The organism is Pseudomonas sp. BMW13 (assembly GCF_013357275.1).
Lineage (GTDB): Bacteria > Pseudomonadota > Gammaproteobacteria > Pseudomonadales > Pseudomonadaceae > Aquipseudomonas > Aquipseudomonas khazarica.
Map to the genome: position 1 here is coordinate 1 of NZ_SUKD01000012.1, position 57671 is coordinate 57671.

The window sequence follows — 57671 nt, forward strand, 5'->3', positions numbered from 1 at the left end:
GGAATTGGTAGACGCGCTGGTTTCAGGTATCAGTGGTGGCAACACCGTGGAAGTTCGAGTCTTCTCCTGGGCACCAAAATTCAAGAAAACCGAGTCGAAAGACTCGGTTTTTTTATGCCCGCAGAAAAAGGCCGCCAGCAGGCGGCCTCCGCACTCAGACCTTGAACTGCCCCAGACTGGCCTTGAGCTGCGCCGCCAGCTCGTCCAGCGCCCGCGCATTGCCGGCGATGGCCGTCACCGCCTCTGCGGCACGCCGCGCCTCGGCATGAATCACCTCGACCCGCTCACGCACCGCCCCGGCGCCCTGCGCCTGGTGCGCCGCCGCCTGCGTCGCGGCATTGATGGCGCCATGCACCTCATCCACCGACTGCTGCACCGATTGCTGCAGGCGCGCACTGTCGCGCAGCACCTCGAGCCCTTCGTTGCCCTGGGTGCCCGCCTGGGTGATGGCCGCCACCGCTTCCTGTGCACCCCGCTGCAAGGCAGCGATGTGCGTCTGGATGTCGCCGGTGGATTGCTGGGTCTTGCTGGCCAGGGCACGCACTTCGTCCGCCACCACGGCGAAACCGCGACCGCTTTCCCCGGCCCGTGCCGCCTCGATGGCCGCGTTCAGCGCCAGCAGGTTGGTCTGCTCGGCGATGGACTGAATCACGGTCAACACCACCTCGATCTGCTCGCTCTGCTTGGCCAGGCGCTCGATCACCGCCGAACCGTCCGCCACACGGGCGACCAGCCCCTCGATCAGAGCGGATAGCCGCTGAGCGATCGCCGCATTCTCATGCGCCGCCTGGCGAATGGTGTCGACGCGCTGCAGCGCCTCCTGCATCGCCTGGCTCTCGGACTGCGCCTCATCCGCCATCTGCTCCAGCGCCTGCAGGCTGCCCGCCACCTCGTCACGCTGGCGACCGGCCGCCGCTTCCGCCGCCACGCCGCGCTCGGTCAGGCTGCGAATCTGCTCGCCGGTGCGCAGCGCCACCTCGCCGGACTCGCGCACGATGGGTTGCAACTTGGCGATGAAGCGATTGACCGCCCCCGCCATCTCGCCCACTTCATCCTGGCTGCGAACATCCACGCGGCGCGTCAGGTCGCCCTCACCCGCCGCCAGATCGTTGAGCGCATCGCTGAGCAGGCGCAGGCGGCTGAGCACCCGCCAGCCCAGCACCAGCGCCACCGCCATCAGCGCCACGGCACCGACCACCAGCAAGCCCAGGGCGATGTTCCAGCGCAGCGTGTCCGCTGCGGCACGCACCGATTCGCCGCCATTGCGCGCCATCTCGTCGGTGTAGCGCTCGGCCGACTTCAGCCGCTCGCGCAAGGCCCGCGCCGCCTCTTCCGACGCCCCCGACAGGCTACTGTCGACCAGCTCGCCCGCACCGTTGACCAGCCCGTTGAAGCGCCCGTCGAGTGCCGCCAGCTCACGCTCGACCACCTCCAGCGAGAGCCCCATCTGGATCTTGCCGATCTGCGCGCCCATCGGATTGATTTCCGCCTCGACGATGTACACCCGCGGATCACGCGAGGCGGCGTCGACCAGCTTGTCCAGCGGCGAACTGCCCTGCCCCGCCGCGACCAGCTCGCGCACCCGCGAGTTGCTGCGGTTGAAATTACGCGTCAGGCGCTTGCCCTCGGCGTCGTAGACCACCGCGAAGAGCACTGCCGGGTCCTGCTGCGCGATACGGGTCAAGGCCGTCAGCGCCGGGACGTCCAGATCCCATATGGCCTTGGGCGCCACCCCGGCGAGCAGCCGCGCCAGCGATTGCCCCGACTGCTTGAGACTGCCCTCGAGCACCTCGCGCAGTTGCGCCTGCTCGCTCTTGAGCTGCCCGGAAAGGCCCTCGGTAAGGCGCGCGCGGGTGCTCTGCGAGAGCGCCGCCAGGCCCTGGCTCATTTCCTGCTCGGCCAGGTTCAGCTCGTCGCCCAGGCGCCTGCTTTCGCCGCCCAGACGCTGGGCGAGATCCTCGACCATGCCATTGACCGACGCCCCCATCAGCCACACCGCAAGCCCGACCTGCACCAACATGGCCAGACCCAGGGCAACGTACACCGGGCGCAGCAGACGACTGCGCAACATCGAAACGATGGCGAACACGGGCAACACTCCTCAACGACCGTAATCGTGTTAACGGCGACTTCCGGGATAAATTTAGCTCAAGCAAGCTTCATACCCGGCACCCGGATACGAAAAGACCGCCCGGAGGCGGTCTTTTCAGTGATCGAACGGGCGATCAGGCGAACGGGTGACGCAGGACGATGGTCTCGTTGCGGTCCGGGCCGGTGGAGATGATGTCGATCGGCGCACCGACCAGCTCCTCGACGCGCTTGATATAGGCACGAGCAGCGGCCGGCAGGTCGTCCAGGCTCTTGGCGCCCAGGGTCGACTCGCTCCAGCCCGGCATTTCCTCGTACACCGGCTGCAGGCCGATGTAGCTGTCGGCATCGGTCGGCGCATCGCTCAGCACCTGGCCGTTGGCATCCTTGTAGCCGGTGCAGATGCGGATGGTTTCCAGGCCGTCGAGCACGTCCAGCTTGGTCAGGCACAGGCCGGAGATGCTGTTGATCTCGATGGCGCGACGCAGGATCACCGCATCGAACCAGCCGCAGCGACGAGCACGACCGGTGGTCGCACCGAACTCGTGACCACGCTTGGCCAGGAAGGCACCGATGTCGTCGAACAGCTCGGTCGGGAACGGGCCGGAACCCACGCGGGTGGTGTAGGCCTTGGTGATACCGAGGATGTAGTCGAGGTACAGCGGACCGAAACCGGAACCGGTGGCGATACCGCCGGCGGTGGTGTTGGAGCTGGTGACGTAGGGGTAGGTGCCGTGGTCGATGTCCAGCAGCGAGCCCTGGGCCCCCTCGAACATGATGTCCTTGCCGCCCTTGCGCAGGTCATGCAGCACTGCGGTGACGTCGGCCATCATCGGCTTGAGCAGCTCGGCGTATTCCATGCACTCGTCCAGAGTCTTCTGGAAGTCGATGGCCGGCTCCTTGTAGAAGTTGACCAGCTGGAAGTTGTGGTAGTCCAGCAGCTCGCCGAGCTTGGCGGCGAAACGCTCGCGATGGAACAGGTCACCGACCCGCAGGCCACGACGCGCTACCTTGTCCTCGTACGCCGGGCCGATGCCACGACCGGTGGTACCGATCTTGGCATCGCCACGGGCCTTCTCGCGCGCCTGATCCAGGGCGACGTGATAGGACAGGATCAGCGGGCAAGCCGGGCTGATGCGCAGGCGCTCGCGCACGGGCACGCCCTTCTCTTCCAGCTTGTTGATTTCGCGCAGCAGGGCGTCAGGCGCGACGACCACGCCGTTGCCGATCAGGCACTCGACACCCTCACGCAGGATGCCGGACGGAATCAGGTGCAGGACGGTCTTCTCACCATCGATCACCAGAGTGTGGCCGGCATTGTGGCCACCCTGGTAACGCACGACTGCAGCGGCCTGCTCGGTGAGCAGGTCGACGATCTTGCCCTTGCCCTCATCACCCCACTGGGTGCCCAGGACGACGACATTCTTACCCATAAACTTGTCCTCTTCGCGCAAGCTTCGATGCCGGCAGCTGGCCGGCGAAAATGAATTCAGGACGCCAGGGGCGTCACCTGCCAACGTCCATCGCGCAGCGCCAGCAGCCGATCACAGCCTGCCTCGTGCGCATCCGCCTCGCTCTGCCCGGGCAGCGCCTGAACCACGCGCTCGCCCTCACCACGCAGACGACGAACGGCCTGCCACAGATAGAGGTCATGATTGTCCGGCGCCCAGATGCCTTTGACAGTCTCATCCAGGCGCATGTCCCCCAGGGTCACCAGGGTTTTCAGATCGGTGGAGAAGCCCGTCGCCGGGCGTGCCCGGCCGAATACGGCTCCCGTGTCGTCGTAACGCCCGCCCTGAGCGATGGCTCCGCCTTCGCCCGGCACGAACGCCGCGAACACCACACCGGTGTGATAGTTGTAGCCACGCAGCTCACCCAGGTCGAAATACAGCGGCAACTCGGGGTAGCGCAGTTCCAGCGCATCGGCGATGGCGACCAGCTCATCGAGCGCGGCATGCACGGCATCGGGCGCCTCGACCAGCGCGGCCTGGGCCAGGTCCAGCACCTCGCGGCCACCGCACAGCTCGGCCAGGGAACGCAGCATGCTGCCCAGACCGGCCGGCAAGGCGGCGGTCAGCGCTTCGATCTCGTCCATGGCCTTGCGCTGCAAGGCATCGAACAGCTGTTGCTCGGCCTCGCCGGAGAGACCGGCGGCACGCGCCAGGCCACGGTAGATGCCGACATGACCGAGGTCCATGTGCACGTCCGGCACGGCGGCCAGCTCCAGGGTCTCGACCAGCAGGCTGATCACCTCGATGTCGCTGGCCGGGCTGGCGTCGCCATAGAGTTCGGCACCCAGCTGAATGGGGCTGCGCGACGTGGTCAGGGCACGCGGCTTGGCGTGCAGCACACTGCCCGCGTAGCACAGGCGGCTCGGCCCCTCGCGACGCAGCGTGTGCGCGTCGATGCGCGCCACCTGCGGCGTGATGTCGGCACGAAAGCCCATCTGCCGGCCGGACAGCGGATCGGTGACCTTGAACGTACGCAGGTCAAGATCCTGGCCAGCGCCAGTCAGCAGGGATTCCAGGTACTCGATATGCGGGGTGACGACGAACTCGTAACCCCAACGCTGGAACAGGTCCAGCACCTGACGGCGTGCCGCCTCGATGCGCGCCGCTTCCGGCGGCAGTACTTCTTCGATGCCATCTGGCAGCAGCCAGCGGTCTACCGTTGCCATTTCGCCATTCCCCTCTCGATCCGGGCGGCACAAGCCTTCAGTGAAGCAGATAGAGAAGAGCCGTACCCAGCAGCATGCTGGCCAGCCCCATAAGACGCAGTCGGCGGTCGGGCAGCCGGGCTGCCTGCATTACCGCCCCGCGCCAGTGGCGCGGATAGAGGAAGGGCAGGATGCCTTCCAGCACCAGTACCAGACACAGAGCGATGCCGAGTTCCTGCCACATGATTCCCACAGACGCAAAAAAGCCGGGATTTTCCCGGCTGCCGCATCATACCACGCTAAAAGCCTCGAGCCACAAGCTTCAAGCCGCAAGTAGACGACCAGCGCCTGCTTGCGGCTTGTTGCGGCTCAAGGTTTGGCTTTTTCCAGGTAGCGGAAGAAATCGCTACTCGGGTCCAGCACCAGTACATCGCGCTTGTCAGCGAAGCTTTCGCGATAGGCCTTGAGGCTACGGTAGAAGGCGTAGAACTCCTGGTCCTGACCGTAGGCACGGGCGTAGATGGCGGCCGCCTGGGCATCACCGTCACCGCGCAGCTCTTCGGCCTGGCGATAGGCCTCGGCCAGCAGTACACGGCGCTGACGATCGGCGTCGGCACGAATGCCCTCAGCCAGTTCGCGACCCTTGGCGCGATGCTCGCGCGCCTCACGCTCACGCTCGGTGCTCATCCGCTCGAAGACGCTGCGGTTGACCTCACGCGGCAGATCGATGGCCTTGACCCGCACATCGACCACTTCGATACCCAGCTCGCGCTCGGCGGCGCGGTTGAGCGTCGAGGTCACATCGGCCATCAGCGCATCACGCTCGCCGGACACCGACTCGTGCAGGGTGCGCTTGCCGAACTGGTCACGCAGCGAGGCCTCCAGACGACGCGCCAGGCGCTCGTCGGCGACCTGCTTCAGGCCCGAGGTGGACTGATAGAAGCGCTCGGCATCCTTCACCCGCCACTTGGCGTAGGCGTCGACCATCAGCGCCTTCTTCTCCAGGGTGAGGAAGCGCGACGACGTCGAATCCAGGGTCAGCAGGCGAGCGTCGAAGATGCGCACCTGGTTCACGTACGGAATCTTCACGTGCAGGCCCGGCTTGACGTCCGGGTTGACCACACGGCCGAACTGCAGCAATACCGCACGTTCGGTCTGCGCCACGATGTAGAAGCTGTTCCACGCCACCAGCGCCAGAACCACGGCCACGATCAGGCCGATCAGGGACTTGTTGCTCATCAACGGCCCTCCCGGGAACGCAGGTTGCGCTGCGACAGATCGCTGCTCAGCGGCACGGCCGGATCACGCGTTGTCGCAGTACTGCTGTTGGCAGAAGCGGACGAGGACGAAACGCCACCGCGACCGTCAATCATCTTGTCCAGCGGCAGGTACAGCAGGTTGTTCTGCCCCTTGTCGCCAGTGACCAGAACCTTGCTGGTGTTGCTCATCATCTCCTGCATGGTGTCCAGGTACAGACGCTCACGCGTGACCTCGGGCGCCTTGCGATACTCGGTGACCAACTTGGTGAAGCGATCAGCCTCACCCTCGGCACGTGCGATGACTTCATCACGATAACCGTTGGCTTCCTCCAGCAGACGCTGGGCCTGGCCGCGCGCCTCGGGAATCACGCCATTGGCATAGGACTCGGCCTGGTTCTTCTCGCGTTGTTCGTCCTCGCGGGCACGAATCACGTCGTCGAAGGCTTCCTGGACTTCACGCGGTGCCGCGGCGCTCTGGATGTTCACCTGGGTGATGGTGATACCGGTGCGGTAGTTGTCGAGGAAACGCTGCAGGCGCTCGTGCACCTCACTGGCCATCAGTTCACGACCTTCGGTCAATACCTGATCCATCTCGGTGGAACCCACCACGTGGCGCACGGCACTGTCGGTCGCATGCTGCAGGCTGACTTCCGGCTGATCCACGTTGAGCACGAAGTCCTGCAGGTTGCTGATGCGGTACTGCACGGTCAGCGGCACTTCGATGATGTTCTCGTCCTCGGTCAGCATCGCGCCCTGCTTGCTGTAGGCACGCTCACGAGTGACGTTTTCCTGGAACTTGCGATCGATCGGCGGGAAGTAGATGTTCAGGCCGGGACCAACGGTTTCATGGTACTTGCCAAAGCGCAGCACCACGGCCTGCTCCTGCTCGTCCACCACGTAGATCGCACTGTACAGCCAGATCACCGCCAGCAGGCCGAGGCCCACGAACAGCAGGCCGAAACCGCCACCGCCGCCACTGCGGCCAGAGTCGTCGTCACCGCGCTTCTTGCCGCCACCAAAAAGCCCGTTCAGGCTTTCTTGCAACTTGCGGAACGCTTCGTCGAGATCCGGCGGGCCCTGCCGGCCACCGCCTTTGCGGCCGCCCCAAGGGTCTTGATTGTTCGAGTTGCCACCCGGCTCATTCCAAGCCATAGCGTTCTCCGTACTGATAAAGCGAAGGCGCGCCCACGGCGCGCCGGCCAATGCTACCCAAAGCCCCCGGCCGACAGCAAAGCCGCCGCCACAGGCTTTATTGCAAAGTATGTTGCTCAATGAACAGCTGAGGCTCCATGCCTTCGCGACTCACCAGGCGATTGAGCTCGACCCTCGGCAAACGCACCGACAGCAGACTACGCCCCTGCTCGTCATGCCCTTCGTCCTGCACCGCCCCCAGTTCGAAGAACTGCGCGCGCAGGCGCCCCAGACGTTGCGGCAACTGCAGCGTACCGACGAACAGGTCGTCCGCCAGCAACTCAGCCACCGCCTGCCGCAACAGCTCCAGACCGCGCCCCTCGCGCGCCGACAACCAGACGCGCAGAGGCTTGCCATCGGCATCGCGCTGAATCTGTGGCTCGACACCTTCCAACAAATCCAGCTTGTTGTACACCTCGAGCATCGGCAATTCGTTCGCACCGATCTCCTTGAGCACCGCCTGCACCTGCTCGATCTGCGCCATGCGCTCGGGCTCATGGGCATCGATCACGTGCAGCAGCAGGTCGGAGTTGCTCGACTCTTCAAGCGTAGCGCGAAAGGCCTCGACCAGCTTGTGCGGCAGGTGGCGGATGAAGCCCACGGTATCGGCCAGGACGATCGGCCCGAGGTCGTCGAGTTCGAGCCGGCGCAGGGTCGGATCGAGCGTGGCGAACAGCTGGTCCGCGGCGTACACCTCGGAGGTGGTCAGCGCATTGAACAGCGTGGACTTGCCGGCGTTGGTGTAACCCACCAGGGAAACCGAAGGGATGTCCGCGCGCTTGCGCCCGCGGCGCGCCTGCTCACGCTGACTGCGCACCTTCTCCAGCTTCTGCTTGATCTGGCGGATGCGTACACGCAGCAGACGACGGTCGGTCTCCAGCTGGGTTTCACCCGGACCGCGCAGACCGATCCCGCCCTTCTGCCGCTCCAGGTGGGTCCAGCCACGCACCAGGCGCGTGCTCATGTGATCGAGCTGCGCCAGCTCGACCTGCAGCTTGCCTTCGTGGGTACGGGCGCGCTGGGCGAAGATATCGAGGATCAACCCGGTACGATCGAGCACGCGACATTCGAACGCACGCTCGAGGTTGCGCTCCTGGCTCGGTGTCAGGGTGTGATTGAAGATGACCAGTTCGGCCTCGCTGGCCCTGACCTGGTCGCGCAGCTCCTCGACCTTGCCACCCCCGATGAGGTACTTGGCGGTCAGGCGACTGCTGGGCACGCTGAGAAAAGCGACCATGTCGGCGCCTGCCGACATGGCCAACTCCTGGAACTCCTGGGGATCTTCGCTCGCCTCGGAGTCTTGGCCTTCCAGATGAACCAGGATGGCCCGCTCACCGCCCTCATGACGCTCGAAGAACAATGCAGCCCCCTATCAGGCGTTACCCGGCTCGGCATCACCCTGTTCGGAGTCGCCAGCGCTCGGCAGGCGTACCGGACGGCTGGGCACGACGGTGGAAATGGCATGTTTGTAGACCATCTGGCTGACAGTGTTCTTCAGCAGGATGACGAACTGGTCGAAGGACTCGATCTGGCCCTGCAGCTTGATGCCGTTGACCAGATAGATGGAAACAGGGACGCGTTCCTTACGCAGGGTATTCAGGTAAGGGTCTTGTAGCGAATGCCCTTTTGACATGTGCCGCACTCCTTTCGAGGATCAATTTCAATAATTTTAGTAGGTAAACAATAGCTTCGGACCGTCACACCCCCAAGGATAGACGGCCAGCGGCAAGGTCTCAGTTCAATATGGAGACGCTTTCCAGGTATTTCAAGGCGCGAGACAGATTGTCGCAGGCCAGGCTGTCCAGCCAGTGCAGCCCGTCCCAGCCTCGCAGCCAGGTGAACTGACGCTTGGCCAGTTGCCGAGTGGCGATGATGCCGCGCTCGACCATTTGTTCACGGGACAACCCACCGTCGAGGTATTCCCATACCTGGCGATAACCTACCGCCCGTATAGACGGCAGCCCTGCGTGCAAGTCACTTCGTCTGCGCAGGGCTTCGACCTCGTCCACGAAACCCTGTTCCAACATCGCTTGAAATCGTTGTGCGATGCGCTCATGCAGAACCTGGCGCTGCGCCGGAGCGATAGCAAGCTGCGCAACAGTATAGGGCAATTGCCCGCCGGCCGATGTGCCCGTATCGGAGTTTCCGGCGGCCTGACGACGGCGGTGCTCGCTCATGCTCAGGCCGCTCACGCGATAGACCTCCAGGGCCCGGGTCAGACGTTGAGGGTCATTGGGGTGAATGCGCGCCGCCGACTCCGGATCGACCGCAGCCAGCTCGCGGTGCAGGGCCTCCCAGCCCTCGGCCGCGGCCCGTGCCTCCAGTTCGGCGCGCACGGCCGGGTCGGCACTGGGCATGTCGGCCAGTCCCTCCAGCAATGCCTTGTAATAAAGCATGGTGCCGCCCACCAGCAGCGGGATGCGTCCGCGTGCCGCGCTGGCGGCCATGGCGGCCAGCGCATCGGCGCGAAATTCCGCAGCGGAATAGCTCTCGGCGGGATCGCGAATATCGATCAGGGCATGCGGAAAGGCGTCGAGAATGGCGCGCTCCGGCTTGGCGGTGCCGATGTCCATGCCCCGGTAGATCAGCGCGGAGTCGACGCTGATCAGGTCGCACGGCAGCAGGCGCGCCAGTTCCAGGGCCAGGTCGGTCTTGCCGGCGGCGGTCGGGCCCATCAGAAAGATTGCGGGGGGAAGCGAAGACATCGGCATGACTCGAAACACGAAGACGGGAGAGGCCCTGACGACAGGGCCTCACTGGCTCAATTACTGGCCGCGCATGAACAACTTGTCGAGCTGATCCATGCTCAGCTGCGTCCAGGTCGGCCGGCCATGGTTGCACTGGCCGCTGCGCTCGGTCTGCTCCATGTCACGCAGCAGGGCGTTCATCTCGGGAATGGTCAGGCGCCGGTTGGCACGCACGGAACCGTGACAGGCCATGGTCGCCAGCAGCTCGTTGAGGTGCGCCTGGATACGGTCACTGGTGCCGTATTCGAGCAGGTCGGCCAGCACGTCACGCACCAGCTGCGTCGCTTCGGCCTGCTTGAGCAGAGCCGGAATCTGGCGAATCGCCAGGCTTTCCTCACCCAGACGCTGCAGCTCGAAGCCCAGACGCTGGAACCATTCGCCGTGCTCCTCGGCGCAATCCGCCTCGCGCTGGCTGACGGCGAGCGACTCCGGCACCAGCAGCGGCTGGCCACGCAAGCCTTCGCTGGCCATGGCGTGCTTGAGCCGCTCATAGGTGATGCGCTCGTGCGCCGCATGCATGTCCACCACCACCATGCCCTGGGCGTTCTCGGCGAGGATGTAGACCCCCTTGAGCTGCGCCACGGCGTAGCCGAGCGGTGGAATGTCGCCCTGTTCCTGCGGCAGGGGCTGCGCCGGCGCCGTCGGCAGCGGCGAGAAATACTCGCGATACGTCGCCTGGGCCTCACCCGCCGAAACGCCAGGATTGCCGGCAGGCTGCTGGTAACCGGCACCACTGCCGCGCCAGGCCGGCTGGGCACTGGGCGCTGGCGCTTCGAGAACGCTGGCCGCCAGGCCCATCTCGCCCTGCGGGCCGAACTCACCCGCGGCCTGCCCGGTCGGGCGCATCATCGGCGAGACAGTGGCCGGCGCAGCGACCTGATCCTCCGGGCGCACATCGGCCAGCGCACGGTGCAGGGTGCCGTAGAGGAAGTCATGCACCATGCGGCTGTCGCGAAAGCGCACCTCGTGCTTGGTCGGATGGACGTTGACGTCCACCGTCGCCGGGTCGATTTCCAGGAACAGCACGAAGGTCGGATGCCGACCGTTGAACAGCACGTCGCGGTAGGCCTGGCGCACCGCGTGAGCGACCAGCTTGTCGCGCACCATGCGCCCGTTGACGTAGAAATACTGCAGGTCCGCCTGACTGCGCGAGAAGGTCGGCAGGCCGACCCAGCCCCACAGGCGCAGGCCGCCACGTTCGATCTCGATGGGCAGCGCCTGCTCGAGGAAGGCCGGGCCACAGACCGAGGCCACGCGGCGCGCGCGGCTGATGTCGTCCCCGGCTTCATGCAGGCTGAGCACGGTCTTGCCGTTGTGGCGCAGATGGAATGCCACGTCGAAACGGGCCAGCGCCAGGCGCTTGATCACTTCCTGCAGGTGGTCGAACTCGGTTTTCTCCGCCCGCAGGAACTTGCGCCGCGCCGGCGTGTTGAAGAACAGGTCACGGACTTCCACCGAGGTGCCGACCGGGTGCGCGGCAGGCTGCACCCGCGGCTCCATGTCGCGGCCCTCGGTCTCCACCTGCCAGGCCTGGTCGGCGTCGGCGGTACGCGATGTCAGGGTCAGGCGCGACACCGAGCTGATCGACGCCAGTGCCTCGCCACGAAAGCCCATGCTGAGCACCGCCTCGAGGTCTTCCAGTTCGCGAATCTTGCTGGTGGCGTGGCGCGCCAGGGCCAGTGGCAGATCGTCAGGAGCGATACCGCCGCCGTCGTCGCGCACCTTGAGCAGCTTGACGCCGCCCTGCTCGACTTCCACATCGATGCGCCGCGCACCGGAGTCCAGGCTGTTTTCCAGCAGTTCCTTGGCCACCGAGGCGGGGCGCTCGACGACCTCGCCCGCAGCGATCTGGTTGGCCAGGCGCGGGCTGAGCAAATGAATACGGGACATGACACTCATTACTGGGCTGCCAGGGACGTGGCGGGTATCTGCAGTTTCTGACCGACCTTGATCACGTCGCCCTTGAGTTTGTTGGTACTGCGCAGCGTCGCCAGGCTGATCTGGTAACGCTGTGCGATCAGCGCCAGGCTCTCGCCACGGGACACCACGTGCTCACGCGGCCCGCTGGCGATCTTGCCTGCGTCGCGCAGCCAGGCGACATAGGTGCCGGGCGGCGGGTTCTCATGGAAGAACTGCTTGACCCCGGAGGTGATCGAGCGCGCCAGTGCCTGCTGGTGACTGGCGCTGTGCAGCTTCTTCGCTTCGTTGGGGTTGGAGATGAAACCGGTTTCCACCAGGATCGACGGGATGTCCGGCGACTTCAGCACCATGAACCCGGCCTGTTCCACGCGGCGCTTGTGCAGCGGCGTGATGCTGCCCATGTTCGACAGCACCTTCTGCCCCACGTTGAGGCTGGACGACAGCGAGGCCGTCATCGACAGGTCCAGCAGCACGCCGGCGAGCATCTTGTCCTTGTCGTCCAGGCTGACGTTGCCGGCGCCACCGATCAGGTCGGACTGGTTCTCCGCATCGGCCAGCCAGCGCGCCGTCTCGGACGTGGCGCCGCGCTCGGACAAGGCATAGACGGAGGCGCCGAATGCCGACGAGCGTGGCGCGGCGTCGGCATGAATCGAGACGAACAGATCGGCGCCTTTCTTGCGCGCGATCTCGGTGCGCTTGCGCAGCGGAATGAAGTAATCGCCGGTGCGCACCAGCTCGGCGCGGAAGCCCTTCTCGGCGTTGACCTGGCGCTGCAGCTCCTTGGCGATGGCCAGGGTCACGTGCTTTTCGTACTGGCCCTTGACCGGCGACAGGGCGCCAGGGTCTTCACCGCCATGACCGGCATCGATGGCGATGACGATATCGCGCTTGCCACCCGGCACGGGTGTCAGCTTGGGCGGTGGCTGGGTCGGCGTGACGGGCACCGGCGGCGAGGTGTTGGCGACGCTCGGCGTCTGGGAGCTCGGTGGCGCACTGCCCTGATCGAACAGGTCGACCACCAGGCGATGCCCGTATTGCTGGTTCGGCGCCAGGGAAAAGCTCTTCGGCGTGACCGGCGCGGACAGGTCGATGACCACCCGCAGATCGTCCGCGCCGCGCTGGGCGGAGCGTACTCCGGTGATCGGGGTATTGGCCAGCGACAGCTGGTCGAGGTTGGTGGCCAGCTTGGCGCCACTGACGTCGATGACGATGCGATCAGGCGCCGCGAGGGTGAAGACGCTGTGCTGCACCGGCCCGGACAGGTCGAAGACCAGGCGCGTGTTGTCGGGAGCACGCCAGAGGCGCACGCCGCGCACATCCGAGGCAGCCAGGGCCTCGGCAGCCAGAGCCGCCAACAAAACACCCACAGCGGTAACCAGCGCGCCTATGCGCATACCCAACCCCATCGATTCTTGCTTTATTGTTTGCTGCTCAGGGCCTCGCACCAGGCATCCCCTCGAGCCCCATGCCCCTGCAGCAACAGCGAACGGCCGCCCGCTTGGGGGGTAATGGTAATGTCCATGTCGGGCTTTGGCAAAACACCCGCGCCGCGCTGCGGCCACTCGATCAGGCAAAGGGCAGCGCCATCGAAATAATCGCGGATACCGAGGAACTCCAGCTCCTCGGGATCGACCAGTCGATACAGGTCGAAATGGAACGCCCGCAGTTCACCGATCTCGTAGGGTTCGACCAGGGTGAAGGTCGGGCTCTTCACCGCCCCGCAATGCCCCAGGCCACGCAGGATGCCGCGTGACAGGGTGGTCTTGCCCGCCCCCAGGTCGCCGTGCAGGTAGATCACTCCCGCGCCACCGCTGACCTCGGCGATACGCGCACCCAGGGCCAGCATCGCTGCTTCATCGGCAGCTTCGAGTCTCACTTCAGACAAGGACACAACTCCTCCAGTAACTGACGAATGGCGCACGACAGATCGCCGGCAGCCAGACCACGCCCTTGCCGGGCCAGCACTTCACCGGCCCGCGCATGCAACCAGACCGCGAGGCAGGTCGCGTCGAATGCCGCCATGCCCTGCGCCAGCAAGGCGCCGATCAGTCCGGCCAGCACATCGCCCAGCCCGGCGCCGGCCATCGCCGGGTGTCCGCGATCACACAGGGCCAGGCGACCATCGGGCGCCGCAATCAGGCTGCCAGCGCCCTTGAGCACCACGACCAGGCCATAGCGTTGCGCCAGCGCGCGGGCGGCGGCGGGGCGGTCGGCCTGCACGCTGGCGGTGTCCTGCCCCAGCAGACGCGCCGCCTCCGCAGGATGGGGCGTCAGCACGCCCTGCCTGGGCGCGGGAACCTGCCCCGCCGCCAGCAGGTTCAGCGCATCGGCGTCCCAGACCTGCGGCGCGCCGAGCCCCGCGACGCTCGACAGCAGGCTGCGCGACCACGCGCCCTGCCCCAGCCCCGGGCCCAGCACACAGACATCGGCGCGTTCGGCCAGTGCCAGCAGCTGATTGGCCGATGCCACCGCCGTGCACATGATCTCGGGCCGCCGCACCAGAGCGGCGCCGACATGCTCGGCGCGGGTCGCCAGCGTCACCATCCCGGCACCGGCGCGCAGCGCGCTGTCGGCGCAGAGCAGCGCCGCACCGCCCATGCCCAGATCGCCGCCAACCACCAGCAGATGACCGAACTGCCCCTTGTGCGCCACCGGCGAGCGCGGCGCCAGGCGCGGCAGGCAGCGTTCATCCAGGCGCTGCGCCACGCTGGGAGCCTGCGCCAGCAACTGCGCATCGGCCTGCAGGTCGTCGAACTGCAGCTCGCCGCACAGCGCCGGCCCTTGCCCGGTCAGCAAGCCAAGCTTGAGCGCGATGAAGGTCATGGTCAGGTCGGCGCGAACCGCCACGCCGAGGCACGCCCCCGTATCGGCCAGCAGGCCGGAGGGAATATCCACCGCCAGCACGGGCAGCCCGGCCTGATTGATCGCGCCAATCGCCTGCGCATAAGGCTCGCGCACGGCGCCTGCCAGCCCGGTGCCGAGTAGCGCATCGACCAGCACACCGGCCAGCGGCAGCCCCTCGTCCCAGGGCAGGATGTCCACACCGGCCGCATCGGCCTCGGCGCAGGCTTGCGCGGCGTCGCCCTGCAGGGCTGCCGGATCGCCGACCGCCAGCACCCGGACACGCCAGCCGGCACGTTGCGCCAGCGCCGCGATCAGATAGCCGTCACCGGCATTGTTGCCGCGCCCGGCCAGCACCGTTATCTCACCGGCCTCGGGCCAGCGCCGGCGCAGGGCACGCCAGGCCGCATGGGCGGCGCGCTGCATCAACTCGAAGCCCGGCGTGCCGGCGGCGATCAGTTGTGCATCCAGCGCGCGCACCTGCTGTGCGCTGTGCAGAGTCGAAGGCAGGGAAGCGGAGGATAGATGCATGGCTCGCTCGGAACGGATGTCTGGCAGAATTATACCCACCTCAATCCTCTGCGCCCGCCTCATGTCCGACCATAGCCTCGATCTCAATGCCCTGGCCCAGTCCATCAAGGACTGGGGACGCGAGCTCGGGTTCCAGCAGGTGGGCATCGCCGATGTCGAGCTGAGCGAACATGAAGCCCACCTCAAGCGCTGGCTTGCCGCCGGCTACCAGGGCGAGATGGACTACATGGCCGCGCATGGCGACAAGCGCTCACGCCCGGCCGAGCTGGTGCCCGGCACGCTGCGCGTGGTGTCGCTGCGCATGGACTACCTGCCCGGCGACACCCAGATGGCCCAACGCCTGAAGGAACCCGAGCAGGCCTACGTATCGCGCTACGCACTCGGTCGCGACTACCACAAGCTGATCCGCAAGCGCCTGCAACAGCTGGCCGAGCGCATCCAGCAGCAGATCGGGACGTTCGGCTATCGCGCCTTCGTCGACAGCGCCCCGGTGCTGGAGAAGGCCATCGCCGAGAAGGCCGGCCTGGGCTGGATCGGCAAGAATACCCTGGTGCTCAACCGCAAGGCGGGCAGCTACTTCTTTCTCGGCGAACTGTTCGTCGACCTGCCCCTGCCGGTGGATGTGCCCCATGCGAGCGAGCATTGCGGGCGCTGCAGCGCGTGCATGGACATCTGCCCCACGGCAGCCTTCGCCGGGCCCTACCAGCTCGACGCGCGGCGCTGCATCTCCTACCTGACCATCGAGCTCAAGGGCTCGATCCCCGTCGAGCTGCGCGCACCGATCGGCAACCGGGTGTTCGGCTGCGACGACTGCCAGATCGTCTGCCCCTGGAACCGCTTCGCCCGCCCCACCGAGCAGGGCGACTTCCAGCCACGCCATGGCCTCGACAACAGCGCCCTGGCCGAACTGTTCCTGTGGACGGAGCCGGAGTTTCTCGCCCGCACCGAGGGCTCGCCCCTGCGCCGCGCCGGCTACGAGCGCTGGCTGCGCAACCTGGCGGTCGGCCTGGGCAACGCCCCCTCGACCATCCCGGTGCTGGAGGCGCTGAATGCCCGCCGCGACCACCCCTCGGAGCTGGTCCGCGAGCATGTGGAGTGGGCGCTGCAGCAGCATGAACGATAGGTGACAGGCTTCAGGCGGCAGGCAAAAGCAGCGCAGCCATCCGCTCCACTCCAGGCCTGCGGCGGCCTTCAGACCTTGAGGAAATGCTCGCGGTAGTGACGCAGCTCGGCGACGGATTCGCGAATGTCGTCCAGCGCCTGATGCGTGGCGCTTTTCTGGAAGCTGTCCTTCACCTCCGGCGCCCACATGCCGGCCAGGATCTTCAGCGTCGACACATCCAGGTAGCGGTAGTGGAAGTAGGCTTCCAGGGCCGGCATGTACTTGTAGAGGAAGCGCCGGTCCTGACCGATGCTGTTGCCGCAGATCGGTGACTTGCCCTTCGGCACCCACTGTTCGAGAAAGGCGATGGTCTGCGCCTCGGCGGTGGCCGCATCGATGCGACTTTCGCGCACGCGCTGGGTCAGGCCGCTTTCGCCATGGGTACGGGTATTCCACTCGTCCATGCCGGCCAGCGTCTCGTCGCTCTGGTGAATGGCGATCACCGGGCCTTCGGCCAGCACGTTGAGCTCGCTGTCGGTGACGATGGTGGCCATTTCGATGATCACATCGCGCTCCGGCTCCAGGCCGGTCATTTCCAGGTCGATCCAGATCAGATTGTTGGGGTTTTGCATGGTAAGGGGCTCCTAGGCTCAGCCGGCAAGTCTAGCGGATATCCACAGCCTTCATCTGCCACAGATACAAGGACGTCTGCCGCCCCTCGTCGACCGCGAGCGTGCGGTCGGCCGGCACGCCCGGAATCTCGAAGGTGTTGCTGATCAGCCAGCTGCCAGGGCGCATCTCACCTGCCGCCTTGCGCCACAGACGCGGCATCGGAACGGGCGACAGGAAACAGTAGGCGATATCGAAGTCAGCCAGGTCGACCCGCCAGAGGCTCTGGTAACGGATGCTGCAGTTCTCCTGCAGCAGGCAGCGCAGCCAGGCGAAGACGAAGAGCAGCGGCGCCGTTTCCACGCCGACGAACTGCCCACGCGGGCAGTGTCGCGCCAGTTGCAGCAACGTACCCGCCGTGCCGCAGCCCAGGTCGACGAAGCGCAGCGGCGGCTCGCGCTCGCTCAGGCAGCGCTGCAGTTGCTGCTGCGCCCTGCGCCCGCTCAGGTACAGCGGCACGCGCTCGCGCAGGCTGTTCCAGTTGACCAGCAGCAGCAGCACGAACCCCAGCAGGAACAGCCAGGCAGGCAACTCGGCACGCTGCGCCAGCAACAGCGCCGGCAGGAAAGCCAGGTTGATCCACCACCACCAGCGCGACAGACCCAGCCGCCAGCCGATCAGTGCCGCCAGCATGCCTTGCAGCAAGGCCACCGACAGCAGCGGAAGACGCCAGGACAGCAACGCCAGCAGGTACACCAGCACGACCACCAGCGCCAGCGCCAGGCCTTGCGCCAGCAGGGCCCGCATCAGTGGCACAGGTGCCAGCACTCTCTCATCGCCCATCACCGCCCTCCCCCATCTGGCGCCGCAGCGCCACCAGGCGCTCATGCTAAACTCGCCGCGATCTAGTCTCCACCATCCGGAAAGCCAATGGCCAAACGCCAACTCAACCGCCGCCAGAGCTGGCGTATCGAAAAGATTCAGGGCGAGCGCGCCGCCCGCGCGGCCAAGCGCGAGTCACGCGCCGTCGAAGCCCTGGAAGGTGGTGACCTCGGCCCCGAGCAGACGGGCCTGGTGATCGCCCATTTCGGCGTTCAGGTGGAAGTCGAGGGCCTGCAGGATGAACTGGCCGGCCAGATCTTTCGCTGCCACCTGCGAGCCAACCTGCCCGCCCTGGTCACCGGCGATCGGGTGGTGTGGCGCCCCGGCAACCAGGGAGACGGCGTCATCGTCGCGCAACTGCCACGCGACAGCGAGCTGTGCCGCCCCGACATGCGCGGTCAGCTCAAGCCGGTGGCGGCCAACGTCGACCAGATCGTCATCGTCTTCGCGCCCATGCCCGAACCGCACGCCAACCTGATCGACCGCTATCTGGTGGCGGCGGAGCATGCCGGGATACGCCCGCTGCTGCTGCTGAACAAGGCGGACCTGATCGACGAGCAGAACCAGGTCGCGCTGGAGGCACTGCTCAAGGTCTACCGCCAGCTGGAGTACCCGCTGCTCGAGGTGTCGGCGCACCAGGGCGATGGCATGGAGCAGCTGAAAAAGCGCCTCGACGGCCACGTCAGCGTCTTCGTCGGCCAGTCCGGGGTGGGCAAGTCATCGCTGGTCAACGGCCTGCTGCCAGGGGTCGACACCCGCGTCGGCGCCCTCTCGGAGCTGACCGGCAAGGGCACTCACACCACCACCACGGCGCGGCTGTTCCACTTCCCCGGTGGCGGCCAGCTGATCGACTCGCCCGGCATCCGTGAGTTCGGCCTCGGCCATGTCAGCCGGGATGATGTGGAGGCGGGTTTCATCGAGTTCCACGACCTGCTCGGCCGCTGCCGCTTCCGCGACTGCAAGCACGACCGCGAGCCCGGCTGTGCGCTGCTCCAGGCCCTGGATGAGGGACGCATCCAGCCGCAGCGCATGGCCAGCTACCGGCACATCCTCGCCAGCCTGCCCGAAGACGATTACTGACGGTTGAGCTGGTCCAGCGGGCTGTTGCTGCTGTCGAAGATGTTCAACTGCTCACGCAGCTGGTCGGCCGGCAACGCCTCGCCGGTGTTGCCAGGCGCGCCTTCGGCAGGCGGCTGATCCGGCGTCGCCGGCTCGCCTCCGGCGCCCTGCTCACCTTCGATGTTGCGCTGCGCACGCTTGGTCAGCACAACGATATCGATGCGCCGGTTGACCGGGTTCAGCGGGTCCTCGCGGTCGAACAACGCCGACGAGGCATAGCCGACCACCCGCGCCACCTGCTCGTCCGGGTAGCCGCCGGCGACCAGGGTACGGCGCGCGGCGTTGGCACGGTTGGCAGACAGCTCCCAGTTGCCGAAATCACCGCGCCCGACGAAGGGCTTGGCATCGGTGTGGCCGCTGACGCTGATCTTGTTCGGCACGGCGCGAATGGTATCGGCCATGGCCAGCAGGATGTCCTCGAAATACGGCTGCAGCTCGGCACTGCCGAGGGCGAACATCGGCCGGTTGGCGGCATCCATGATCTGGATGCGCAGGCCGTCCTGGGTGATCTCGAACAGGATCTGGTCCTTGAAGCGCTGCAGCTCGGGGTTTTCCTCGACCTTGTTCTGCAGTTCCTGCAGCAGCAGCTCCAGGCGCTCCTGCTCCATCTTGTCGGCCAGGGTCTCGATCTGATCGGTGCTGACACCGGTTTCGTCCGGCTGGCTCTCCGGCGTTTCGGAAATGTCCGGGTTGAGCGTTCGCTCGGGCGCCGGCGTCGGCGTACCGCCGAGGTCGATCGCGTAGGGGCTGGCGCTCTCGGTGAAGCCGATGGGGTCCTGGAAGTAACCGGAAATCGCGCGCTTCTGCTCGGGCGTGGCCGAGGACATCAGCCACATCACCAGAAAGAACGCCATCATCGCCGTGGCGAAGTCGGCGAAGGCGATCTTCCAGGCACCGCCATGATGGCCGCCAGCGCTTTTCTTGACGCGCTTGACGATGATGGGTTGGTTGTTTTCCATGGCTTAGTTGCCGCGCATGGCCTGCTCGAGCTCGCTGAAGCTCGGGCGATGGGCCGGGAACAGCACCTTGCGCCCGAACTCTACCGCCAGGGTCGGCGGCATGCCCGAAGCCGACGCCACCAGGGTCGCCTTGATCGCCTCGTAGAGGTTCAGCTCTTCCTTGGCATCGTGCTCCAGCGCGCCGGACAGCGGGCCGAAGAAGCCGTAGGAAGCCAGAATGCCGAGGAAGGTACCGACCAGCGCGGTCCCCACCTTTTCGCCGATCTGCGCGTTATCCGCCTCGGCGAGAATCGACATGGTGATCACGATACCCAGTACCGCCGCGACGATACCCATGGCCGGCATGCCGTCGGCGACCTTGGCGACCGCATGGGCCGGGTGCTCGACTTCTTCCTTGAGGCTGGCCAGCTCCATGTCGAACAGGCCCTCGAGCTCGTGCGGGGCCATGTTGCCGGACGACATGATGCGCAGGTAGTCGCAGATGAACGCGGTCATGCGGGCATCCTTGAGCACCGCGGGATACTTGCTGAAGATCGGGCTGGCATTCGGGTCTTCGACATCCGCCTCGATGGCCATCATCCCCTCGCGCCGGCTCTTGTTGAGGATCTCATAGAGCAGCTTGAGCACTTCCAGGTAGTAGGTGTGGGTGAAGCGCGAGCCGAACATGCTCAGCGACTTCTTGAACACCGTCATGAACATGCTGCCGGGGTTGGCCTGCAGGAACGCCCCCAGGGCCGCACCACCGATGATGAGCACCTCGAACGGGTGGACCAGTGCCATCAGTTGCCCGCCCGAGAGGACGAACCCACCGAACACGCAGCCGAAGACGACGATGATGCCTATGATTTTTGCCATAAAGGAACGCTTGCAGAGCCAAGAGGATGGGTTATTAAAAACAACCCTTCTAATTATCGGAGCTTATGCGCCAGACTATAGCCAGTTAAGGTCAAAAGCCAGTTCGGCTCAACCCACATGTCGACGCCAAAGCCCCTGCCGCGCACCCTGGACGCCTGGTTGCAACAACTGGCCAAGCTGCCGTTGCCGATCGAACAGCAGCAGCATGTGCGCTTGCGTCGCATCCTGGGCGACAGCCGCCGTACCTGGCGCGAAATTGCCGAAGCCATCGAATCCAGTCCGTCGTTTGCCCTGCAGGTCCTGCGCGAGGCCAACCAGTCGAACAACAGCCTGAGCGAGCCGGCCGAAAGCGTCGAAACCGCGCTCTCGCGTCTCGGCCTGAGTCGTTGCGAAGCCTTGCTGAGCCAGGCGCCAGCGCTGCCGGAAGACGAGATCCCCCTGGCGTTTCGCCAGATCCTGATGATCAGCCAGCACGCCAGCCAGCAGGCTCGCGGCCTGTTCGGCGCCCGCCTGGCGCGCCTGTGGAACGAGCTGCACGGCTGCAGCCTGCTGTTCCTCGCCCCCCTGTGGCCGTTGCTGTGCGCCCACCCGCAGCTGTTCGAAGCCTGGGAACAGCGCGTGCTGCTGAAAGGCGAACGCCCCGGAGTGGTGGAGAAGGAACTGCTCGGCGTGCCGCTGATACAGCTCTGCGTGCGCCTGGCCGAGCGCTGGCGCCTGCCGGAATGGATCGTGCGTGGCTACCGCCTGCTGGAGCGCGATCGCCGCCAGCTGATCAAGGCGCTGCACATCGCACGCGACTATGAACATCCCCTGCACCAGCAGCAGATGCTCGACGCGGACACGCCGCTGCGCCACTGGCTGACCCAGCCCAGCAACTGCGTGCTGCTGGCCAACGGCCTGGCCGTCTCCGCCCACCAGGCCTGGGACACGCCTCACACCCTGCGCTGGCAGCGACTCACCGGGCTGTACCTGCAACTGCCGCTGAACGAGCTGCAGCAGGAAGTGCATCAGCATGCCGTGAGCAGTGCCCGCCTGCTGCATGACAGTGCATTGTGGCACCCGGCGCAGGCGCTGCTCTGGCCCTGGGATGCACACCGCCTGAAACCGGCCCGCAGCAGCAGTGCCGCCGCCCCACCCCAGCGCGACGACCTCGCCGCCTGGCGCCAGCAGTGTGCACGCCTGCTCGCCGAACCCAGTGCCTTCGCCAATGTGCCGCAACTGACTGCCTGCGCCCGCGACGCCCTGCAGGCCTGTGGCCTGAAACGGGTTCTCGTGCTGCTCGCCGATCGCCAGCACAGCCGCCTGCAAACCCAGCAACAGGCCGGGCTGGACGCCAGCGCGGCAACGCTCAGCCTGGATCCCGCACAGAGCCAGGTCCTCAGGCGCCTGCTCAGCGAGCCGGGCCAGCTGCGTCTCACGCCCGCCAACGTCGCCAAGTTCTCCGCGCTGCTGCCGGGCAACCTCAAGGCCCTGTTTCCCAGCGAGCATCTGCTGCTGCGCTCCCTGGCCAGCAACGGCCGGGTGGTCATGCTGCTGGTGGCCGACCAGGGCGGCCAGCCGCTCAACGAGGTCAGCCTGCAGGCGTTCGGCAAGACCGTGCAGTGCATCGAGCGCGCCCTGGGCAGCTTCGCCCGCCGTGGACGCTGACGCCCCTCGGTTTCCGCTACAATCGACCTCTTTTCATTTAGGGACGCTGCCATGTCCGCCTTCGACAACCTGCCTCTGGTGATCGAGCCCGCTGAACTGGACGCGCGCCTGGACGCGCCCGAGCTGATCCTGCTCGACCTCAGCAGCACAGCACGCTACGCCAGTGGCCACATACCCGGCGCGCGCTGGGCCGACGCCAAGCGCACGCAGCTGGGCCAGCCGCCGGCCCCCGGCCTGCTGCCCGAACGGGCGCAACTCGAAGCGTTGTTCGCCGATATCGGCCATCGCCCGGATGCCACCTACGTGGTCTACGACGACGAAGGCGGCCCCTGGGCCGGGCGCTTCATCTGGCTGCTCGACGTGATCGGCCATGCCCGCCAGCACTTCCTCAACGGCGGCCTGCAGGCCTGGATCAGCGACGGCCGCCCCCTGAGCCAGACAACCCCCGAGGTCTCGCGTACCCAGGTGTCGCTGGCGCTGAGCGACGAACCCACAGCCACCCGCGAATACATCCAGCAGCGCCTGGACGCCGCCGACCTGGCCATCTGGGATGTACGCGGCGCGGATGAATACCGTGGCGAGAAACTCAGCTCCGCACGCGGCGGGCACATCCCGGGCGCCACGCACTTCGAATGGACCGCCGCAATGGACCCGCAGCGCGGCATGCGCATCCGCACGGATATCGGCGACGTCCTGCACGATCTCGGCATCACCCCGGACAAGGAAGTGATCACTCACTGCCAGACCCATCGCCGCTCGGGTTTCAGCTACGTGGTCGCCAAGGCGCTGGGTTATCCGCGCGTGAAGGCCTACGCTGGCTCCTGGTCCGAATGGGGCAACCTGCCCGATACACCTGTCGAACGCTGACGCCGTCGACCATCAGTTGTACCCGGCACGGGGATGCCTGCGCCGACTCAGAACCCTCAAGGAAACACGATGAAACAACGTCTCTTCATTCTCAGTCAGTACCTGCTGCCTCATCACCTGCTGTCGCGCCTGATCGGCTACGTTGCCGAATGCCGTATCGGCTGGCTGAAGAACCCGCTGATCTCGTGGTTCGCCAAGCAGTACCAGGTCGACATGAGCGAAGCGCAGGTGGAAGACCTGCGCGCCTTCGAACACTTCAACGCCTTCTTCACCCGTGCGCTGAAAGAAGGCGCCCGTCCACTGGACGAGACGGCGGGTGCGATCCTCTGCCCGGCCGACGGCGCGATCAGCCAGCTCGGCGCCATCGAGCATGGCCGCATCTTCCAGGCCAAGGGCCACAGTTTCAGCGCGGTGGAACTGCTCGGCGGCGACACCGAGCGTGCCGCGCCCTTCATGGGCGGTCAGTTCGCGACCGTCTACCTCTCGCCGAAGGACTACCACCGCGTCCATATGCCGCTGGGCGGCACGCTGAAGGAAATGGTCTACGTACCGGGGCGCCTGTTCTCGGTGAACCAGACCACGGCCGAGAACGTGCCGGAACTGTTTGCCCGCAACGAACGCGTGGTCTGCCTGTTCGACACCGAGCGCGGCCCGATGGCCGTGGTGCTGGTCGGCGCGATGATCGTCGCCAGCGTCGAGACTGTCTGGGCCGGCCTGGTCACCCCGCCCAAGCGCGAGCTGAAGAGCACCCGCTACGATGCCGAATCCCGCGGCCCGATCGAACTGGCCAAGGGCGCGGAAATGGGCCGTTTCAAGCTGGGTTCCACCGCCATCGTGCTGTTCGGCCCGGAGCAGATGAAATGGGCCGAAGAGCTGAGCGCCGGCAGCGCAGTGCGCATGGGACAGGCGCTGGGCCATGCCCTGGACTGAAATCCGCACGAACTGAACCCGCATGTCGACCCTTGGGTCATAAATCCGTAGGCTGCCGAGGCAGACCGTCCTTGAGGACGGCTGCCAGCGCAGCCAGATGCTGCTAGAGTTCGAAAGACTATTACTAGAGCCGCTTGTCATCGTGTGGCCGGAGTATCCGAGTTCGATGGATAGACAGAGTCCCCACCTTCAGTTGTTGCGCGTCCCCACACCGAGCAAGCAAAGCCTCAGCTTCTGCGACGGCACTCCTCGCGACCTCAAGCGCTGGATTGCCGCACTGCCCAAGGCGAACATCGGTGAGACCGCGCGCCAGCTGTATCAGAGCCTGGTGGAACTCAATCAACTGGTCACGCCATCGGACAACCGTCTGCAACTGCTGGAAATGCTGCGCCCGGAAGTGAGCTTCGTGTGCCAGCACCTGGAGCGCCACTTCCTCAACCAGGCCATCGTCCTCGACGAACGTCCGCGCAAGGTCGCCAACCTCTGCCAGGCCCTGCAGAACCACCTCGCCGTCGGCTACAAGCTGATCATTTCCCGCGTCCTCGAGCGCACCGGCAAGGACCGCGACCAGCTGCTCGCGGTCGCCTTGCAACGTGCCAGCCACAGCCTGTGCAGCCCGTTGATTCGCGCCAGCCAGCTGTACTGCCCGGTGCCGGAAGGACTCTGGCTGGAGTTGCACCAGCTCTACCAGATCGCCGTCGAACAGCGCCTGCAGCGCCAGGTCATCCGCGATCCGCTGGCCCGTCACACCCAGGGTCTGAGCACCGAGCAGACCTACGTGACCGCGCTGCTGCTCGGCTGCGCACGCACCAACCAGATGCGCCAGAACGGCATCGCCCGCCTGGCCGAAGCGCTGGAACCCTGGAGCGCCCTGGTCAAGCTGCAGGCGGGTGATCACCCTGACAGCCTGTTCGTCCTCGCCCCACAGGTCGACGGACCGCCGCGTTACAAGTCCCTGTACCAGAGCGGTGAACTGCACAACCTGCTGGGCATCGACACGCAGCCGCTGGTCGATGCGATCAAGGATCATCTGGAACTGCCGGAAGAGGAGCGCGGCCAGTCGCGCCTGGCGATTCCCGACGGCATCAGCCTGGACCTGCTGCAGCATGTCGCGGCCGCCTGGGGAGACATCGCCGAACGCACCTTCCAGCGCACACCGGGCCAGGGCAATCTGACCCTGTGCATCGGCATGACGGCGCTGCACTTCTTCCTCGCTGGCCGCCGCTCCTTCGCCGACGTGCTCAAGCGCCCGGTCGAACTCGGCGCCGCAGTGTTCAAGCCGACCACCGGCGAACCGGACGTCTGGTCCAACGCATTCGACGCGCAGCGCAACGCGGTGGACGACATCCACTTCGAGGAAATCCAGTACACCAAGGTCACGCCCGGCGAGCAGGCACAGCCCGAGAACAGCGGCGAGACCTACCCGACCTACCCGCTGGCCATCGTCAACCACAGTCCGGGCGGCTATTGCCTGTCCTGGCCCAAGGACGTGCCCAGCCAGCTGCAGGCCGGCGAGCTGCTGGGCGTGCAGGACAGCCCGAGCCAGGGCTGGAGCGTGGCGATCGTGCGCTGGATTCGCCAGGTCCGCGGGGGCGGCACGCAGATGGGCATCGAGCTGATCGCCCCGCATGCCCGACCTTGTGGCCTGCAACTGCTGCGCAAGGCCGAGCAGAACAGCCAGTACCTGCGTGCGCTGCTGCTGCCGGAAATCAGTGCCATCTCGCGCCCGGCCAGCCTGATCACGCCGCGCCTGCCCTTCCAGGAAGGCAGCAAGGTGCTGATCAACGATCATGGCGAGGAGCATCGTGCGGTGCTGACGCGCAAACAGGTCAGCACCGGCAGTTTCAGCCAGTTCGAATATCGCCGTGTCGGTGAGGAAGAGGGCGCGGCCGGGACGCCGGTCACAGCCTCGCAAAGCCAGAAGCCTGCTGGGGAGGAAGATTTTGACTCGCTCTGGAAGTCGCTGTAGGCTCCGACCCACTCACCATTTGTCGCCTTTTCGCGCCCGTTCGGCGCGGTATTGACCCTTCTATGGCCATCGAAAAAAAAACCATCCGCCTGCTGATTCTCGAGGATTCGCAGAACGAAGCCGAGCGCCTGGTCAGTCTGTTCCGCAATGCCGGACACGCGACGCGTGTCCATCGCCTGACCTCCAGCGAAGACCTCGCTGAAGCCCTGCAGCACACCTGGGACCTGCTCATCTGTGCACCGAGCAGCGAACGCCTCGACCCGAGCGAGGCGATTGGCGCCATCCGCCGCCAGGCCAAGGACATCCCCGTGGTGCAACTGGTCGACGGCAACGACTCCGAGACCATCACCGAGGCCCTGCTGTTCGGCGCTCAGGATGCCTTGCCGCAAGGCGAGGATGAACGCCTCGTCCTGGTGGCCAAGCGCGAGCTGGCCAACCTCGAGGAACGCCGCGCCCGTCGCGCCGCCGAAGTAGCCTTGCGTGAAGCAGAGAAGCGCTGCCAGCTGCTGCTGGAGAGTTCGGTAGACGCCATTACCTACGTGCACGACGGCATGCACATCTATGCCAACCGCGCCTACCTGGAGCTGTTCCGCTACGAAGATGGCGACGAGCTCGAAGGCATGCCGATGATCGACCTGATCGCCAGTGCCGATCAGAGTGCCTTCAAGGACTTCCTGAAGAACTACCAGAGCGCCGAGGGCGACGCCGAGCTGAGCTGCCAGGGCATGCGTGCGGATGGCAGCGGTTTCGCCGCCCAGATGAGCTTCTCGCCGGCCACCTACGACGGCGAGCCGTGCATCCAGGTGGTCATCCGCGCGGAAACCTCGAATGCCGAACTGGAAGAAAAGCTGCGCGAAATCAGCAGCCAGGATCTGGTGACCGGCCTGTTCAACCGCAACCACTTCCTCGAGCTGATGGATGGCGCCGCCGAGCGTGCCGTCAGCACTGGCCAGCCGTCGACCCTCGCCTACATCCGCGTCGACCGCTACGCCGGCATGCAGGGCGAGATCGGCCTGGCCGGCATCGACCTGCTGCTGACCGACCTGGCCGGCCTGCTGCGCGCGTACTTCCCGGCGGACACCCAGCTGGCTCGCTTTGGCGACGACGTGTTCACGGCGCTGCTGCCGGGCCAGTCCCCCGAGCAATGCGAGGCCAGCCTCAGCGCCCTGCTGAAGAAGATCGAGGGGCACCTGTTCGATGTCAGCGGGCGCACCGCCCAGACCACGCTGTCGATCGGCGTCGCCGGCCTCAGCGAGAAGACCGCCAAGGCCCAGGTAGTCATCGATCGTGCCCACCGCTGCGCGGACGAGCTGGCCGATGGCAATGCCATCAAGCTGTTCAACCCGGCTGCCGAGCTGGCCGCCGCGGCCAATCGTGGCAACCTGCTGGCGATGGTGCAGCAGGCGCTGGAGAACAACAGCTTCCGCCTGCTGTTCCAGCCGATCATCAGCCTGCGCGGCGACGCCCACGAGCACTACGAAGTCCTGCTGCGCCTGCTCAACCCGCAAGGCGAGGAGGTCCCGCCGACGCAGTTCCTGACCGCTGCCAGGGATGCCGGGCTGGGTGAAAAGATCGACCGCTGGGTGATCCTCAACTCGATCAAGCTGCTTGCCGATCACCGCTCGAAAGGCCACAACACCCGCCTGTTCGTGCACCTGTCCAGCTCCAGCCTGCAGGATCAGACCCTGCTGCCCTGGCTCAGCGTGGCGCTCAAGGCCGCTCGCCTGCCGTCCGACTCGCTGGTGTTCCAGTTCAGCGAGCCTGATGCCATCGCTTACCTGAAGCAGGCCAAGGCACTGACCCACGGGCTCGCGGAGCTGCACTGCAAGGTCGCCCTGAGCCAGTTCGGCTGTGCGCTGAACCCGTTCAACACGCTCAAGCACCTGCAGGTGGACTTCGTCAAAGTCGACGGTTCCTTCTCCCAGGACCTGAACAACGCCGACAACCAGGAAGCCCTCAAGACCCTGCTCAGCAGCCTGCACGCCCAGGCCAAGCTGACCATCGTGCCCTTCGTCGAGAGCGCCAGCGTGCTGGCCACCTTGTGGCAGGCCGGGGTCAACTTCATCCAGGGTTACTACCTGCAGGGCCCGAGCCAGTCGATGGACTACGACTTCTCGGCCGGCGACGAGTAACGCCGCAGACACGAAAAAGCCGCCTCATGGGCGGCTTTTTCGTTGGGCCCGGAAAGCCGCTCAGTCCTGCCCCTCGCGGTCACGGAAGCCCAGCAGGTAGAGAATGCCGTCCAGACCGAGCGTGGAGATCGCCTGCTTGGCCGACTGCTTGACCAGCGGCTTGGCCCGGAAGGCCACGCCGAGCCCGGCCAGGCCGAGCATCGGCAGGTCGTTGGCGCCATCGCCGACGGCGATGGTCTGCTCCAGCTGCAGGCCCTCCTTCTGCGCCAGCTCACGCAGCAGGTCCGCCTTGCGCTGGGCATCGACGATGGGCTCGACGGCCACACCGGTCACCTTGCCGTTCTCGATCTGCAGTTCGTTGGCGAACACGTAGTCGATGCCGAGCTTGGCTTGCAGCTGGCGGGCGAAGTAGGTGAAGCCACCGGAGAGAATCGCCGTCTTGTAGCCCAGGCGCTTGAGCTCGGCGAACAGCACTTCGGCACCTTCGGTCAGGCGCAGCGAGGCGCCGATCTCTTCCAGCACATCCTCGGACAGGCCCTGCAGCAGGCTCAGGCGTTCCTTGAAGCTGGCACGGAAATCCAGCTCGCCGCGCATCGCCCGCTCGGTGATCTCGGCGACCTGCTCACCGACCCCGGCCGCCTTGGCCAGTTCGTCGATGACCTCGGCCTCGATCAGCGTCGAGTCCATGTCGAACACCGCCAGGCGACGGTTACGACGGAACACCGAGTCGCGCTGGAAGGCGATGTCGACGTTGAGTGCCTGCGCCACGCTGAGGAACTCGGCGCGCAGCGCGACGGGGTCGGCCGGCTCGCCACGCACGGAGAATTCGATGCAGCCCTTGCCCTGCTCGGCGGGCATGTCCAGCGGCATGCGCCCGGACAGGCGATCGATGTGATCGATGTTCAACCCGTACTTGGCGGTGATCGCACTGACCCGCTGCAACTGCTCGGCGCTGACCTTACGCGTCAGCAGGGTGACGATATGGCGGGCCTTGCCCTGGCCACCGACCCACTGCCGATAGTCCTCTTCGGAAACCGGGGTGAAACGCACCTGCTGCTCAAGCTCGTAGGCGGTGAACAGCAGGTCCTTGAGCACGGCCTGGGAACGGCCGTTGTCCGGAATCTCGATGAGGATGCCGAACGACAGGGTGTCATGGATCACCGCCTGGCCGATATCGAGGATATTCACCCCGCCCTGGGCCAGTACGCCGGTGATGGCGGCGGTGAGTCCGGGGCGATCCTCGCCGGTGATGTTGATCAGGACGATCTCGCGCAAGACGCACCCTCCAAGGCAGACGATTGAGGCGGGCCAGTGGCGAATGAGCCACCGACCGACGAAAAGGCGCACATTCTACCCAGTTTCCTGCCGATCCGGGCAGCCGCGCGCTTTGCCCGCCCCAGGCCGCTCGCTATACTGCGCGGCATCTTCAGTCGACAAGAGCCGAGCTCTGTGAACCGGCCCGCGCCCGTCAAGCCCGACAATTTCTTCATCATGATCTTCCACGCGCTGCGTCAGCGGCGGGTGCCTCTGGTGCTGCGCATCGCCAGCCACAGCCTGCTGCTGGTGGCGCTGGCGATGCTCATCTATGCCTGGGTCATGGGCATGCAGTTCAAGCAGGCCATGCAGCAGCAGGCCGACGCCCTGGGCCAGAGCCTGATCACCCAGACCGCCGCCTCCGCCACCGAGCTGCTGGTGTCCAACGACATCCTCAGCCTCAACGTGCTGCTCAACAACCTGGCCAAGAACCCGCTGGTGGCCCATGCGGCCATCTACAGCGTGGACAACCGCATCCTCGCCGAGTCCGGCACTCGCCCGACCCGCAGCATGCTGGGCGAAAGCGACGGCCTGTACTCCACGCAGATCACCTTCCAGGAAGTGATCGCCGGGCAGTTGCGCATCAGCCTGGACATGCGCCAGTTCCAGCAACCGATGACCATCAGCCTGCAGAGCATGGGCATTCTCAGCCTGATCCTGCTGGCCCTGACCCTGTCGCTGAGCATGCGTCTCGGTCGGCATATCTCCACGCCGCTGCTGCAGCTGCGGCTCTGGCTGCGCGACCCGGACGATCCGGCACCAGGCGCGGGGCGCAATGACGAGATCGGTGACCTGGCGCGCCAGCTGCAGGCGCGCCTGGTACCGGAAAAGCCCGAACCCGAGCCGGAAGAGCTGGAAGAGTTGGAAGACGACGCGCTGCTCGACACCGACGACTACCCGCAGGAAAGCGACGACGTCGACTTCGAGCAGGAAGCGCAGCCGCTGGCGGAGCACGGCATCGACGCAGACGCAGCCGATGATGACGACGAAGCCCTCAAGCCCTGGCCCGATTCGATCGAACCGGAGGACCCTTTCGCCGACCTGCGTGACGAAGCGGACGACAGTGCGCCCAGCGCCCCGCCCCAGCCGCAGCGCCAGGCACAGGCCAGCGCCGTGCTGGCCATCCAGCTCGGCGCCCAGGAACAGCTGCGACGCCTGCCGCGCACACGCCTGCTGGACCTGCTGGAGCGCTACCGCGCCTGTCTGGAACAGGCCTCCGCGCTGTACCAGGGGCAACTGCACACGCTCAAGGACGGCAGCAGCCTGATGCTGTTCCACGAGCGCGAGTGCGGCGAGGACTACCTGACCCACGCCATCTGCTGCGGCGAGCTGATGCGCGCCCTCGGCCACGCCCTGCAGATCGAGGTGGCCGACAGCGGCATCACCCTGCAACTGCAGCTGGGCCTGACCCTCGGCAGCGACCTGGAAGCACTCGGCCAGGCCGAACTGCTGCTCAGCGACAGCGCCCTGGACGCCCTCGCCCTGTCACAACACAGCCGCAACCTGCTGCTGGTCGAGCAACGGGTCGCACAGGACAGCCTGGCCCGCCAGCGTGCACGCATTCGTCCGATCGCCAGCCCCGAGGGTGCGAGCTGCGTCGAACGCCTGCTCGACCCCTATCCGGCCCTGCTGGAAAGACAGCTGACGCGCATGCACGAAAGCCGGGCGCACTGACGCCCGGTATCGGCCTAGGCGCTGACCTGGGCCCGCCGCTGCGGCGTCGGCACTCCGTAGCGCTGCAGCCAGTCCTTCCAGCGCACGCGCTCGTCACGCACCAGCCAGCCGTCCTGCTCGGCGAAGCTTTCCGACAGCCACAGCCCTCGCGTGCTGACCGCCTGCAGCTCGCCCTTGCGCAGGGTGAACAGGCCGCCGCTGGGCGCCCCCTGATGCAGTGCCAGCAAGTAGATATCCGGGCGCCGACGCTCCAGGCGGGCGACCAGGCGCCCATCCTCCAGGCACTCATCGACATGGAACAGGCTCAGCTGCCGGGCGTCGCGCGGCAGCTCCAGGCTCATGTCATAGACCAGTTGCAGGGACGCGGTGGGCAGATGCACATAGGCACGCGGGCGCTCCAGCAAGGTCAGGTTGCCGCACTGCACCGGCCGCGCCGCCCCTGACAGCGGGCTGAGGCGAAAGTGGCTGGCCTCGCGGTAGCGCAGGGCGCCCTGATAGGGTGTCGGCAGCCAGGTATCGGCAAAGCGCCCGGCCAGCCAGCCCTCGGCACTTTCCAGCAGACACTCCTCGGCAACTTCCTGGATGGCGGTAAGCAGCGGCAGGTTCAGTTCGTGCGCGGGTACGTAGCCGGAGATCAGCTTGAGCACGGTATCGCCACGATCCGGGCGACGCTGGCGCACCAGCAACCAGTAGTCGCGCCCATGCAGGCGCAGGGTCAGGCGCACCGACACGCCGAGATTGGCCAGCTCCACGGCGAAGCGCGAGCTGTCGGCCACCTCGACCGGGCGGCGGCGTTCCAGCATCTGCTGGAAGTTCAGGGGCACGCCCAGGCTCTGATAACGCAGGCCATCGGCCGTGGCCTCGACGAACAATGGCAGCGTCTTGAAGTTACTCGGGTCCTTGCGGATCAGCGTACGCGACATCTCGACTCCTTGTTCCGGCTTGGCGCGGATGCGACCGGGCAGCCGCCCTCCACACGAGGATCAGGGTGAAACGAAACCGCTCAAGGCTGCCCCAAGGCCGGCGCCGAACACAAGCCCGGCCTGTAAGAGGACGTGACCGCAGCCGCTCAGCGCAGGCCCTGCAACACGGCGGCGACGGTGGCCACGTTGGCGGCCAGGTGCGCCGGCGTGATGGTGCCGACGATGGCGCTGCCGACGCCCGGGTGCGCGAAGATCAGCTCGAAACTGGCGCGCACCGGATCGACCCCCTCGGCCAGGCAGGCATGCCCGCTGGCCAGCGCCTTCTTGATCAGAATGCCCTTGGCGTGAGTGGCAGCGTAGTCCAGCACCGGCTTTTCGCCCTGCTCGCTCAGGTTGTAGGTGACCATGGCGCAGTCACCCTCTTCCAGCGCCAGCAGGCCCCCCTCGACGGTCTTGCCGGAAATCCCGTAGCCGAGGATCTTGCCCTCGCGCTTGAGCGCCGCCAGCGTGTCGTACACCCCGGTGTCACGCAGTACCGCCAGGTCGTTACCATCGGAGTGCACCAGCAGCAGGTCGATACGATCGGTCTCCAGGCGCTTGAGGCTGCGCTCCACCGAGAGGCGGGTATGCGCGGCGGAGAAGTCGAAGCGCGACTGCCCCTGCTCGAACTCTTCGCCGGTCTTGCTGACGATCACCCACTCGTCGCGCTGGCCACGCAGCAGCGGGCCGAGACGCTGCTCGCTGACGCCATAGGCCGGCGCGGTATCGATCAGGTTGATGCCCAGTTCACGCGCCTGGCGCAGCAAGGCACTCGCCTGCGCGTCATCGGGGATGGTGAAGCCGTTGGGGTACTTCACCCCCTGGTCGCGCCCGAGCTTGACCGTGCCCAGTCCCAGCGGCGATACACGCAGGCCGGTAGAGCCCAGCGGGCGATGCAGATCGTGCAGGGTGGCGCTCATGGCAGCAGCGTCTCCCATACCGGCTGCCCCAGCGCCGGGCGCGGCAGCTCGGGCAACGACGCATGATGCGCCGGCGTCACCCCGTCGCGCTGCAGCGTCGCCAGGACCCGGTCGGCGAAGTCCGGCGCCAGCGCCAGCTTGGTCGGCCAGCCCACCAGCAGGTTCTGCTGTTCGGCGAGAAAGGCATTGTCCGGGCGCACCAGCCCCGATTGCGCGGGCTCGGCGCGGTCCACACGCAAGGTCGCCCAACGCGTCTGGCTCTGGTCCACCCAGGGCAGCAGCGCCGCCATCTCCTTCTGCGCCGCCGCGACCTGCGCGCCTTCGTCGCGCGCCACGCCGTCGGCCTCGGCCAGGTCGCCACCGAGGTACCAGACCCATTGGCCATCGGCCGCCGGATGGGTGGTGACGGTGACGCGCGGCTTCGGTCCGCCGCCGAGACAATGGGCATACAGCGGCTTCAGCGCCGGCCCCTTGGCCAGCACCATGTGCAGCGGCCGCAGTTGCTGAGCCGGCTGCTCGATACCCAGGGCCGCGAGCAATTCGGCATTGCCAGCCCCGGCACTGAGCACCACGCGCTGGGCGCGAATCTCGCGGCCATCGACGATCAGCCCGCACAGTTCATCGCCTTCACGCAGCGGCTCGACCTGCCGGCCAGCCAGCAGCCCATCGCCAGCCAGCTCGGCCAGGCGGGCGATCAGGCTGGGCACATCGAGCACCAGCTCGGCGAGCCGATAGACCTTGCCCTTGAACCTCGGGTGCTGCAGCGCCGGCGGCAACTGCTCGCCCTTGACCTGGTCGACGCGCCCGCGCACCGCCTTGCTGGCGAAGAAGCTGGTGAGGTTGCCGGCCAGGGTGCCCGGCGACCACAGGTAATGCGCGTCGGAAAGGATACGCACGCCGGACAGGTCCAGCTCGCCAGCGCCGGCCAGCGTCTCGCGCCAGCGTCGCGGCATGTCGGCGATAGCTTCGGAAGCACCGGTCAGCGCGCCGTGCAGGGCGTACTTGGCGCCACCGTGGATGATGCCCTGCGACTTCAGACTCTGCCCGCCGCCCAGGCTGCCGCACTCCACCAGAACGGTGGCGAAGCCCTGGCGACGCAGGCGTGCATTGAGCCAGAGGCCGGCGATACCACCGCCGACGATCAGGACATCGGTGCTGAGAGACTGGGACATGAACGGGCCTCGGCGAAAAACAGGCGCGCAGTATAACCCGCCTGCCCTCGCGCCCGTCGGCCGATCAGTGCCCGGTCGAGTGGGAGAACAGCTGGATCACCACCACGCCGCTGACGATCAGGCCCATGCCCAGCATGGCCGGCAGATCGGGTTTCTGCTGGTAGATGAAGGCGGCGGCGATGCTCACCAGCACGATGCCCAGGCCGGCCCAGATGGCATAGGCAATGCCCACCGGGATGGTGCGCACCACCAGCGTCAGCATCCAGAACGCGATGCCATAGCCGCCCACCACCAGCAACAGCGGCAGCGGCTTGTTGAAGCCTTCGATGGCCTTCATCGAGGTGGTGGCGAGCACTTCGGCGGCAATGGCAATGGCCAGGTAGAAGTATCCGGGCATGATGGCGACTCCTGAAAGAATGCCCGGGATTCTAAGGGCTTCGACGATGGGATAAAGTCATTACCTATCAACGTAACAGATAGGTTGACCATGAACTGGAACCTCGACCAGCTCCATCTGTTCGTCCGCACGGCGGAAAGCCGCTCGTTCTCGGCGGTGGCACGGGAAACCGGGCGCGCCCAGTCCGCCGTGAGCACGGCGATCGCCCTGCTCGAAAGCGACCTCGGCGTGACCCTGTTCGAGCGCAGCAGCGGGCGGCAGCCACGCCTGACCAAGGCCGGCAGCGCCCTGCTGGAAGAGGCGCGCAGCGTGCTGCAGCAATGCGAGCGCCTGGATGCTCGCGCACTCGGCCTGGCCCAGGGGCAGGAGGCGCGCCTGCGCCTGGCACAGGACGAAGCCATGCCCTACCAACCGGTGCTGGCCAGCCTGGAGGCCCTGGCCGAGGCCTTCCCGCTACTGGAGGTACAGCTCGCCAGCGGCGCACAGGGCGACGTGGCGCGCAAGCTGCTGCAGCGTCAGGCGGACCTTGGCCTGCTGTTTCACCATGAGCAGATGCCACGCGAGCTGGAGAGTCAGCACCTGGGCAGCATCGAGATGGTCACCGTGTGCAGCCCGCACCACCCCCTGGCCAGGCTCGCCAGCGTGGAGCGCCGCGATCTCGCCGAGCATCGCCAGCTGCTGATGACGCCCCAGGACAGTCACTATCCCGGCGGCGAGCAGATCAGCCCGCTGGTATGGCGCGCCGACAGCTTCTACGCGATGGCCGAGCTGGTGGTTCGCGGCCTTGGCTGGGCCTGGCTGCCGCGTCACGTGGCGCAGTATCCGACCTACCAGGGCCACCTGCAGGAACTGCGCAGCGACTGGGCGCCGTTGCCATTGGTGGTGGAGCTGGTCCGCCGCCGCGACGGCGCGCTCGGCCCCACCGCCAACTGGCTGGCGGACTGCCTGGCACGCGAGCTGTTGCGCCCACCGGCATGATCGCCCTTCCAGCACCCGGCCGGCAGCGATAAGCTGCGCGCCCATGAACAGACACCTCTACACCCTGCTGCTGCACCTGGCCCTGCCACTGATCGCCCTGCGCCTGGCGCTGCGCGCACGCAAGGCGCCCGCCTACGCGCGCCGTATCAAGGAGCGTTTTTCCTTCGCCCTGCCGCCGCTGAAACCCGGCGGCATCTGGGTGCATGCCGTGTCGGTCGGTGAAAGCATCGCCGCCGCGCCGATGATCCGCGCCTTGCAGGCGCGTTACCCCGAGCTGCCGATCACCGTCACCTGCATGACCCCGACCGGCTCCGAACGCATCCAGGCCCTGTTCGGCGACAGCGTGCAGCACTGCTACCTGCCCTACGACCTGCCCTGGGCCGCCGCGCGCTTCCTCGACCGGGTCCGCCCGCGCCTGGCCGTGGTGATGGAAACCGAACTGTGGCCGAACCACATTCATCAGTGCGCCAGACGCGGCATCCCTGTGGCGCTGGCCAATGCGCGCCTGTCCGAGCGCTCGGCACGTGGCTATGCACGCTTTGGCAAACTCACCGCACCGATGCTCGCCGAACTGTCGCTGATCGCCGTGCAGACCCAGGCCGAAGCGCAACGTTTTCTCGACCTGGGCGCACGCCCTGACTGCGTGGAAGTGACCGGCTCGATCAAGTTCGACCTGAAGATCGACGCCGAGCTGCTGCAGCGTGCAGCCGAGCTGCGCCGCCAGTGGCAGGCCGAGCAACGCCCGGTGTGGATCGCCGCCAGTACCCATGCGGGCGAAGACGAGATCGTCCTCGCCGCCCATCGCCAATTGCTGGAGACGCGGCCGAACGCGCTGCTGATCCTGGTACCGCGCCACCCCGAGCGCTTCAACTCGGTCCATGAACTTTGCCTCAGCGATGGACTGACGACACGCCGCCGCGCCACGGGTGAAGCCGTGCAAACCGGCGACCAGGTGCTGCTCGGCGACACCATGGGTGAGCTGCTGTTTCTCTATGCGCTGGCGGACATCGCTTTCGTCGGCGGCAGCCTGGTGGCCAACGGCGGGCACAACCTGCTGGAACCCGCTGCGCTGGGCAAGCCGGTGCTGAGCGGCCCGCACCTGTTCAACTTCCTCGAGATCGCCGCGCAACTGCGCGCGGCCGGCGCGCTGAGCGAAGTGGCGAACGCCGCGCAACTGGCTGAGCGCACCGCCACGCTGCTGGACACTCCGGCCGAAGCCCAGCGCATGAGCACAGCCGGTCTGGCCGTGCTCAAGGCCAATCAGGGCGCCCTGGAGCGTCTGCTCGACGGCCTGCGCCGCCTGCTCTAGCCCATGCCGGTGGAGTGCAGGGCGCCGCGACGATAGCGCCGAAAACGAAAAAACCCGACTCAGGTCGGGCTTTTTCTTTGCTCACAACGGATCAGAAATCCTGATTGTTCTGCAGGCGCGCCTCGGCGGCAGTGGCCAGATCCGGCGGCAGGAAGTCCTTGTCCGGGTTGTAGTCCGGCTTGAGGAAGCTGCCCAGGGCATCCAGGTCGGCCGGGCTGAGGGTGCCGGCCGCCTGCTTCAGGCGCAGGTTGTTGAGGATGTAGTCGTAGCGCGCATCGTTGTAGTTGCGCACGGCGCTGTACAGCTGACGCTGGGCGTCGAGCACATCGACGATATTGCGGGTACCTACCTGGTAGCCGATCTCGGTGGCCTCCAGCGCACTCTGGTTGGAGATGATCGACTGGCGCCGCGCCTGCACGGTTTCCACGTCGGTGTTCACCGCACGGAACAGGTTGCGGGTGTTCTGCACCACCTGACGACGCAGGCTCTCGCGCAGTTGCTCGCTCTGCCCCAGACGCTGGTAAGCCTCGCGCACCTGCGAGCTGGTAAGGCCGCCGCTGTACAGCGGGATGTTCAGTTGCAGGCCGATGGAGCGCTGCGCAACGTCACCGCTGTAACGCGGCGCACCAAAGGTGCCCGAGTTGGTGAAGCCCAGGCTGTCGTTGTCGCCCTTCTGATAGCTGGCCACGGCATCCAGGGTCGGCGCATGGCCGGCCTTGCGCTGGCGCAGGTTTTCCTCGGCGGCCGTCACGGCGTACAGGCTGGCTTGCAGGTTGAGGTTCTGCGCGGCAGCGGTATCGACCCAGGACTTGGCGTCGTTCGGCGTCGGCGCCAGCACCGGCAGGGAGTGGACGATCCCCTCGACGGCGACATAGTCACGGTTGGTCAGCGCGATCAGCGCTTCGAAGGCGTCGTCCACCGCGCGCTCGGCGAGCAGGCGGTTGGCGCGGGCCGTGTCGAAACCGGCCTGCGCCTCGAGCACGTCGGTCTTGTCGGAGAGGCCGACGTCGAAACGCTCGTTGGCCTGGTCCAGCTGGCGCTTGAATGCCGCTTCCTCGGCCTTGGTCGAGGCCAGGTTGTCCTGGGCACGGAGCACGGCGAAGTAGGTCTCGGCGCTCTGCAGGATCAGGTTCTGCTCGGTGGCGGACAGCTCCAGGGCCGCCTGCTCGCTGGTGGCTTCTGCCGCCTGCAGCTGGAACCAGCGGTCGGCGCGGAACAGCGGCTGGCTGAGATTGGCCTGATAGACCAGGCCGCTGCGCGAGAGGGTGGCACTCGGCGAATCGACGTTCGTGCGCGTATCGCCATAGTTGGCACCGGCGGAGAGGTTGGGCAACAGGCCGGCCCTGGCCTGCGGCACCACTTCACGACGCGCCTGATAGTCGGCACGGGCGGCGGCGATATCGGCATTGTTCTTCGCGGCCTCCTGGTAAACGGTGACCAGGTCGGTCTTGCTGGCCAGCGGTGCCTCTTCGGCCTGAGCCAGGCCCACCGTCGCGGCGGCCACGGCGAGGGCCAGGGAAAGTCTGCGCAACATGAATGTCGATCCTTGAATAGGCGGTAATCGCCAAGGCTACGGGGCGCCGCGGGCGAGGGTCAAGCGCGCCATGGGCGTGAACAGTCTAGCTGGCGGCAAGCTATGTTGCTCGTCGGGAACAATCGGCCCGGCGCAGCGATGATGGTCCGTTTCCGACGCACGGGTCGAGTTTTTTTGACCTCCGGGTTGGTTTTATTCCATCAGCTTGATTAGACTGCCCGAGTTCTTGTCGGGGTGCCCCAAATGCGGGGCTGAGATTGGCAGCTGCCGGATCCCGTTGAACCTGATCAGGTTAAGGCCTGCGTAGGGAACAAGATGTCCTCGCCAGCGTCCGGCGAGTCCTCTCGACACCGCCTGTGGTGTATCTCGCGCCCCTCGTCCGCTCAGGTTCCAACTCCGACACCTATCCCGGAGAGAGCCTTGATGAGCACACAACAACAAAAGAACCTGAGTGAATCGGCACAGGTCGACCAGCAGTCGGTACAGCCCTTCCCCCGTTCGCAGAAAGTCTACGTCCAGGGCTCGCGCCCGGACATCCGCGTGCCAATGCGCGAGATCAGCCTGGACGTGACGCCGACCGATTTCGGTGGCGAGATCAACGCCCCGGTCACCGTCTATGACACCTCCGGCCCGTACACCGACCCGAACGTCAGCATCGACGTACGCAAGGGCCTGGCCGACGTGCGCAGCGCCTGGATCGAGGATCGCGGCGACACCGAGAAACTGCCCGGCCTCTCCTCCGAATTCGGCCAGCGCCGCCTCAACGACGCCGAACTCTCCGCCATGCGCTTCGCCCACGTGCGCAACCCGCGCCGGGCCAAGGCCGGCCACAACGTCAGCCAGATGCACTACGCCAAGCAGGGCATCATCACGCCCGAGATGGAGTACGTCGCCATCCGCGAGAACATGAAACTGGCCGAGGCACGCGAAGCCGGCCTGCTCGACGAGCAGCATGCCGGGCACAGCTTCGGTGCCAACATCCCGAAGGAGATCACCCCGGAGTTCGTGCGCAGCGAAGTCGCCCGCGGCCGCGCCATCATCCCGGCCAACATCAACCACGTGGAACTGGAGCCGATGATCATCGGCCGCAACTTCCTGGTGAAGATCAACGGCAACATCGGCAACAGCGCCCTGGGTTCCTCCATCGAGGAAGAAGTGGCCAAGCTGACCTGGGGCATTCGCTGGGGTTCGGACACCGTCATGGACCTGTCCACCGGCAAGCACATCCATGAAACCCGCGAGTGGATCATCCGCAACTCGCCGGTGCCGATCGGCACCGTACCGATCTACCAGGCCCTGGAAAAGGTCGGCGGCATCGCCGAGGACCTGACCTGGGAGCTGTTCCGCGACACTCTGATCGAACAGGCCGAGCAAGGCGTTGACTACTTCACCATCCACGCCGGCGTGCTGCTGCGCTACGTGCCGCTGACCGCCAAGCGGGTCACCGGCATCGTCAGCCGTGGCGGCTCGATCATGGCCAAGTGGTGCCTGGCGCATCACAAGGAGAACTTCCTCTACACCCACTTCGATGACATCTGCGAAATCATGAAGGCCTACGATGTGTCCTTCTCCCTGGGTGACGGCCTGCGTCCGGGTTCGATCGCCGATGCCAACGACGCCGCCCAGTTCGGTGAACTGGAAACCCTCGGCGAGCTGACCAAGATCGCCTGGAAGCACGATGTGCAGTGCATGATCGAAGGCCCCGGCCACGTGCCGATGCAGCTGATCAAGGAGAACATGGACAAGCAGCTGGAATGCTGCGACGAGGCGCCGTTCTACACCCTCGGCCCGCTGACCACCGACATCGCTCCGGGCTACGACCACATCACCAGCGGCATCGGCGCCGCGATGATCGGCTGGTTCGGCTGCGCCATGCTCTGCTACGTCACGCCCAAGGAGCACCTCGGCCTGCCGAACAAGGATGACGTCAAGACCGGCATCATCACCTACAAGATCGCAGCCCACGCCGCCGACCTGGCCAAGGGCCACCCCGGCGCGCAGATCCGCGACAACGCGCTGAGCAAGGCACGCTTCGAGTTCCGCTGGGAAGACCAGTTCAACCTCGGCCTGGACCCGGACACCGCCCGCGCCTTCCACGACGAGACCCTGCCCAAGGATTCGGCCAAGGTGGCGCACTTCTGCTCCATGTGCGGTCCGAAGTTCTGCTCGATGAAGATCACCCAGGAAGTCCGCGACTACGCCAAGGAACAGCGCATCAATGCCGTCGACCTGGACGCCGAGCAAGGCATGCAGGCCAAGGCCGAGGAGTTCAAGGCGCAGGGCAGCCAGCTCTACCAGCGCGTGTAGCAGGCCGTCATGGAAGCTTGATCTGGCGGCACTATGCTCGCTAGTGTGACGGGTAACGGGCCGCAGTCGGCGGACCACAGGTCTGCCGGGCCCGTTACGACCATCAGGAGTGTCCATGGACAAGAACGACATCGAAATCCTCGCGCGCGAGGCGTGCTTTCGCGGCTTCTACCGGCTCGACCGGATCAAGTTGCGCCACCGGCAATATGCCGGCGACATGGGCCCGCAACTGACCCGTGAGCTGTTCGTGCGCCACGACGCCGTCTGCGTGCTGCCCTACGACCCGCAACGCGACGAAGTGGTGCTGATCGAGCAGTTCCGTGTCGGCGCGATGGACAAGGCGGCCAACCCCTGGCTGCTGGAACTGGTCGCCGGCCTGATCGACAAGGACGAGGAGCCCGAGGAGGTCGCCCGGCGCGAAGCGGTCGAGGAAGCCGATCTGATGCTCGGCCCGCTGTGGCCGATCACCCAGTATTTCCCCTCGCCAGGCGGCTCCGACGAGTTCGTCCACCTGTTCCTCGGCCGTTGCGACAGCAGTGGCGCGGGCGGCGTACATGGTCTGCCCGAGGAAGGCGAGGACATCCGCGTGCACGTGCTGCCGCTGGAAGACGCCCTGGCTGCCGTGCGTGACGGGCGCATCAACAACGCGGCCAGCATCATCGCCCTGCAATGGCTGGCACTGAACCGCGACGAAGTACGAGGCATGTGGTCGTGAACCTGCTACGCGAGCGCTATCGGGTCGACCTGGTCGAGCTGCAGGCCGCTTGCGAGGCCAACTACGCCCGCCTGATGCGCCTGCTGCCGCGCATGCGCGAACAGAGCGAGAGCCGCCGTGTCGCCCTCAGCCAGGGCGAGCACCTGCTCGGCATCCTGGCGCTGGAGGTGCTGGAAAGCTGCCCCTACACCACGACGCTGCGCGTTCGCCAGGAGCACAGCCTGCCCTGGTTGCCCGTGCCACAGCTGGAAGTCAGGGTCTATCACGACGCGCGCATGGCCGAAGTGGTCGGCGCCGAGAATGCCCGCCGCCTGCACATTCGCTACCCCTACCCCAACGCGGCGATGCATCAACCGGATGAAAAGAGCCAGCTCAACCTGTTCCTCGGCGAATGGCTGAGCCACTGCCTGGCCTGCGGTCATGAACCCCAGCCGGTGATGTAGCCCCGCCCACCCGGCGATCAAGCTTTTCACTCCCTGGCCGATAGCGCGACGTTGTGCCAGTTTCTGTGATCTGTGTCCGCTTCCTGGGTTTTCCCTTTGCTGCGGCAGCCACCATAATTGCTCTGATTGAGCCCTAGGAGACGGTCTTGCCGAGCCTGCCCATCCCATCCGCTGATTCTTCGGTCCTGCTGGTGCAGTTGTCCGACAGTCACCTGTTCGCCGAAGCGAACGGCAAGCTGCTGGGCATGGATACCTGCGACAGCTTGCAACGCGTGATCGAGCAGGTGCAGCAGGAGCAGCCGCAGATCGACCTGATCCTGGCCACCGGCGATCTGTCGCAGGACGGCAGCGTGGCGTCCTACGAGCGTTTCCGGCAGCTCACCGCAGCGATCGGCGCGCCGTGCCGCTGGCTGGCTGGCAACCATGACGAAACCCCGCCCATGCAGGCCGTGTGCAAGGACAGCGAGCTGCTGCAGCCGGTGATCGACCTCGGCACCTGGCGCATCATCATGCTCGACTCGTCGATCCCCGGCGCCGTTCCCGGTTTTCTGGCCGACAGCCAGCTCGAACTGCTGCAGCGCGCCCTCGCCGAAGCGCCGCAACGCCACCACCTGATCTGCCTGCACCACCACCCGGTGGCCATCGGCTGCAAATGGATGGACCCCATCGGCCTGCGCAATCCCGATGCGCTGTTCGCCATCCTCGACCGCCACCCGCAGGCGCGCGCCGTGCTCTGGGGGCATATCCACCAGGAATTCGACCAGCCGCGCGGCAACCTGCGCCTGCTCGCCTCGCCGTCGACCTGCGTGCAGTTCGCCCCCGGCAGCGAGGAGTTCCAGGTCGGCAGCGAGGCCCCCGGCTATCGCTGGCTGCGCCTGCACGCCGATGGCACGCTGGACACCGGGATATCCCGCGTCACCGGCATCCACTTCGAAGTGGATTACAGCGTCAAGGGCTATTGAGCCAGCGGCAAGCGAGACGTGCAGCCCAACGGCCACCGCCCGGCTTTTTCTTGCAGCCTGCAGCTTGCAGCTTGTAACCGCTTTTTGTAGTAGCCTCCCGCTCCATGACTGCATCCATCCTCTATATCCACGGCCTGAACAGCTCGCCGGCCTCGCACAAGGCCAGCCAGCTGAGTTGCGCCATGGCCCGCCTGGGCCTGGACGACCGGCTGCGCGTGCCGGCGCTGCATCATCACCCGCGCCAGGCCATGGCCCAGTTGCAGGCGCTCGTCGCCGAACTGGGCGCCCCCGTGCTGGTGGGCAGCTCCCTGGGTGGCTACTACGCCACCTGCCTGGCCGAGCAGCATGGCCTCAAGGCACTGCTGATCAACCCGGCGGTACGGCCTCACCTGCGCTTCGACGGCTACCTCGGCCCGCAGAAGAACTACTACAGCGACGAGACCTGGGAGCTCACCGAGGATCACGTCGCGGCGCTGGCCGAATTCGAGGTCGCGCCCCCCGTCGATGCCGAGCGCTATCAGGTGTGGCTGCAGACCGCTGACGAAACCCTCGACTACCGCGACGCCGAGCGTTATTACCGCGCCGGCGCGCTGCGCATCCAGGCCGGTGGCGACCACGGTTTCCAGGGATTCGCCGAGCGTCTTCCGATACTCTTCGCTTTTGCCGGCATTGACGCCACACTCTGGCGCGATATCGACTTTTCCGCATTCAATTGATGAACAAGAGAGCCCATGGCCCAGCAGAACGCCTATAACGCCGATGCCATCGAAGTCCTTTCCGGCCTCGACCCGGTGCGCAAGCGCCCGGGCATGTACACCGACACCACGCGCCCCAACCACCTCGCCCAGGAAGTGATCGACAACAGCGTCGACGAAGCCTTGGCCGGTCACGCCAAGTCGATCCAGGTGATCCTGCACGAGGACAACTCGCTGGAAGTGCTCGACGACGGCCGCGGCATGCCGGTGGACATCCACCCGGAAGAAGGCGTTCCCGGCGTCGAGCTGATCCTCACCAAGCTGCACGCCGGCGGCAAGTTCAGCAACAAGAACTACCAGTTCTCCGGTGGTCTGCACGGCGTCGGCATCAGCGTGGTCAACGCCCTGTCGACGCGCGTGGTGGTGACCGTCAAGCGTGACGGTAGCGAGTACCAGATGAGCTTCGCCGACGGCTTCAAGGCCAGCGACCTGCAGGTGATCGGCAGCGTCGGCAAGCGCAACACCGGCACCAGCGTGCACTTCTGGCCGGACGCCAAGTACTTCGACTCCTTCAAGTTCTCGGTCAGCCGCCTCAAGCACGTGCTCAAGGCCAAGGCCGTGCTGTGCCCGGGACTGTCCGTCACCTTCGAGGACAAGGCCGCCGGCGACAAGGTCGAGTGGCACTACGAGGACGGCCTGCGCTCCTACCTGGTCGATGCCGTCAGCGAGTTCGAACGCCTGCCCGCCGAGCCCTTCTGCGGCACGCTGGCCGGCAACAAGGAAGCGGTGGACTGGGCCCTGCTGTGGCTGCCGGAAGGCGGCGACGCCGTGCAGGAAAGCTACGTCAACCTGATCCCCACCGCGCAGGGCGGCACCCACGTCAATGGCTTGCGCCAGGGCCTGCTGGACGCCATGCGCGAGTTCTGCGAGTTCCGCAACCTGCTGCCGCGCGGCGTCAAGCTGGCCCCGGAAGACGTCTGGGAACGCATCGCCTTCGTCCTGTCGATGAAGATGCAGGACGCCCAGTTCTCTGGCCAGACCAAGGAGCGCCTGTCCTCCCGTGAGGCCGCCGCCTTCGTCTCCGGCGTGGTCAAGGACGCTTTCAGCCTGTGGCTCAACGCCAACCCGGAAACCGGCCTGGCCCTGGCCGAACTGGCCATCAGCAATGCCGGCCGACGTCTCAAGGCGGGCAAGAAGGTCGAACGCAAGAAGATCACCCAGGGCCCGGCGCTGCCTGGCAAGCTGGCTGACTGCGCCGGGCAGAACCCGCTGCGCTGCGAACTGTTCCTGGTCGAGGGTGACTCCGCCGGCGGCAGCGCCAAGCAGGCGCGCGACAAGGAATTCCAGGCCATCATGCCGCTGCGCGGCAAGATCCTGAACACCTGGGAAGTCGATGGCAGCGAGGTGCTGGCCTCGCAGGAAGTGCATGACATCGCCGTGGCCATCGGTATCGATCCGGGCTCGAGCGATCTCTCCGGCCTGCGCTACGGCAAGATCTGCATCCTCGCCGACGCCGACTCTGACGGCCTGCACATCGCCACCCTGCTCTGCGCCCTGTTCGTGCGCCACTTCCGTACGCTGGTCGATGCCGGCCATGTCTACGTCGCCATGCCGCCGCTGTACCGCATCGACCTGGGCAAGGAGATCTTCTACGCCCTGGACGACGCCGAGCGCGACGGCATTCTCGACCGCCTGGTGGCCGAGAAGCGCCGCGGCAAGCCACAGGTCACGCGCTTCAAGGGCCTTGGTGAGATGAACCCGCCCCAGCTGCGCGAAACCACCATGGACCCGAACACCCGGCGTCTGGTGCAGCTGACCCTGGACGACTTCGAAGGCACCCGCGAAGTGATGGACATGCTCCTGGCCAAGAAACGCGCCGGCGACCGCAAGAGCTGGCTGGAAACCAAGGGCAACCTGGCCGAGGTTCTGGCTTGATGCGCCATCACCTCCTCGCACTCGGTCTGTTGGCCGGCGTGGCCAACGCCGAGCCGGTGCAGCTGGAAGAGCTGCAGCTGCAGCGCGAGTTCCCGGTAGCCGAGATGTCCGGCGGCCACCTGTCCGGCCTGGCGATGTGCGGTGAAGCCCTATGGGCGGTGTCCGACCGTGACGACGATCGCCTCTACCAGCTGCACCAGGAGGATGACCTGCTGCGTGCCGAGGCGGAGACCTTCGTCGCCCCCGAACCGCCGGAAAGCACCCTGCCCTGGGGCCTGCGCATGCGCAACTGGGCGGCCGGGCTGGTACGCGGCGGCAAGCTGGACTTCGAAGGCCTGTCCTGCGACACGCAGGGCAATCGCTACCTGATCAGCGAGACCCGCGCCGCCGTGCTGCAGGTCGCCAGCAATGGCAGCACCGAGTGGCTCAACCTGCCCGGCGCCGTGGTCCGCCAGGCCCGCGCCAGCGGCATGCTGCTGCATTTCAACCAGGGCTTCGAGGGCATTGCCGTCGACCCTGCCGGTGAACGCCTGTGGCTCGCTGCCGAACAGCGCCGTCGTGGCCTGGCCGTGCTGCATCGGCGTGGCAGCAGCTGGCGCTGCACGGGAGGCTGCGTGCTGACCAGCGAAGGCGGCGACGAGCCCTCGCCAGCCGCCCTGGGCGGGCAGATGGCCGCACGCGACTTCTCCGGGCTGGCCTACTTCGGCGAGAAACTCTTCACCCTCGAACGGCAGTCCCACCGCATCTGTCGGCGCGCGCTGGGCGACGGCGTGGCGGAGCTGTGCTGGTCGTTCGCCGACGAGGCCTTGCGCGAACCCCGTCGCTACGCCCAGGACTACGGCATGGCCGAAGCCCTGTGGATCGACAAGGAAGGCGCCTGGATCGGCCTCGACAATGGCGAACAGCCCCGTGGCGATGGCGAGCAACGCCCGATCGTCTGGCGCTTTGCCGCGCCCAGGGGCGGCTGGAGCCAGCGCTCGTGAGCGAGCAGGCGCCTGGCCGCCGCGCCGGACGGGTCATGCTGGTGCTCGCCTGGGGCGCCGGCCTGCTGCTGGCCACGCACTTCTTCGGCAACTGGGAAGACAGCCAGCGCAACCCGAACCAGACGCCACAGTCCGTGCATGGCAACGGCTTCGTCGAGGTCAGCCTGGCCAGCAGTCGCCAGGGCCACTACCTGGTGAACGGCGAGATCGACGGCCAGGAAGTGACCTTCCTGCTCGACACCGGCGCCACCGCCGTGGCCGTCCCCGAGGCCCTGGCGCGCAAGCTCGGCCTGAAGCGCGGCGCGCCGATCACCCTGAGTACCGCCAATGGCCGCAGCACGGGCCATCGCACACGCCTGGCGACCCTGCGCCTGGGCGATATCGAACTGCGCGACGTCGCGGCCCTGATCGCCCCCGGCATGGACGGCGACGAAGTGCTGCTGGGGATGAGCGCGCTGCAACAACTCGAATTCAGTCAGAAGGGCGGCACCCTGGTGCTGCGCCAATCAACCTTGCAATGAGGCCCGCATGAGCGAATCCCTCGATTTGAGCCTGGAAGGCGTGGAACGTCGGTCACTCGCCGACTTCACCGAGCAGGCCTATCTCAACTACTCCATGTACGTGATCATGGACCGCGCCCTGCCGCACATCGGAGACGGTCTCAAGCCCGTACAACGGCGTATCGTCTATGCCATGAGCGAACTGGGCCTGGACGCCGACGCCAAGCACAAGAAATCCGCGCGGACCGTCGGTGACGTGCTCGGCAAGTTCCACCCGCACGGCGACAGCGCCTGCTACGAAGCCATGGTGCTGATGGCGCAGCCGTTCAGCTACCGCTACACCCTGGTCGACGGCCAGGGCAACTGGGGCGCACCGGACGATCCCAAGTCCTTCGCCGCCATGCGCTACACCGAGGCGCGCCTGTCGCGCTACTCGGAAGTGCTGCTGGCCGAGCTTGGCCAGGGCACCGTCGACTGGGTACCGAACTTCGACGGCACCCTCAACGAGCCGGCGACACTGCCGGCACGCCTGCCCAACCTGCTGCTCAACGGCACCACCGGTATCGCCGTGGGCATGGCCACCGACGTGCCGCCGCACAACCTGCGGGAAGTCGCCGCCGCCTGCGTACGCCTGCTGGACGAGCCGGGCGCGACCGTCGAGCAGCTCTGCGAGCACATCCAGGGCCCGGACTTCCCCACCGAAGCGGAAGTCATCACGCCCAAGGCCGACCTGCTGAAGATCTACGAGAACGGTCGCGGCTCGGTGCGCATGCGCGCCGTGTATCGCGTCGAGGACGGCGACATCGTCGTCACCGCCCTGCCGCACCAGGTCTCCGGCTCCAAGGTACTGGAGCAGATCGCCGCGCAGATGCAGGCCAAGAAGCTGCCGATGGTCGCCGACCTGCGCGACGAGTCGGACCACGAGAACCCGACCCGCATCGTCATCATCCCGCGCTCCAACCGCGTCGACGTCGACGAGCTGATGACCCACCTGTTCGCCACCACCGACCTGGAGTCCAGCTACCGGGTCAACACCAACGTCATCGGCCTCGACGGCAAGCCGCAGGTCAAGGACCTGCGCACCCTGCTGCGCGAATGGCTGGAATACCGGGTCGGCACCGTGCGTCGCCGCCTGCAGTTCCGCCTGGACAAGGTGGAGAAGCGCCTGCATCTGTTGGAAGGCTTGCTGATCGCCTTCCTCAACCTCGACGAAGTGATCCGTATCATCCGCACCGAGGACCATCCCAAGCCGGTGCTGATGGAGACTTTCGGCCTCACCGACGTGCAGGCCGACTACATCCTCGACACCCGCCTGCGCCAACTGGCCCGCCTGGAAGAAATGAAGATCCGCGGCGAGCAGGACGAACTGGCCAGGGAGCGCGAGAAGCTGCTGGCCCTGCTCGGCAGCGAAGCCAAGCTGAAGAAGCTGGTGCGCAAGGAAATCATCGAGGACGCCGAGAAGTACGGCGACGACCGCCGCTCGCCGATCGTCGCGCGCGCCGAGGCCAAGGCCCTGTCGGAAACCGAGCTGATGCCGACCGAACCGGTCACCGTGGTGCTCTCGGAAAAAGGCTGGGTGCGTTGCGCCAAGGGGCACGACATCGATGCCACCGGCCTCTCCTACAAGGCCGGCGACGGCTTCAAGGCCGCCGCACCGGGGCGCTCCAACCAGTACGCGGTGTTCATCGACTCCACCGGGCGCAGCTACTCGCTGACCGCCCATTCGCTGCCCTCGGCACGTGGCCAGGGCGAACCGCTGACCGGCCGCCTGACCCCGCCACCGGGCGCCAGTTTCGAATGCGTGATGCTGCCGGAAGACAGCGCCCTGTACGTGATCGCCTCCGATGCCGGCTACGGCTTCGTGGTCAAGGGCGAGGACCTGCAGGCCAAGAACAAGGCCGGCAAGGCCCTGCTGACCCTGCCCAACGGCGCCAGGGTGGTACCGCCCAAGCCGGTGACGAACCTGGAGGACGACTGGCTGGCCGCAGTGACGACCGAAGGTCGCCTGCTGCTGTTCAAGGTTACCGACCTGCCGCAACTGGGCAAAGGCAAGGGCAACAAGATCATCGGTATCCCCGGCGAGCGCGTGGCCTCACGCGAGGAGTACCTGACCGATCTGGCCGTCCTGCCCAATGGCGCCAGTTTGGTTTTACAGGCCGGGAAGCGTACCCTGACACTCAAAGCCGACGATCTGGAACACTACAAGGGTGAGCGCGGCCGCCGTGGCAACAAGCTGCCTCGCGGCTTCCAGCGCGTCGACCAGCTCCTGGTGGAATAGCGTCGGCAGACATGCCGTCCATTCGTGATATCCGCGCTACCGGCAAGCGGCCAAGGCTGGAGTCGTAGCGCGGTTTGACGGATGATACGCGCCCTGGGTCATGCGCAAATGACCTCACCTGCATGATATGGGATCGATGTGCAGCTGCCCCAGAAGCGGCTGCCGGGAACGAATGATGACTGTAGTACGCCCCCTGGCCGTGCTTCTGATGACGCTGCTCACGCTCAGTGGTTGCAGCCTGCTGCAGCAGAAGCCCGTACCGCTCTATCAACTGGACAGTGGCAGCGCCGAGACGCCGACCAAGGACAACGGTGTCACGGTCCTGGTCGGCCCGATCAGCGTGGCCGACTACCTGCGCCAGCAGAACCTGCTGCAACGCCAGGCCGACGGCAGCCTGGTGGCCGCGCAGAACGCTCGCTGGGCCAGCGGCCTGGCCAACGACATCGACCAGCAGATGCTGCGTCAGCTGGCCTGGCGCCTGGATAGCCAGCGCCTGGTTCTGGCCCCTGCGGCACCGGGCTTCAGTGCCGATGCCCAGGTCATGCTGACCATTACCCGCCTCGACTCCGGCCCCACTCAACCGGCCGTGCTGGAGGCCCAGTGGCGCCTGCTCGACCGTCGCGGGCAACTGCGCGACAGCCGCCTGATCCGCCTGGAAGAAGCTCACAGCGGCACGCTGGCCGAACAGGTAAAGGCGCAGAGCACGCTGGTGCAGCGCCTGGCCAGCGAGCTGGCCGTCGCCATCCAGCCGATCGCCATCGCCGAGGACCCGACGCCGGAGCCGCCGCGCCGCAAGCCGCCCGTCGCCAAGGCCAAACCGGAGGAGCCCGCCGGGCCGAAGATCCCGGTGGCCGAGCCGATCAAGATCGATACGGAAGTCTTCCGCTTCTAAGCAAAAAGCCCGCAGATGCGGGCTTTTTTCATGGCGTGACCGCGCTATTTCAGCTCGCTGGAGCTCTTGCCCAGCAGGCGCCTGGCAACGATCAGCAACTGGATCTGCTGGGTGCCCTCGAAGATATCGAGAATCTTCGAATCCCGCGCCCACTTCTCCAGCAGCTCATCCTCGGCATAACCGCTGGCACCCGCCAGTTCGACGCACTTGAGCGTCACCTCGCAGGCAACGCGCCCGGCCTTGGCCTTGGCCATCGACGCCTCCCTGGAGTTGGGCAGCTTGTTGTCGGCCATCCAGGCCGCTTTGAGCGTCAGCAGACGCGCAGCCTCCCATTCGGCTTCCAGGCGGTAGAGCGTCGCTTCGGCATGGCTGACGCTGAGCAGCGGCCGGGCATGGTCCAGGCGACAACCGGCCTCGCGCAGCAGCTCACGGGTGCGGTCGAGCGCGGCCTTGGCCACACCGACCGCCATCCCCGCGACCAGCGGCCGGGTATTGTCGAAGGTTTCCATGACCCCGGCGAAGCCCTTCTGCACATCGACCTCCGCGTTGCCCAGCAGGTTGGCCGCCGGCACGCGGCAGTCAGTGAAACTGATCGATGCCGTGTCCGAGGCCTTGATGCCAAGCTTCTTCTCCAGGCGCGTCACCGTCATACCGGGCGTGCCCTTCTCCACCACGAACGACTTGATCGCCGCCCGCCCCAGACTGCGATCGAGACTGGCCCAGACCACCACGGCATCGGCACGCTCGCCGGAGGTGACGAAGATCTTCTCGCCATTGATCACATAATGATCACCGTCCTTCACGGCGGTGGCGCGAATCGCTGCGGAGTCCGAGCCACAGCCCGGCTCGGTGATGGCCATCGCGGCCCAGGTCTTGCCCAGGCGGGCCAGCTGCTCGTCATTGGCGACTGCGGCGATGGCGGCGTTGCCCAGCCCCTGACGCGGCATGGCCAGGAGCAGGCCGACATCGCCCCAGCACAGCTCCATCACACCCAGCAGCGCGGCCATGTTGCCGCCATTCTTGACGCCCTCCTGCTGCTCGCGCGCTGCGCCACGCTTGCTCGCCGAGCCGGCACCGACGGCATCGGGCGAACCCTCGTTCATGCCGTCGAGCAGCGCGGCCAGCATGTCCAGTTCCTTCGGATAGGCATGCTCGGCCTTGTCGTACTTGCGCGAGATCGGCCGCAGATAGCGGGCCGCGACCTGATGGGCCTGGCGCTGCAGGCCGGCGAACTTCTTCGGGGTTTCCAGATTCATGATGAGCTACCTGTCAGAGATGAAGACCACCGGCGAGCACCGCCAGGTTGCGCAGGTCGCGGTACCAGCGCTCGACCGGGTGCTCCTGGGTGAAACCGTGACCGCCGAGCAACTGCACCGCGTCGCAACCGATCTTCATCGCCTTCTCGGTACAGAGCAGGTGAGCCAGATAGGCTTCGCGGTGAAACGGCCTGCCGCTCTCGGCCAGCGCACAGGCGCGCCACAGCATCAGGCGCATGGATTCAAGCTCGATGGCCATCTCGGCGATCATGAAGGCCACACCCTGGCGATGACTGATCGGCTCACCGAAGGCCTGCCGCTCGTTGCAGTAAGGCACCACGTAGTCCAGCGCGGCCTGCGCGGTGCCCACCGCCAGGGCACAGAAGGCCAGCGCCGAGTAATCGAGAAAGGCGCGAAAATCGAAATCGTCCGCCGCCAGGCGCTGCCCGGCGGGCACCTTGACCGACTTGAACTGGATACGCGCCAGTTCGCAGGCCTTGAGCCCCATGGCCGGATCGGCCTGCCGCGTGATGCCCTTGCTGGCCGCGTCGACGAGGAACAACGCAGCTCCGTCGCTGGCCTGTGCCGTCACCAGCAGGCGACTGGCGGACATGCCGCCAAGCACCAGCACCTTCTCGCCATCGAGCAGGTAATGCTTGCCACGTCGCCGGGCGCGGGTCGCAGGCGCTTGCGGGTCCGCCAGGACGGCCGCTTCGCTCACCGCCAGGGCATGCAGCGGAGCCCCTTCGTCGCTGACGAAGGCGGGCAGCCACTCGGCCTGCTGCTGCGAGGAGCCCCAACGGCGAATGCAGTTGGCCGCTGACAACGGCCCCAGCAGCGTGGCCGCCAGCGAGAAGTCGCCCTGGGCCAGGCTCTCGGCGATCAGCGCGTTGCTCAGCACGGTGCGCTCGCCGGCCAGACCGCCCTGCGCTTCACTGACCCCGTAATGCACCAGCCCCAGCTCGCGGGCCTGGTTCAGCAGCGCTGCCGGCACCCGCCCCGCGCCATCGGCCTCGTGCGCCGCCGGGCGCAACACGTCCAGCGCGAAGCCCTGGAGCATGTCCACCAGCATCTGCTGATCATCGGAGAGTGTCAGGTCGAACAGGTCGTCGCCCTGCGGGCGTTCGATACGCGGCTTGCCGGACGCGCGCTGGGCGACCAGGCGAAAGCTGGCGCGACTGCCGCTGTAGATGAACTTCTCGAAGGGTTTGCGCAAGTTCAGGCGGTCCGGCCAGTCGGCCTGCGCCACCTTGCTCAGCACGCTCAGGGCCTGGCCCTGTACATCGACTTTCATGGCATCTCGCTCCACGCGGGTGATGCCACCGATGATGCGCCGGCCGCTGGCGAGCGACTATGACCCTCAAGCCGCGAGCATACGGCAGTCGGGTCAAGCCCGCAGCAGCGTGGGCATGGCTGGCGCCAGGCCCACTGCCCGCATCACTTGTTGCGGATCTTCTCGACGATGGCCGTGGTGGAGCTGTTCTCCACCAGGCCGAGGACACGGACCTCGCCGCCATAGGCCTGGACGATGTCGGCGCCCACCACCTGGTCGACGCCATAGTCGCCGCCCTTGACCAGCACGTCCGGCTGCACCTGCTTGAGCAGGCGCTCCGGGGTGTCCTCGCTGAAGCTCACCACCCAGTCCACCGCACCGAGGCCGGCGAGCACCGCCATGCGACGGTCGACGGCGTTGATCGGCCGGCCCGGGCCTTTCAGGCGACTGACCGAGGCGTCGTCATTGATCGCCACGATCAGCCGGTCGCCCTGCGCGCGCGCCTGCTCCAGGTAGGTCACGTGGCCGGCATGGAGGATGTCGAAGCAGCCGTTGGTGAAGACGATCCTCTCGCCATGGGCACGCGCGTCCTCGATGGCGATGAGCAGCTGGTCCAGGCTCAGCACGCCGCGCTCGGAACCTTCCTCGCGCTGGACCGCGCGGCGCAATTCCGGAGCGCTGATCGCCGCCGTACCCAGCTTGCCGACGACGATGCCCGCTGCGAGATTGGCCAGGGCCACGGCATTCGGCAGCTCCTCGCCGGCGGCGATGGACGCCGCCAGGGTGGAGATCACGGTGTCACCCGCGCCGGTCACGTCGAACACTTCGCGGGCACGCGCCGGCAGGTGCAGCGGCGCATGCTCCGGGCGCAGCAGGGTCATGCCATGCTCGCCACGGGTCACCAGCAGGGCGCCCAGTTCCAGCTCGCGCATCAGCCTGGCGCCCTTGCTGACCAGCTCGGCCTCGTCGACGCAGCCGCCGACGATGGTCTCGAACTCGTGCAGGTTGGGGGTGATCAGGCTGGCGCCGCGGTAGATGGAGAAATCCTTGCCCTTGGGGTCGGCCAGCACCGCGATGCCGCGGGCACGCGCCAGCTGGATCAGCGCCTGATGATTCTGCAGCGCGCCCTTGCCGTAATCGGAAAGCACCAGCACCTTGACCCCGGCGAGCAACTGCTCGACCTCACGGGCCAGTGCCGCGCTGTCGGTATCGAAAGGCTCCTCGAAATCCATGCGCAGCAGTTGCTGGTGGCGGCTCATCACCCGCAACTTGACGATGGTCGGCTGCTTGTCGAGACGCTGGAAGTGGGTTTCCACGCCCACCCCACGCAGGCTGTCGCTGAGGCTGTCGGCGGCTTCGTCCACGCCGGTCACGCCGACCAGCAGGGCACGCGAACCGAGCGCCGCGATATTCAGGGCGACGTTGGCAGCGCCACCGGGACGATCCTCGATCTGGTCGACCCGCACCACCGGCACCGGCGCCTCCGGAGAGATCCGTGAGGTACCGCCATGCCAGTAGCGATCGAGCATCACGTCGCCCACCACCAGAACGGCGGCTTGGTCATAGCGGGGCATGGTCAGTTTCATTGCGGCTCCAGAAGGGGAGAAAAACGGGAAAAATCATAGCATGACCAACTCGGGGTACGACTCAGCGCTGGCGTACCCAGAACAGCTCGTGCCGGCGCACCGCCTTGCGGAAGAACTCGTCCTCGCCCGTGGCGGGCCAGCGACGCCCGGCCAGCAGCCGCTGGATCAGGCGGCGCAGGCGCTTCTTCAGCGGCAGCGCGCCCTGCAGGTCATGCTGCAGGGCCAGCGCCATGGCCTTGTCCAGCTGCCGCTCGGCATCGAGCGACGGGCTCCACAGGCGATCGGCCGGCAGCGCACTGACCGCCGGCGGCAGGGGAACGCCCATGCCCGCCGGGCCCATCGGCCAGCGGTCGTTGTCATGCAGGTGGTTGGCGTACAGCAGCAGGGTCTGCGGCTGCCAGCGAGTCTGCGCGCAGGCCTCGAGCACGGCGCGCGTGCTGGCGACGTGATCGTGATGCGGGTCCAGCTCCGGGTGCGGGGTCAGCAGCACCTCGGGGCGGTAATGCTCGATCACGGCGGCCAGATCGGCGATCAGGTTGTCCCAGGTCGGCTGGCCGTCGGCATCGGCGGGCAGAGACAACGGATTGTGCCGGCGCACGCTGCGCACGTCGCATTCGCCGGACTCGCGCGAGGCGAACGGCGTCTGCGGTTGCTCGGCCATGGCGGGCAGTTGCAGGCAGTAGTAGCCAAGCTGGACGCAGCGCGCCTGCGCCACGCCGCCCCAGAGTGGCGCGGCCAGGCTGTCCCAGGCACGCAGGCGGCCCTTCAGACGGGCCGCAGCGGCCTGGTCCAGGCCCAGGCGCTGATAGCCCTGCGCCTCGATCTCGCCCTGAGTCAGGGTGACGATGGCCGTCTCGGACGAGCGGCTGTACTGACCGAAGGCCGCCAGTTCAGCGTCGTCGGCATGCGGCGCGATGATCAGCATGCGCTGCGCGGCGAAGTCGGGATTGCGCATGGCATGCAGGCGCAGCCCGCCGTCGATGCGACAGAAGCGCGGGACGATGCTCAGCCCATGCGCCTGTTGCCCGGACAGGTTGAGGTAGCGCCGCCCCGCCACGCCGCGCTCGAAGTCCTGGCGATCATCGCCGATCCACACGTGGGGATCGAGCCAGCGCCCGAGCCAGGTCGCCTGCAGGCGCAGTTCGAGCAGCAGGGTGTCGTAACCCGCGAGCTCGGCCTCGACCTGCAACGCACCCTGCTCGAGAAGCACCGGCACACTGACGCAATCGGCCGGGAAGTCATACTGGTAGTCATCGCGCGGCGAATAGAACAGATGATCGGCGAACCAGGCCTCATGCGCGATCCAGCCCAGCACCAGCAGCAGTGGCGGCAGCCACCAGGCGACGAAGACGCCCAGCAGCGCCAGCGCCAGCAGGGCCAGCAGCAGGGCCGTGCGCTTGTTGCGCCGGTGGCGTTTGAGCAGTTGTTGCTTGCGTCCGTTCATCGCCTCACACCTGATAGACCGGCACCCGGTTGCACCAGCGGTCCTTGTACTCGCGATCGGCACGGCCGAAGGAGTAGCGCAGCGGCTTGCCCAGCGCCCGCGCCTGTTCCCACTCGCGCTGCGTGTTGACGAAGCTGAGCACGCTGCCGGGGCTGAACTCGCGCTGCTGCGGATCGACCCCGCCGTTGATGTACTCGAGGCTGATCCACTGCGGCGCCTCCACGCGATAGAGCACCTGGATCGCGACCGGCTCGTCATTCAGGTAGATCAGCGAACCGGTCATGAACTCGCGCAACAGGCCGAACACCTCGGCCAGGTGATCCTTGCCCGTGGCCTCGAAGCCCCAGCGGCGCTGGAACAGGTCGGCGTAGATGCGCGCCTGCTCCTGCGCAGTCAGCTCCAGCATCGGCCGGATCACGCCGCCCGCCTCTTCCAGCAGGCGCTGTTCGCGACGCTGGTTGTAGCGGAATTTCTTGCTGTACTGCTCCGGCTCACGCGCCAGCGCCAGGCCCTCGGGCTGCTCGCTGACACCGAGAAGCCCGGCGGCATTCAGTTCGGACAGGTAGCGCGCACGGTGGCGCAGCGCGACCTGTGCGCCAGCCGCCAGCGGCAGGATGATTTCGGCATTGCCCAGATCGAACAGGCCGCGCTTGCCGCGTTGCTTCAGCACATCCTTGGACAGGGCCAGGTGCCGCCCCCAGGTGGCGATGGCCGCATGCAGCTGGCCATCGACCTGCCAGCCCAGGTAGCGCACGGCAATACCGGCCAGTCCGGCCAGCCGTGCCACCACCTCGGGATGCGTCGCCACGCTGCCGCCGAAGCGCGCCCACGCGTCGGCATAATCGGCTGCCGAAATCGGCGCCCAGCCCCGTTCACGCCAGAATTGCAGATGACTCAACATCAGGCGTCGTGCTCGTCAGTGGCGACCGCATCGCCCTCTTCGAACTGCTTGGCGTGCAGACGCGCGTAATAGCCGTTCTGCGCCAGCAGTTCGGCGTGACTGCCTCGCTCGACGATCTGCCCCTGATCCATCACCAGGATCAGGTCGGCCTTCTCGATGGTGGTCAGACGGTGCGCGATGACCAGCGTGGTACGACCCTGCATCACCTGATCCAGCGCGGCCTGGATATGCCGCTCGGATTCGGTATCGAGCGCCGACGTGGCCTCGTCGAGGATCAGCAGTGGCGCATCCTTGAGCAGCGCGCGGGCAATGGCCAGGCGCTGACGCTGGCCACCGGAGAGCAGCACGCCGTTCTCGCCGACCAGGGTGTCGTAACCCTGGGGCATCTTCTCGATGAACTCGGCGGCATAGGCATCACCCGCAGCCTGACGCACGGACTCCAGCGGCGCACCGGCCAGGTCGCCATAGGCGATATTGTTGCGCACGGTGTCGTTGAACAGGGTGACGTGCTGGGTCACCAGCGCGATGTGCCGACGCAGGTTGCGCAGGGTGTAGTCCTCGACGTCCAGGCCGTCGAGCAGGATCTGCCCCTGCTCGTGGTGGTAGAAGCGCGGAATCAGGTTGGCCAGGGTCGATTTGCCGCTGCCGGAGCGGCCGACCAGCGCCACCATCTGCCCGGGCTCGGCGACGAAGGAGATGTTTTCCAGCACCGGTTTCTCGGTGCCCGGATAACTGAAGCTGAGGTCACGCACCTCGAGCCGGCCGCTGACACGCTCACGCGCCTGCGTACCATGATCGACCTCGGGCTCCTCGTCGAGCTGCTCGAAGATGCTCTCGGCACCAGCCACGCCCTTCTGGATGGTCGAGCTGACCTCGGACAACTGCCGAATCGGCTTGGGCAGCAAGCCAGCCAGGGTGATGTAGGCCACCAGGTCGC

49 protein-coding genes, 1 pseudogene and 1 riboswitch (1 of these 51 running past the window's edge) are annotated in these 57671 nt (G+C 66.5%); of the genes and pseudogenes, 20 read left to right on the forward strand and 30 right to left on the reverse strand.

The features are described from left to right. Positions 1-154: 154 nt before the first annotated feature. The 14 genes and pseudogenes from E4487_RS24845 to E4487_RS09215 form a co-directional block, all read right to left on the reverse strand. The gene (locus E4487_RS24845) at positions 155-1039 is read right to left on the reverse strand and encodes a methyl-accepting chemotaxis protein (RefSeq protein ID WP_373921515.1); all 885 of its coding nucleotides are present in this window, start codon (positions 1037-1039) and stop codon (positions 155-157) included. After that, positions 1013-2071 (reverse strand): annotated as a pseudogene (locus tag E4487_RS24850) (HAMP domain-containing protein); the annotation flags it as partial. The pseudogene E4487_RS24850 and the gene E4487_RS24845, both read right to left, overlap by 27 nt. A 154-nt stretch (positions 2072-2225) precedes the next feature. After that, on the reverse strand, positions 2226-3521 hold the full coding sequence (locus tag E4487_RS09160) for an adenylosuccinate synthase (protein ID WP_037054814.1): 1296 nt from the start codon (positions 3519-3521) through the stop codon (positions 2226-2228). 56 nt (positions 3522-3577) lie between these two features. Next, a complete protein-coding gene (locus E4487_RS09165; RefSeq protein WP_037054815.1) occupies positions 3578-4765 on the reverse strand; it encodes an ATP phosphoribosyltransferase regulatory subunit in 1188 nt (395 codons plus the stop codon). Positions 4766-4802: 37 nt separating this feature from the next. Further along, complete coding sequence (locus E4487_RS09170; RefSeq protein ID WP_003459207.1) at positions 4803-4988, reverse strand: DUF2065 family protein; 186 nt, start codon at positions 4986-4988, stop codon at positions 4803-4805. 125 nt (positions 4989-5113) lie between these two features. Continuing rightward, entirely contained in the window at positions 5114-5983 is an 870-nt protein-coding gene (gene hflC, locus E4487_RS09175) for a protease modulator HflC (RefSeq protein WP_037054817.1), read from the reverse strand. Then, the gene (hflK, locus tag E4487_RS09180) at positions 5983-7155 is read right to left on the reverse strand and encodes an FtsH protease activity modulator HflK (RefSeq protein WP_037054818.1); all 1173 of its coding nucleotides are present in this window, start codon (positions 7153-7155) and stop codon (positions 5983-5985) included. The genes hflC and hflK overlap by 1 nt, the downstream gene beginning before the upstream one ends. 97 nt (positions 7156-7252) lie before the next feature. Beyond that, complete coding sequence (gene hflX, locus E4487_RS09185) at positions 7253-8554, reverse strand: ribosome rescue GTPase HflX (RefSeq protein ID WP_175253188.1); 1302 nt, start codon at positions 8552-8554, stop codon at positions 7253-7255. 12 nt (positions 8555-8566) lie between these two features. Further along, positions 8567-8827 (reverse strand): RNA chaperone Hfq, encoded by a 261-nt coding sequence (gene hfq, locus E4487_RS09190; RefSeq protein WP_037054821.1) that lies wholly within the window; start codon positions 8825-8827, stop codon positions 8567-8569. Between the two features lie 100 nt (positions 8828-8927). After that, positions 8928-9899, reverse strand: coding sequence for a tRNA (adenosine(37)-N6)-dimethylallyltransferase MiaA (gene miaA / locus E4487_RS09195; protein ID WP_037054823.1), 972 nt, complete (start codon positions 9897-9899; stop codon positions 8928-8930). 60 nt (positions 9900-9959) lie between these two features. Then, positions 9960-11840, reverse strand: coding sequence for a DNA mismatch repair endonuclease MutL (gene mutL, locus E4487_RS09200; RefSeq protein WP_037054826.1), 1881 nt, complete (start codon positions 11838-11840; stop codon positions 9960-9962). Next, on the reverse strand, positions 11840-13267 hold the full coding sequence (locus E4487_RS09205; RefSeq protein ID WP_218952898.1) for an N-acetylmuramoyl-L-alanine amidase: 1428 nt from the start codon (positions 13265-13267) through the stop codon (positions 11840-11842). Before E4487_RS09205 ends, mutL begins: the two co-directional genes overlap by 1 nt. Before the next feature lie 11 nt (positions 13268-13278). Further along, the gene (gene tsaE, locus E4487_RS09210) at positions 13279-13746 is read right to left on the reverse strand and encodes a tRNA (adenosine(37)-N6)-threonylcarbamoyltransferase complex ATPase subunit type 1 TsaE (RefSeq protein ID WP_037054830.1); all 468 of its coding nucleotides are present in this window, start codon (positions 13744-13746) and stop codon (positions 13279-13281) included. Then, positions 13734-15233, reverse strand: coding sequence for an NAD(P)H-hydrate dehydratase (locus E4487_RS09215; protein WP_257229383.1), 1500 nt, complete (start codon positions 15231-15233; stop codon positions 13734-13736). Before E4487_RS09215 ends, tsaE begins: the two co-directional genes overlap by 13 nt. A 61-nt stretch (positions 15234-15294) precedes the next feature. Here E4487_RS09215 and queG point away from each other — a divergent pair, with 61 nt between their 5' ends. Continuing rightward, a complete protein-coding gene (queG, locus tag E4487_RS09220; RefSeq protein ID WP_037054833.1) occupies positions 15295-16356 on the forward strand; it encodes a tRNA epoxyqueuosine(34) reductase QueG in 1062 nt (353 codons plus the stop codon). Between the two features lie 68 nt (positions 16357-16424). Here queG and orn read toward each other — a convergent pair whose 3' ends face one another. Then, positions 16425-16967: an oligoribonuclease gene (gene orn / locus E4487_RS09225; protein WP_037054835.1), complete on the reverse strand. Its 543-nt coding sequence runs from the start codon at positions 16965-16967 to the stop codon at positions 16425-16427. Between the two features lie 31 nt (positions 16968-16998). Next, positions 16999-17787, reverse strand: a complete 789-nt coding sequence (locus E4487_RS09230; RefSeq protein ID WP_175253190.1) for a class I SAM-dependent methyltransferase — start codon at positions 17785-17787, stop codon at positions 16999-17001. Between the two features lie 87 nt (positions 17788-17874). Here E4487_RS09230 and rsgA point away from each other — a divergent pair, with 87 nt between their 5' ends. Continuing rightward, a complete protein-coding gene (gene rsgA, locus E4487_RS09235; RefSeq protein ID WP_047590171.1) occupies positions 17875-18906 on the forward strand; it encodes a small ribosomal subunit biogenesis GTPase RsgA in 1032 nt (343 codons plus the stop codon). Here the strand turns inward: rsgA and motB are convergent. Both motB and motA read right to left on the reverse strand, forming a co-directional pair. Further along, the gene (gene motB, locus E4487_RS09240) at positions 18900-19904 is read right to left on the reverse strand and encodes a flagellar motor protein MotB (RefSeq protein ID WP_037054841.1); all 1005 of its coding nucleotides are present in this window, start codon (positions 19902-19904) and stop codon (positions 18900-18902) included. The two genes, rsgA and motB, sit on opposite strands and share 7 nt — an antisense overlap. Before the next feature lie 3 nt (positions 19905-19907). Further along, positions 19908-20759 carry a flagellar motor stator protein MotA gene (gene motA / locus E4487_RS09245; RefSeq protein WP_047590174.1) on the reverse strand — a complete coding sequence of 284 codons (852 nt, stop codon included), beginning with the start codon at positions 20757-20759 and terminating at the stop codon, positions 19908-19910. Between the two features lie 117 nt (positions 20760-20876). On the opposite strand from motA, the gene E4487_RS09250 reads away from it, so the two are divergent. The 5 genes from E4487_RS09250 to E4487_RS09270 all read left to right on the forward strand — a co-directional run bounded on the left by E4487_RS09250 (position 20877) and on the right by E4487_RS09270 (position 28304). Then, complete coding sequence (locus E4487_RS09250; RefSeq protein ID WP_175253191.1) at positions 20877-22406, forward strand: HDOD domain-containing protein; 1530 nt, start codon at positions 20877-20879, stop codon at positions 22404-22406. 51 nt (positions 22407-22457) lie between these two features. Further along, a complete protein-coding gene (locus E4487_RS09255) occupies positions 22458-23273 on the forward strand; it encodes a rhodanese-like domain-containing protein (protein ID WP_175253192.1) in 816 nt (271 codons plus the stop codon). Between the two features lie 69 nt (positions 23274-23342). Continuing rightward, the gene (gene asd / locus E4487_RS09260) at positions 23343-24203 is read left to right on the forward strand and encodes an archaetidylserine decarboxylase (RefSeq protein ID WP_047590180.1); all 861 of its coding nucleotides are present in this window, start codon (positions 23343-23345) and stop codon (positions 24201-24203) included. 166 nt (positions 24204-24369) lie between these two features. Next, positions 24370-26172, forward strand: coding sequence for a molecular chaperone (locus tag E4487_RS09265; protein ID WP_134676032.1), 1803 nt, complete (start codon positions 24370-24372; stop codon positions 26170-26172). 62 nt (positions 26173-26234) lie between these two features. Further along, positions 26235-28304 carry an EAL domain-containing protein gene (locus E4487_RS09270; protein ID WP_037054852.1) on the forward strand — a complete coding sequence of 690 codons (2070 nt, stop codon included), beginning with the start codon at positions 26235-26237 and terminating at the stop codon, positions 28302-28304. Between the two features lie 60 nt (positions 28305-28364). On the opposite strand, the gene serB is transcribed toward E4487_RS09270, so the two are convergent. After that, entirely contained in the window at positions 28365-29579 is a 1215-nt protein-coding gene (gene serB / locus E4487_RS09275) for a phosphoserine phosphatase SerB (protein ID WP_037054853.1), read from the reverse strand. 174 nt (positions 29580-29753) lie between these two features. On the opposite strand from serB, the gene E4487_RS09280 reads away from it, so the two are divergent. Then, positions 29754-31292 carry an AhpA/YtjB family protein gene (locus E4487_RS09280; protein ID WP_175253193.1) on the forward strand — a complete coding sequence of 513 codons (1539 nt, stop codon included), beginning with the start codon at positions 29754-29756 and terminating at the stop codon, positions 31290-31292. A 14-nt stretch (positions 31293-31306) separates the two neighbouring features. Here E4487_RS09280 and E4487_RS09285 read toward each other — a convergent pair whose 3' ends face one another. From E4487_RS09285 to E4487_RS09300, 4 genes are all read right to left on the reverse strand, one after another. After that, positions 31307-32215 (reverse strand): metal ABC transporter ATPase, encoded by a 909-nt coding sequence (locus tag E4487_RS09285; RefSeq protein WP_175253194.1) that lies wholly within the window; start codon positions 32213-32215, stop codon positions 31307-31309. Positions 32216-32361: 146 nt separating this feature from the next. Then, positions 32362-33174: an aldo/keto reductase gene (locus E4487_RS09290; RefSeq protein WP_037054858.1), complete on the reverse strand. Its 813-nt coding sequence runs from the start codon at positions 33172-33174 to the stop codon at positions 32362-32364. Then, positions 33171-34346 (reverse strand): FAD-binding oxidoreductase, encoded by a 1176-nt coding sequence (locus E4487_RS09295; RefSeq protein ID WP_175253195.1) that lies wholly within the window; start codon positions 34344-34346, stop codon positions 33171-33173. The genes E4487_RS09290 and E4487_RS09295 overlap by 4 nt, the downstream gene beginning before the upstream one ends. A 64-nt stretch (positions 34347-34410) precedes the next feature. Further along, a complete protein-coding gene (locus E4487_RS09300) occupies positions 34411-34743 on the reverse strand; it encodes a multidrug efflux SMR transporter (protein ID WP_175253196.1) in 333 nt (110 codons plus the stop codon). 90 nt (positions 34744-34833) lie between these two features. Here E4487_RS09300 and E4487_RS09305 point away from each other — a divergent pair, with 90 nt between their 5' ends. Together E4487_RS09305 and waaA are read left to right on the forward strand one after the other, a co-directional pair. Further along, the gene (locus E4487_RS09305) at positions 34834-35721 is read left to right on the forward strand and encodes a LysR family transcriptional regulator (protein ID WP_175253197.1); all 888 of its coding nucleotides are present in this window, start codon (positions 34834-34836) and stop codon (positions 35719-35721) included. 43 nt (positions 35722-35764) lie between these two features. Beyond that, the gene (waaA, locus tag E4487_RS09310; RefSeq protein WP_175253198.1) at positions 35765-37030 is read left to right on the forward strand and encodes a lipid IV(A) 3-deoxy-D-manno-octulosonic acid transferase; all 1266 of its coding nucleotides are present in this window, start codon (positions 35765-35767) and stop codon (positions 37028-37030) included. A 91-nt stretch (positions 37031-37121) separates the two neighbouring features. On the opposite strand, the gene E4487_RS09315 is transcribed toward waaA, so the two are convergent. Then, complete coding sequence (locus tag E4487_RS09315; RefSeq protein ID WP_175253199.1) at positions 37122-38564, reverse strand: TolC family outer membrane protein; 1443 nt, start codon at positions 38562-38564, stop codon at positions 37122-37124. Positions 38565-38784: 220 nt separating this feature from the next. Next, a riboswitch (TPP riboswitch) is annotated at positions 38785-38891 on the forward strand. 96 nt (positions 38892-38987) lie between these two features. On the opposite strand from E4487_RS09315, the gene thiC reads away from it, so the two are divergent. The 10 genes from thiC to E4487_RS09365 all read left to right on the forward strand — a co-directional run bounded on the left by thiC (position 38988) and on the right by E4487_RS09365 (position 50274). Continuing rightward, entirely contained in the window at positions 38988-40871 is a 1884-nt protein-coding gene (gene thiC, locus E4487_RS09320; RefSeq protein ID WP_150607873.1) for a phosphomethylpyrimidine synthase ThiC, read from the forward strand. 115 nt (positions 40872-40986) lie between these two features. Further along, positions 40987-41586 carry an NUDIX domain-containing protein gene (locus E4487_RS09325; RefSeq protein WP_037054869.1) on the forward strand — a complete coding sequence of 200 codons (600 nt, stop codon included), beginning with the start codon at positions 40987-40989 and terminating at the stop codon, positions 41584-41586. Next, complete coding sequence (locus tag E4487_RS09330) at positions 41577-42029, forward strand: DUF1249 domain-containing protein (protein ID WP_037054870.1); 453 nt, start codon at positions 41577-41579, stop codon at positions 42027-42029. Before E4487_RS09325 ends, E4487_RS09330 begins: the two co-directional genes overlap by 10 nt. Before the next feature lie 146 nt (positions 42030-42175). After that, positions 42176-42991 carry a 3',5'-cyclic-AMP phosphodiesterase gene (gene cpdA / locus E4487_RS09335; protein WP_037054872.1) on the forward strand — a complete coding sequence of 272 codons (816 nt, stop codon included), beginning with the start codon at positions 42176-42178 and terminating at the stop codon, positions 42989-42991. Between the two features lie 104 nt (positions 42992-43095). Next, positions 43096-43707 carry a YqiA/YcfP family alpha/beta fold hydrolase gene (locus tag E4487_RS09340; RefSeq protein ID WP_175253200.1) on the forward strand — a complete coding sequence of 204 codons (612 nt, stop codon included), beginning with the start codon at positions 43096-43098 and terminating at the stop codon, positions 43705-43707. Positions 43708-43722: 15 nt separating this feature from the next. Next, a complete protein-coding gene (gene parE, locus E4487_RS09345; RefSeq protein WP_037054875.1) occupies positions 43723-45621 on the forward strand; it encodes a DNA topoisomerase IV subunit B in 1899 nt (632 codons plus the stop codon). Beyond that, positions 45621-46604, forward strand: a complete 984-nt coding sequence (locus tag E4487_RS09350) for an esterase-like activity of phytase family protein (protein ID WP_175253201.1) — start codon at positions 45621-45623, stop codon at positions 46602-46604. Before parE ends, E4487_RS09350 begins: the two co-directional genes overlap by 1 nt. Then, positions 46601-47125, forward strand: a complete 525-nt coding sequence (locus E4487_RS09355) for a TIGR02281 family clan AA aspartic protease (protein ID WP_037054879.1) — start codon at positions 46601-46603, stop codon at positions 47123-47125. Before E4487_RS09350 ends, E4487_RS09355 begins: the two co-directional genes overlap by 4 nt. Positions 47126-47132: 7 nt before the next feature. Continuing rightward, the gene (parC, locus tag E4487_RS09360) at positions 47133-49382 is read left to right on the forward strand and encodes a DNA topoisomerase IV subunit A (RefSeq protein WP_134676042.1); all 2250 of its coding nucleotides are present in this window, start codon (positions 47133-47135) and stop codon (positions 49380-49382) included. A 172-nt stretch (positions 49383-49554) separates the two neighbouring features. Beyond that, the gene (locus E4487_RS09365) at positions 49555-50274 is read left to right on the forward strand and encodes a membrane integrity-associated transporter subunit PqiC (protein WP_037054883.1); all 720 of its coding nucleotides are present in this window, start codon (positions 49555-49557) and stop codon (positions 50272-50274) included. Positions 50275-50318: 44 nt separating this feature from the next. On the opposite strand, the gene E4487_RS09370 is transcribed toward E4487_RS09365, so the two are convergent. From E4487_RS09370 to msbA, 6 genes are all read right to left on the reverse strand, one after another. After that, on the reverse strand, positions 50319-51530 hold the full coding sequence (locus tag E4487_RS09370) for an acyl-CoA dehydrogenase family protein (protein WP_175253202.1): 1212 nt from the start codon (positions 51528-51530) through the stop codon (positions 50319-50321). Between the two features lie 13 nt (positions 51531-51543). Further along, positions 51544-52824, reverse strand: coding sequence for an acyl-CoA dehydrogenase family protein (locus E4487_RS09375; RefSeq protein ID WP_175253203.1), 1281 nt, complete (start codon positions 52822-52824; stop codon positions 51544-51546). A 143-nt stretch (positions 52825-52967) separates the two neighbouring features. Beyond that, on the reverse strand, positions 52968-54389 hold the full coding sequence (gene hldE / locus E4487_RS09380; RefSeq protein WP_037054889.1) for a bifunctional D-glycero-beta-D-manno-heptose-7-phosphate kinase/D-glycero-beta-D-manno-heptose 1-phosphate adenylyltransferase HldE: 1422 nt from the start codon (positions 54387-54389) through the stop codon (positions 52968-52970). Between the two features lie 61 nt (positions 54390-54450). After that, the gene (locus E4487_RS09385) at positions 54451-55833 is read right to left on the reverse strand and encodes a PIG-L deacetylase family protein (protein WP_175253204.1); all 1383 of its coding nucleotides are present in this window, start codon (positions 55831-55833) and stop codon (positions 54451-54453) included. A 4-nt stretch (positions 55834-55837) separates the two neighbouring features. Next, on the reverse strand, positions 55838-56734 hold the full coding sequence (locus E4487_RS09390) for a GNAT family N-acetyltransferase (RefSeq protein WP_134676045.1): 897 nt from the start codon (positions 56732-56734) through the stop codon (positions 55838-55840). Beyond that, positions 56734-57671, reverse strand: partial view of a lipid A export permease/ATP-binding protein MsbA gene (gene msbA / locus E4487_RS09395; protein WP_150607856.1) — the 3' portion only. Its footprint extends 892 nt past the window's final position; 938 of the gene's 1830 nt are visible here — the last part of the coding sequence; its start codon lies beyond the right edge, outside the window; it ends in the stop codon at positions 56734-56736. The genes E4487_RS09390 and msbA overlap by 1 nt, the downstream gene beginning before the upstream one ends.

Excerpts from the sequence above, each read along its gene's own strand:
- E4487_RS24845 (WP_373921515.1), bottom strand. The coding sequence starts at position 1,039 with ATGGCGGGGGCGGTCAATCGCTTCATCGCCAAGTTGCAACCCATCGTG.
- E4487_RS09160 (WP_037054814.1), bottom strand. The coding sequence starts at position 3,521 with ATGGGTAAGAATGTCGTCGTCCTGGGCACCCAGTGGGGTGATGAGGGC.
- E4487_RS09165 (WP_037054815.1), bottom strand. The coding sequence starts at position 4,765 with ATGGCAACGGTAGACCGCTGGCTGCTGCCAGATGGCATCGAAGAAGTA.
- E4487_RS09170 (WP_003459207.1), bottom strand. The coding sequence starts at position 4,988 with ATGTGGCAGGAACTCGGCATCGCTCTGTGTCTGGTACTGGTGCTGGAA.
- hflC (WP_037054817.1), bottom strand. The coding sequence starts at position 5,983 with ATGAGCAACAAGTCCCTGATCGGCCTGATCGTGGCCGTGGTTCTGGCG.
- hflK (WP_037054818.1), bottom strand. The coding sequence starts at position 7,155 with ATGGCTTGGAATGAGCCGGGTGGCAACTCGAACAATCAAGACCCTTGG.
- hfq (WP_037054821.1), bottom strand. The coding sequence starts at position 8,827 with ATGTCAAAAGGGCATTCGCTACAAGACCCTTACCTGAATACCCTGCGT.
- miaA (WP_037054823.1), bottom strand. The coding sequence starts at position 9,899 with ATGTCTTCGCTTCCCCCCGCAATCTTTCTGATGGGCCCGACCGCCGCC.
- mutL (WP_037054826.1), bottom strand. The coding sequence starts at position 11,840 with ATGAGTGTCATGTCCCGTATTCATTTGCTCAGCCCGCGCCTGGCCAAC.
- E4487_RS09205 (WP_218952898.1), bottom strand. The coding sequence starts at position 13,267 with ATGGGGTTGGGTATGCGCATAGGCGCGCTGGTTACCGCTGTGGGTGTT.
- E4487_RS09215 (WP_257229383.1), bottom strand. The coding sequence starts at position 15,233 with ATGCATCTATCCTCCGCTTCCCTGCCTTCGACTCTGCACAGCGCACAG.
- queG (WP_037054833.1), top strand. The coding sequence starts at position 15,295 with ATGTCCGACCATAGCCTCGATCTCAATGCCCTGGCCCAGTCCATCAAG.
- orn (WP_037054835.1), bottom strand. The coding sequence starts at position 16,967 with ATGCAAAACCCCAACAATCTGATCTGGATCGACCTGGAAATGACCGGC.
- E4487_RS09230 (WP_175253190.1), bottom strand. The coding sequence starts at position 17,787 with ATGGGCGATGAGAGAGTGCTGGCACCTGTGCCACTGATGCGGGCCCTG.
- rsgA (WP_047590171.1), top strand. The coding sequence starts at position 17,875 with ATGGCCAAACGCCAACTCAACCGCCGCCAGAGCTGGCGTATCGAAAAG.
- motB (WP_037054841.1), bottom strand. The coding sequence starts at position 19,904 with ATGGAAAACAACCAACCCATCATCGTCAAGCGCGTCAAGAAAAGCGCT.
- motA (WP_047590174.1), bottom strand. The coding sequence starts at position 20,759 with ATGGCAAAAATCATAGGCATCATCGTCGTCTTCGGCTGCGTGTTCGGT.
- E4487_RS09250 (WP_175253191.1), top strand. The coding sequence starts at position 20,877 with ATGTCGACGCCAAAGCCCCTGCCGCGCACCCTGGACGCCTGGTTGCAA.
- E4487_RS09255 (WP_175253192.1), top strand. The coding sequence starts at position 22,458 with ATGTCCGCCTTCGACAACCTGCCTCTGGTGATCGAGCCCGCTGAACTG.
- asd (WP_047590180.1), top strand. The coding sequence starts at position 23,343 with ATGAAACAACGTCTCTTCATTCTCAGTCAGTACCTGCTGCCTCATCAC.
- E4487_RS09265 (WP_134676032.1), top strand. The coding sequence starts at position 24,370 with ATGGATAGACAGAGTCCCCACCTTCAGTTGTTGCGCGTCCCCACACCG.
- E4487_RS09270 (WP_037054852.1), top strand. The coding sequence starts at position 26,235 with ATGGCCATCGAAAAAAAAACCATCCGCCTGCTGATTCTCGAGGATTCG.
- E4487_RS09285 (WP_175253194.1), bottom strand. The coding sequence starts at position 32,215 with ATGTCGCGTACGCTGATCCGCAAGGACCCGAGTAACTTCAAGACGCTG.
- E4487_RS09290 (WP_037054858.1), bottom strand. The coding sequence starts at position 33,174 with ATGAGCGCCACCCTGCACGATCTGCATCGCCCGCTGGGCTCTACCGGC.
- E4487_RS09295 (WP_175253195.1), bottom strand. The coding sequence starts at position 34,346 with ATGTCCCAGTCTCTCAGCACCGATGTCCTGATCGTCGGCGGTGGTATC.
- E4487_RS09300 (WP_175253196.1), bottom strand. The coding sequence starts at position 34,743 with ATGCCCGGATACTTCTACCTGGCCATTGCCATTGCCGCCGAAGTGCTC.
- E4487_RS09305 (WP_175253197.1), top strand. The coding sequence starts at position 34,834 with ATGAACTGGAACCTCGACCAGCTCCATCTGTTCGTCCGCACGGCGGAA.
- waaA (WP_175253198.1), top strand. The coding sequence starts at position 35,765 with ATGAACAGACACCTCTACACCCTGCTGCTGCACCTGGCCCTGCCACTG.
- E4487_RS09315 (WP_175253199.1), bottom strand. The coding sequence starts at position 38,564 with ATGTTGCGCAGACTTTCCCTGGCCCTCGCCGTGGCCGCCGCGACGGTG.
- thiC (WP_150607873.1), top strand. The coding sequence starts at position 38,988 with ATGAGCACACAACAACAAAAGAACCTGAGTGAATCGGCACAGGTCGAC.
- E4487_RS09325 (WP_037054869.1), top strand. The coding sequence starts at position 40,987 with ATGGACAAGAACGACATCGAAATCCTCGCGCGCGAGGCGTGCTTTCGC.
- E4487_RS09340 (WP_175253200.1), top strand. The coding sequence starts at position 43,096 with ATGACTGCATCCATCCTCTATATCCACGGCCTGAACAGCTCGCCGGCC.
- parE (WP_037054875.1), top strand. The coding sequence starts at position 43,723 with ATGGCCCAGCAGAACGCCTATAACGCCGATGCCATCGAAGTCCTTTCC.
- E4487_RS09350 (WP_175253201.1), top strand. The coding sequence starts at position 45,621 with ATGCGCCATCACCTCCTCGCACTCGGTCTGTTGGCCGGCGTGGCCAAC.
- parC (WP_134676042.1), top strand. The coding sequence starts at position 47,133 with ATGAGCGAATCCCTCGATTTGAGCCTGGAAGGCGTGGAACGTCGGTCA.
- E4487_RS09365 (WP_037054883.1), top strand. The coding sequence starts at position 49,555 with ATGATGACTGTAGTACGCCCCCTGGCCGTGCTTCTGATGACGCTGCTC.
- E4487_RS09370 (WP_175253202.1), bottom strand. The coding sequence starts at position 51,530 with ATGAATCTGGAAACCCCGAAGAAGTTCGCCGGCCTGCAGCGCCAGGCC.
- E4487_RS09375 (WP_175253203.1), bottom strand. The coding sequence starts at position 52,824 with ATGAAAGTCGATGTACAGGGCCAGGCCCTGAGCGTGCTGAGCAAGGTG.
- hldE (WP_037054889.1), bottom strand. The coding sequence starts at position 54,389 with ATGAAACTGACCATGCCCCGCTATGACCAAGCCGCCGTTCTGGTGGTG.
- E4487_RS09385 (WP_175253204.1), bottom strand. The coding sequence starts at position 55,833 with ATGAACGGACGCAAGCAACAACTGCTCAAACGCCACCGGCGCAACAAG.
- E4487_RS09390 (WP_134676045.1), bottom strand. The coding sequence starts at position 56,734 with ATGTTGAGTCATCTGCAATTCTGGCGTGAACGGGGCTGGGCGCCGATT.